50 protein-coding genes and 1 riboswitch are annotated in these 47518 nt (G+C 42.7%); of the genes, 42 read left to right on the top strand and 8 right to left on the bottom strand.

Going from position 1 to position 47518, the window contains the following annotated elements:
• Positions 1–193 precede the first annotated feature (193 nt).
• Positions 194–907, bottom strand: a complete 714-nt coding sequence (gene rsmG / locus ADG03_RS04680) for a 16S rRNA (guanine(527)-N(7))-methyltransferase RsmG (protein WP_049472047.1) — start codon at positions 905–907, stop codon at positions 194–196.
• Between the two features lie 70 nt (positions 908–977).
• Here rsmG and ADG03_RS04675 point away from each other — a divergent pair, with 70 nt between their 5' ends.
• Both ADG03_RS04675 and htpX read left to right on the top strand, forming a co-directional pair.
• Positions 978–1538: a LemA family protein gene (locus tag ADG03_RS04675; RefSeq protein WP_049472048.1), complete on the top strand. Its 561-nt coding sequence runs from the start codon at positions 978–980 to the stop codon at positions 1536–1538.
• Between the two features lies 1 nt (position 1539).
• Entirely contained in the window at positions 1540–2436 is an 897-nt protein-coding gene (gene htpX / locus ADG03_RS04670; protein ID WP_049472049.1) for a zinc metalloprotease HtpX, read from the top strand.
• 298 nt (positions 2437–2734) lie between these two features.
• Here the strand turns inward: htpX and ADG03_RS04665 are convergent, their stop codons facing one another.
• The 3 genes from ADG03_RS04665 to ADG03_RS04660 form a co-directional block, all read right to left on the bottom strand.
• Positions 2735–3952: an MFS transporter gene (locus tag ADG03_RS04665; protein ID WP_049472050.1), complete on the bottom strand. Its 1218-nt coding sequence runs from the start codon at positions 3950–3952 to the stop codon at positions 2735–2737.
• Positions 3949–4125, bottom strand: a complete 177-nt coding sequence (locus ADG03_RS11750) for a hypothetical protein (protein ID WP_192832130.1) — start codon at positions 4123–4125, stop codon at positions 3949–3951. Before ADG03_RS11750 ends, ADG03_RS04665 begins: the two co-directional genes overlap by 4 nt.
• Positions 4126–4235: 110 nt before the next feature.
• Positions 4236–5096 (bottom strand): helix-turn-helix domain-containing protein, encoded by an 861-nt coding sequence (locus ADG03_RS04660; protein ID WP_049472051.1) that lies wholly within the window; start codon positions 5094–5096, stop codon positions 4236–4238.
• Between the two features lie 204 nt (positions 5097–5300).
• Here ADG03_RS04660 and ADG03_RS04655 point away from each other — a divergent pair, with 204 nt between their 5' ends.
• The 19 genes from ADG03_RS04655 to greA all read left to right on the top strand — a co-directional run bounded on the left by ADG03_RS04655 (position 5301) and on the right by greA (position 26964).
• Positions 5301–5840, top strand: a complete 540-nt coding sequence (locus ADG03_RS04655; RefSeq protein WP_049472052.1) for a YceD family protein — start codon at positions 5301–5303, stop codon at positions 5838–5840.
• Positions 5841–5964: 124 nt separating this feature from the next.
• Complete coding sequence (locus tag ADG03_RS04650; RefSeq protein WP_049472053.1) at positions 5965–7443, top strand: flotillin family protein; 1479 nt, start codon at positions 5965–5967, stop codon at positions 7441–7443.
• 169 nt (positions 7444–7612) lie between these two features.
• Entirely contained in the window at positions 7613–9037 is a 1425-nt protein-coding gene (gene gndA / locus ADG03_RS04645; RefSeq protein ID WP_049472054.1) for an NADP-dependent phosphogluconate dehydrogenase, read from the top strand.
• Between the two features lie 9 nt (positions 9038–9046).
• Entirely contained in the window at positions 9047–9745 is a 699-nt protein-coding gene (locus tag ADG03_RS04640; protein ID WP_049472055.1) for a response regulator transcription factor, read from the top strand.
• A 234-nt stretch (positions 9746–9979) separates the two neighbouring features.
• Positions 9980–12172, top strand: a complete 2193-nt coding sequence (locus ADG03_RS04635) for a PTS transporter subunit IIBC (protein ID WP_049472056.1) — start codon at positions 9980–9982, stop codon at positions 12170–12172.
• 85 nt (positions 12173–12257) lie between these two features.
• Positions 12258–13070: an endonuclease/exonuclease/phosphatase family protein gene (locus ADG03_RS04630; protein ID WP_049472057.1), complete on the top strand. Its 813-nt coding sequence runs from the start codon at positions 12258–12260 to the stop codon at positions 13068–13070.
• Positions 13071–13235: 165 nt separating this feature from the next.
• Positions 13236–13709 carry a transcriptional regulator NrdR gene (gene nrdR, locus ADG03_RS04625; protein ID WP_003005476.1) on the top strand — a complete coding sequence of 158 codons (474 nt, stop codon included), beginning with the start codon at positions 13236–13238 and terminating at the stop codon, positions 13707–13709.
• Complete coding sequence (locus ADG03_RS04620) at positions 13710–14888, top strand: replication initiation and membrane attachment family protein (protein ID WP_049472058.1); 1179 nt, start codon at positions 13710–13712, stop codon at positions 14886–14888.
• Positions 14889–15788 carry a primosomal protein DnaI gene (gene dnaI, locus ADG03_RS04615; RefSeq protein WP_003008404.1) on the top strand — a complete coding sequence of 300 codons (900 nt, stop codon included), beginning with the start codon at positions 14889–14891 and terminating at the stop codon, positions 15786–15788.
• Positions 15785–16498 (top strand): nitroreductase family protein, encoded by a 714-nt coding sequence (locus tag ADG03_RS04610; protein WP_049472059.1) that lies wholly within the window; start codon positions 15785–15787, stop codon positions 16496–16498. The genes dnaI and ADG03_RS04610 overlap by 4 nt, the downstream gene beginning before the upstream one ends.
• Positions 16499–16555: 57 nt before the next feature.
• A complete protein-coding gene (gene der / locus ADG03_RS04605) occupies positions 16556–17866 on the top strand; it encodes a ribosome biogenesis GTPase Der (RefSeq protein WP_003005632.1) in 1311 nt (436 codons plus the stop codon).
• A 5-nt stretch (positions 17867–17871) separates the two neighbouring features.
• Positions 17872–18318: a DUF1307 domain-containing protein gene (locus ADG03_RS04600; protein ID WP_049472060.1), complete on the top strand. Its 447-nt coding sequence runs from the start codon at positions 17872–17874 to the stop codon at positions 18316–18318.
• Positions 18319–18666: 348 nt separating this feature from the next.
• Positions 18667–21765 (top strand): pilus expression-regulating Snf2 family helicase, encoded by a 3099-nt coding sequence (locus ADG03_RS04595; RefSeq protein ID WP_049472061.1) that lies wholly within the window; start codon positions 18667–18669, stop codon positions 21763–21765.
• Between the two features lie 55 nt (positions 21766–21820).
• Positions 21821–22471 carry a divisome accessory protein ZapJ gene (gene zapJ, locus ADG03_RS04590; RefSeq protein ID WP_003017389.1) on the top strand — a complete coding sequence of 217 codons (651 nt, stop codon included), beginning with the start codon at positions 21821–21823 and terminating at the stop codon, positions 22469–22471.
• A 9-nt stretch (positions 22472–22480) separates the two neighbouring features.
• Positions 22481–23815, top strand: coding sequence for a UDP-N-acetylmuramate--L-alanine ligase (gene murC / locus ADG03_RS04585; RefSeq protein WP_049472062.1), 1335 nt, complete (start codon positions 22481–22483; stop codon positions 23813–23815).
• An 81-nt stretch (positions 23816–23896) separates the two neighbouring features.
• A complete protein-coding gene (locus ADG03_RS04580; protein ID WP_049472063.1) occupies positions 23897–24313 on the top strand; it encodes a GNAT family N-acetyltransferase in 417 nt (138 codons plus the stop codon).
• Positions 24314–24325: 12 nt separating this feature from the next.
• Positions 24326–24835 carry a GNAT family N-acetyltransferase gene (locus ADG03_RS04575; protein WP_192832131.1) on the top strand — a complete coding sequence of 170 codons (510 nt, stop codon included), beginning with the start codon at positions 24326–24328 and terminating at the stop codon, positions 24833–24835.
• Between the two features lie 59 nt (positions 24836–24894).
• Positions 24895–26424 carry an endolytic transglycosylase MltG gene (gene mltG / locus ADG03_RS04570; RefSeq protein ID WP_481556246.1) on the top strand — a complete coding sequence of 510 codons (1530 nt, stop codon included), beginning with the start codon at positions 24895–24897 and terminating at the stop codon, positions 26422–26424.
• A gap of 57 nt (positions 26425–26481) precedes the next feature.
• Positions 26482–26964 carry a transcription elongation factor GreA gene (gene greA / locus ADG03_RS04565; protein ID WP_003005389.1) on the top strand — a complete coding sequence of 161 codons (483 nt, stop codon included), beginning with the start codon at positions 26482–26484 and terminating at the stop codon, positions 26962–26964.
• A 156-nt stretch (positions 26965–27120) separates the two neighbouring features.
• Here the strand turns inward: greA and yidC are convergent, their stop codons facing one another.
• Both yidC and ADG03_RS04555 read right to left on the bottom strand, forming a co-directional pair.
• On the bottom strand, positions 27121–28038 hold the full coding sequence (gene yidC, locus ADG03_RS04560; RefSeq protein WP_013904026.1) for a membrane protein insertase YidC: 918 nt from the start codon (positions 28036–28038) through the stop codon (positions 27121–27123).
• A gap of 77 nt (positions 28039–28115) precedes the next feature.
• Complete coding sequence (locus ADG03_RS04555; protein WP_049472065.1) at positions 28116–28394, bottom strand: acylphosphatase; 279 nt, start codon at positions 28392–28394, stop codon at positions 28116–28118.
• A 73-nt stretch (positions 28395–28467) separates the two neighbouring features.
• On the opposite strand from ADG03_RS04555, the gene ADG03_RS04550 reads away from it, so the two are divergent.
• The 14 genes from ADG03_RS04550 (at position 28468) to yidD (ending at position 37911) form a co-directional block, all read left to right on the top strand.
• Positions 28468–29214, top strand: coding sequence for a TrmH family RNA methyltransferase (locus ADG03_RS04550; protein ID WP_049472066.1), 747 nt, complete (start codon positions 28468–28470; stop codon positions 29212–29214).
• An 82-nt stretch (positions 29215–29296) separates the two neighbouring features.
• Positions 29297–29788 (top strand): HDIG domain-containing metalloprotein, encoded by a 492-nt coding sequence (locus ADG03_RS04545; RefSeq protein WP_013904023.1) that lies wholly within the window; start codon positions 29297–29299, stop codon positions 29786–29788.
• A gap of 28 nt (positions 29789–29816) precedes the next feature.
• Entirely contained in the window at positions 29817–30503 is a 687-nt protein-coding gene (locus ADG03_RS04540) for a Bax inhibitor-1/YccA family protein (protein ID WP_003008369.1), read from the top strand.
• A gap of 95 nt (positions 30504–30598) precedes the next feature.
• The gene (locus tag ADG03_RS04535) at positions 30599–31849 is read left to right on the top strand and encodes a diaminopimelate decarboxylase (RefSeq protein WP_049472067.1); all 1251 of its coding nucleotides are present in this window, start codon (positions 30599–30601) and stop codon (positions 31847–31849) included.
• A gap of 55 nt (positions 31850–31904) precedes the next feature.
• Positions 31905–32150: a YneF family protein gene (locus tag ADG03_RS04530; protein WP_013904022.1), complete on the top strand. Its 246-nt coding sequence runs from the start codon at positions 31905–31907 to the stop codon at positions 32148–32150.
• A 77-nt stretch (positions 32151–32227) separates the two neighbouring features.
• Entirely contained in the window at positions 32228–33022 is a 795-nt protein-coding gene (gene racE, locus ADG03_RS04525) for a glutamate racemase (protein ID WP_049472068.1), read from the top strand.
• Positions 33019–33999 (top strand): nucleoside-triphosphate diphosphatase, encoded by a 981-nt coding sequence (locus ADG03_RS04520; RefSeq protein WP_049472069.1) that lies wholly within the window; start codon positions 33019–33021, stop codon positions 33997–33999. Before racE ends, ADG03_RS04520 begins: the two co-directional genes overlap by 4 nt.
• Positions 33972–34493 (top strand): metallophosphoesterase, encoded by a 522-nt coding sequence (locus ADG03_RS04515; protein WP_049472070.1) that lies wholly within the window; start codon positions 33972–33974, stop codon positions 34491–34493. Before ADG03_RS04520 ends, ADG03_RS04515 begins: the two co-directional genes overlap by 28 nt.
• A complete protein-coding gene (gene cbpB / locus ADG03_RS04510) occupies positions 34490–34951 on the top strand; it encodes a cyclic-di-AMP-binding protein CbpB (protein ID WP_045759761.1) in 462 nt (153 codons plus the stop codon). Before ADG03_RS04515 ends, cbpB begins: the two co-directional genes overlap by 4 nt.
• Positions 34948–35679 (top strand): site-specific tyrosine recombinase XerD, encoded by a 732-nt coding sequence (xerD, locus tag ADG03_RS04505; protein WP_049472071.1) that lies wholly within the window; start codon positions 34948–34950, stop codon positions 35677–35679. The genes cbpB and xerD overlap by 4 nt, the downstream gene beginning before the upstream one ends.
• On the top strand, positions 35679–36398 hold the full coding sequence (locus ADG03_RS04500) for a segregation/condensation protein A (RefSeq protein WP_049472072.1): 720 nt from the start codon (positions 35679–35681) through the stop codon (positions 36396–36398). Before xerD ends, ADG03_RS04500 begins: the two co-directional genes overlap by 1 nt.
• Positions 36382–36951 carry an SMC-Scp complex subunit ScpB gene (gene scpB / locus ADG03_RS04495; protein WP_009731504.1) on the top strand — a complete coding sequence of 190 codons (570 nt, stop codon included), beginning with the start codon at positions 36382–36384 and terminating at the stop codon, positions 36949–36951. The genes ADG03_RS04500 and scpB overlap by 17 nt, the downstream gene beginning before the upstream one ends.
• Positions 36941–37672 (top strand): pseudouridine synthase, encoded by a 732-nt coding sequence (locus tag ADG03_RS04490; RefSeq protein ID WP_049472073.1) that lies wholly within the window; start codon positions 36941–36943, stop codon positions 37670–37672. The genes scpB and ADG03_RS04490 overlap by 11 nt, the downstream gene beginning before the upstream one ends.
• On the top strand, positions 37669–37911 hold the full coding sequence (yidD, locus tag ADG03_RS04485; protein WP_049472074.1) for a membrane protein insertion efficiency factor YidD: 243 nt from the start codon (positions 37669–37671) through the stop codon (positions 37909–37911). The genes ADG03_RS04490 and yidD overlap by 4 nt, the downstream gene beginning before the upstream one ends.
• Before the next feature lie 223 nt (positions 37912–38134).
• On the opposite strand, the gene ADG03_RS04480 is transcribed toward yidD, so the two are convergent.
• Together ADG03_RS04480 and trkA are read right to left on the bottom strand one after the other, a co-directional pair.
• Positions 38135–39574 (bottom strand): TrkH family potassium uptake protein, encoded by a 1440-nt coding sequence (locus ADG03_RS04480; protein ID WP_024055210.1) that lies wholly within the window; start codon positions 39572–39574, stop codon positions 38135–38137.
• A 5-nt stretch (positions 39575–39579) separates the two neighbouring features.
• On the bottom strand, positions 39580–40935 hold the full coding sequence (gene trkA / locus ADG03_RS04475; protein WP_003008340.1) for a Trk system potassium transporter TrkA: 1356 nt from the start codon (positions 40933–40935) through the stop codon (positions 39580–39582).
• A gap of 333 nt (positions 40936–41268) precedes the next feature.
• On the opposite strand from trkA, the gene ADG03_RS04470 reads away from it, so the two are divergent.
• The 7 genes from ADG03_RS04470 to ADG03_RS04440 all read left to right on the top strand — a co-directional run bounded on the left by ADG03_RS04470 (position 41269) and on the right by ADG03_RS04440 (position 47408).
• Positions 41269–41811, top strand: a complete 543-nt coding sequence (locus ADG03_RS04470; protein WP_003005113.1) for a tRNA (cytidine(34)-2'-O)-methyltransferase — start codon at positions 41269–41271, stop codon at positions 41809–41811.
• An 80-nt stretch (positions 41812–41891) separates the two neighbouring features.
• Positions 41892–42126, top strand: a riboswitch (FMN riboswitch).
• Between the two features lie 201 nt (positions 42127–42327).
• The gene (locus ADG03_RS04465) at positions 42328–42900 is read left to right on the top strand and encodes an ECF transporter S component (RefSeq protein WP_480992729.1); all 573 of its coding nucleotides are present in this window, start codon (positions 42328–42330) and stop codon (positions 42898–42900) included.
• Entirely contained in the window at positions 42890–43540 is a 651-nt protein-coding gene (locus ADG03_RS04460) for a phosphatase PAP2 family protein (RefSeq protein WP_049472289.1), read from the top strand. Before ADG03_RS04465 ends, ADG03_RS04460 begins: the two co-directional genes overlap by 11 nt.
• Positions 43541–43593: 53 nt before the next feature.
• The gene (mnmL, locus tag ADG03_RS04455; RefSeq protein WP_152902918.1) at positions 43594–44553 is read left to right on the top strand and encodes a tRNA modification radical SAM protein MnmL/YtqA; all 960 of its coding nucleotides are present in this window, start codon (positions 43594–43596) and stop codon (positions 44551–44553) included.
• The gene (mnmM, locus tag ADG03_RS04450) at positions 44537–45094 is read left to right on the top strand and encodes a tRNA 5-(aminomethyl)-2-thiouridylate-methyltransferase MnmM (protein ID WP_049472293.1); all 558 of its coding nucleotides are present in this window, start codon (positions 44537–44539) and stop codon (positions 45092–45094) included. Before mnmL ends, mnmM begins: the two co-directional genes overlap by 17 nt.
• Complete coding sequence (locus tag ADG03_RS04445; protein ID WP_023918874.1) at positions 45087–45341, top strand: hypothetical protein; 255 nt, start codon at positions 45087–45089, stop codon at positions 45339–45341. The genes mnmM and ADG03_RS04445 overlap by 8 nt, the downstream gene beginning before the upstream one ends.
• A gap of 12 nt (positions 45342–45353) precedes the next feature.
• Positions 45354–47408 (top strand): cation:proton antiporter, encoded by a 2055-nt coding sequence (locus ADG03_RS04440; RefSeq protein ID WP_049472296.1) that lies wholly within the window; start codon positions 45354–45356, stop codon positions 47406–47408.
• The last annotated feature ends 110 nt before the right edge of the window (positions 47409–47518 follow it).

Below are 47518 nucleotides of genomic sequence, written 5' to 3'. Positions count from 1 at the left end.
AATCCAAAAATAATTGAGAGGCTAGGACTTTTGTCCCAGCCTCTTATTTGACTTTATCCGCTTAGCCCTTTGTATCTTACTGAAATGAACACGGGCTGCGGATTGTGTCAAAAAGATGAATCCTCCTAGAATCTTTTGGATTCTGCGTCGAATTCCCTATTTTGACTTTATCCGCTTAGCCCTTTGTATCTTACTATAATGGCCTTTTATTAGGCATGCCCGCTTTTCTTGGGTATTTATTGGGGGTTTCTTTTTTCTTTTCTACAAGAGTGATATAGCGTGGATCCCCATTTGGCAATTCATACTGTAGATTGTCTCCAACCTTACTAAATAGCAGGTTGAGGGCATTTTTGGCTTCTTCCAACTCTTCTGGAGCATTGCTGGCCTTGAGAGCAAGAAGCTGTCCCCCTACTTTCAGGTAAGGGATGGTCAGTTCAGAGAGGACCTGCATGCGGGCAACCGCGCGGGCAGTTACGATATCAAATTGGGCACGAAAGGCCTTATCTTGCGCAAAATCCTCCGCACGTCCATGGTAGAAATGAACTCCGCTCAAGCCCAACTCTTCAGCCAGCAAGTGGAGAAAATTGATCCGCTTATTGAGGGAATCAATGATGGTCACATCCAGCTCAGGGAATAGGATCTTCATTGGTAGGCTTGGAAAGCCGGCGCCAGCTCCAATATCCAAGAGACGGATGGGTTGGTTTTCGATCAGGCCCTGTAAAATGGGTGCGATAGAATCATAAAAATGCTTGAGATAGACTTCGTCTTTTTCTGTGATGGCAGTGAGATTAATTTTCTCATTCCATTCCACGAGGAGCTCAAAATAGCGTTCGTATTGCTCTTTTTGACGATCAGTTAATGGAAAGCCGAGGTCGGCTAAACGGACATAAAATTCTTCTGGTTTCATGCTTTTATTTTACCACAAAATAAGGGAAATTTGATATACTGGTAGAAAGAAATGAAAGGAATTCAATAAAATGATTTGGATTATTCTTGGGATCATTGTAGTCCTTGTGTTGATTGTAGTAGGAGTTTACAACGGTTTGGTGAAAAGCCGCATGCAGACTCGTGAAGCATGGAGTCAAATTGATGTGCAATTGAAACGTCGGAATGACTTGATTCCAAACTTGATCGAAACCGTTAAAGGCTATGCAAAATATGAGGGTGATACCCTTGCTAAGGTCACTCAACTTCGCCAACAAGTGGCTCAAGCTACTTCACCTGCAGAAGCGATGGCAGCCAGTGATGCTCTTTCCCGTCAAGTGGCAGGCATTTTTGCGGTTGCTGAAAACTACCCAGACTTGAAGGCTAACACCAACTTCATGCAATTGCAAGAAGAATTGACCAATACAGAAAACAAAATTTCTTATGCCCGTCAATTGTACAACAGTGTCACAAGCAATTACAATGTGAAATTGGAAACTTTCCCAACAAACGTAATTGCTGGAATGTTTGGCTTCAGACAAGCCGAATTCCTTCAAGTGCCTGAAGAAGAAAAAGCTGTACCAAAGGTGGATTTTAGCGGATTAGGAGACTAATATGCTTTTTGACCAAATTGCAAGCAATAAAAGGAGAACCTGGATTCTCCTTATTGCTTTTTTCATACTCTTGGCCCTCATCGGAGCAGCCGTTGGCTACCTCTGGTTAGGCTCCTCCCTTGGTGGCGTCATCCTAGCTTTGATTATTGGTGGGATTTATGCCTTTAGCATGATTTTCCAATCAACTGAAGTTGTGATGCGGATGAATGGGGCGCGTGAGGTGACGGAAGAGCAAGCCCCTCAGCTCTACCATATTGTCCAAGATATGGCTATGGTAGCTCAGATCCCCATGCCTCGGGTCTATATTGTAGATGATCCTTCTATGAATGCATTTGCGACAGGGTCCAATCCTCAAAATGCTGCTGTTGCAGCAACGACAGGTCTTCTAGCTGTGATGAACCGTGAGGAATTGGAGGGAGTCATCGGACATGAAGTCAGCCACATTCGCAATTACGATATTCGCATCTCTACGATTGCAGTGGCCCTTGCCAGTGCCATCACCATGCTTTCTAGCATTGGTGGCCGGATGATGTGGTGGGGCGGTGGTCGTAGCCGGGACGATGATCGAGAAGGTAGCGGTGGTTTGGAGATTGTTATGTTGATCCTTTCCTTGCTTGCCATCGTTTTAGCGCCATTAGCAGCGACCTTGGTCCAGTTAGCCATCTCTCGTCAACGGGAGTTCCTAGCAGACGCTTCAAGTGTCGAATTGACGCGGAATCCTCAAGGGATGATCAATGCTTTGTTAAAACTAGACAATAGCGAACCAATGCAACGACATGTCGATGATGCGAGCAGTGCTCTTTTTATCAACGATCCTAAAAAAGAATCCGGCTTTCAAAAGCTCTTTTATACCCACCCACCCATTGCTGAGCGGGTTGAAAGATTAAGAAATATGTAAAAAAATCCATCAAACAGTGGATTCAGATTGAAGACACCATCATCTTAGAACCTTTCCTTGGGTGAGTACGGACGTCAGCGAACTTCTATGAAGTTCCATGACTTAGTTTTGGATCTAAGGTTCCAAAACTCCCGAGTGCTAGAAACAACTTGTTTCTAGTACTTTTCTCACGGCGGAAAGTTTCAGTAGATGATTGAATAACTCTAAAGAATAAAAAGTATTTATCTTTATAGAAGTTAATAGAATTGTATAAAAGATAACTTTGTCTTTAAGCTCAATCCACCAAACGGTGGGTTTTTTATTTGGTAGTTAAGAGGAGGGTAGTGAAACCAAGGATGGCAAAGATCCCCCACGCTAGGGAAAGGCTCCAGATAGCTAGACTAGAAAAGAGAGCTGTCCCAAGTGGCATGGCAAAGCTGACCATCAGTCCCAAAAAGCTAGAGGTAGAAGCTAATTTTTCAGCGGGTAATTTGCTCATTAAAAGGCTGGAAACTTTTGGGTTGATTTTTGCTACAAGATAACCAAGGAAAGTGATGAGTAGAAGGGAAAGGAAATCCCAGTGCACCAGAATATTTGTGAGCCCAAGCATAGTCAGCCCACCTGTGATCCAAAGGAGGATATGGTGGAGCGATTGCTTGGAAAAATAGTCATGGGGTGTCAGGCTAGCCCAGACCATGCTTAAAATAGTCACTGCCTCTAAGATCAAGAGGGATTGGCTAAAGCTCAACTGAAAGAAGGGGGAGTGAAGCAGTTGTAAATTGTAGATACCTGAGATGGATCCCCCAAGGGCATTGATGAGAACCAATGAGAAGAGCAACTTGCCAAAGTGGTGAACCTCCTCATCTGAAAAAATACTTTTGGCGTTCTGGTACATCTCTTGGCATTCGTGTACCAAAGAATTCTTACTTTTGGGCTCAATGACGGGATCATGTGTCAGCTGCTTTTTTCTAATCAAGAGACAGGTAGAAGACAGGAGAAAAGTCACTGCATTGATCGAAGCGACCAGGGCAAAATTTTGATGGCTGATAGCTAGCAGCCAAACTCCTAGAGCTTGTCCAGAAATCGAACAGACCATACTAAGCAGTTGGTTGAAGGAATAAGCCTCCATTAAATCCTCGTCTGGGATGTTCTTTTTCATGATAGGGAGTTGCAAGCCTCCGCGATAATCACTCAAACAATCTGAAACAATGTTTAAAAAGCAAACAATCGAAAAGGCTAGGTAACCCGGAATCTTGGTCATGAGGGCAATAAGGATAAAGAGGATAGCTTGAAGATAGCCAATGCGGATCAACCAGTTAGCTTTTTTCTTCGTGCGGTCAGCCTTCATCCCGACAAAAATGGTAAAGAGGCTAGGAATAAATACAATGAGATTGGCAATGCCAACTGCTAGGCTCGGTTGCGGCATACTGGCAGCAAAGACCACAAAGACAAGATTGTAGATGGCAGCGCCAAGGGTATTTAAAAAGCGTGAAAGACTAAGTAAGGCAAAAATTTTATTACGAGCTAAGAGTTTCATGAGCCTTCCTCCTTCACGTGATTAGTTGCTAGGACTTGTTTGATGGATCGAAAGATCTGTTTGAAGAGCTCCAATTTTTCCTCTTCTGAAAGAGCTAGCTTCTGATCCTTCAGATAGACGCTAGTATGTGAGAGAAGAAAGCGGAGGAAGTGGTTTTTTAGTTTGGTCATCATGGGAAGAACCTTCTTTCTTTACTTGATAGTCCTATTGTAAACCTAAAAAGCAAGAAAAAATTAATGTTGCATATTTTCAACAAAAACTCACAGAGTAGATCTGTGAGTTTTTAGGATTTATTGATCAGTTCTTGCAGGCCCTGTTTGTAGTAGTTGGCACTGTCCTTACAATCCAGAATAGAGAGAACCTGGATGGCCTGTTCCATCTTTTCAAGACCGATTTCTTTTTCTCCCTTTCGATAGAGAAATTCTCCTTTGGCGTAGAGATAAACCGTCCGATGGTAGGCTTCATTTTCGGAGTAAAAGTGGTCCTTGATCAACTGATCAAAATAGGTTGCATCTTCAAATTCATTTGAACTAATGGCCAGAAAGAAGCCATTAAGAAAAATAGAGTTAAGGGCAGGACGAGAGGAATCTAGGAGAAGCTTGAAATCCTCCCTTTGGACCAACTCCTCTGTGTATTGTCGATAGAGGCGACTAGAGAAAAGTGGAGAGGTCAGAGAGAACAGGTTCAATTCAAAATTTCCCCAGATCATGACAGAGAAGAGATAATCATGGAGGAAATCCAGTTCCTCTTGGCTAGCGGTGAGCTCCACCTCAGGATAGAAGCCAAGCATTTGGGCCTTGAGAATAATGCTGGCTAAGAGGTCTTCTTTTTTGTGATGTTTCTGATAGGCTAGCTGGTAAGTTTGGTACAAGGCTTGGTCGTGTTCCAAGCTCATGTTTTCATAGTGCTCTTTCAACAATTTGGGAATAAAAGAGTGCTGATCGATTCCAGCTAGATGAGAAAACTCACTGAGGCTGGTTTTGATCTGTTGAAGGGCCTGAAAAAACCGTTGCGTGGTCAGGTCATTTTCTCCTCTTTCAAATCGCGACAGCATAGAGCGCGAAAATTCGCCACCCGTAGCTTCCTCTAAAGAGATGTGGCGACTTTCACGTATTTGCCGAAAAACTGCTCCGATTTCTTTCATGAATTCTCCTCTATCTAACATTGCTCAATGCCCTAGCCAGTGACCCTCTGTTGTCCAAGAGATGGTGGGACCTTGTGTACAACACCAATTGGCCTAGTTACTGTATCTTTTTTCATGATTATAACAAATTTTTGAGGAGACTTCTTGGTTGAGGGGCAGCTTCATGATATACTAGTAGTATCTAGAAGATTTGAGGACAAAAGAATGAACTTATATACACAAGAAATCCGTAAAAATCCTGAAGGACTAGCTTTTGATCAAGAGTTGGATTTGTTAAAGGATCTGCAAAAGCGTAATTCAGAAATTCTTGATTTAAAGAATGTGACAGCGACAGGACGAGTAGCCTATGATACAGGCCTCTATGTCTTGGATTACCAGTTGACCTACACCATCGTTTTGGCATCTAGCCGAAGCATGGAGCCTGTTGAGCTTCAAGAGAACTATCCTGTAACAGAGGTGTTTGCGGAGGATGTACAGTCTGACGCAGATATCGAGGCCCTAGAGGAAGACTTGATCCTTCCAATCGAAGGTGGGAAGATTGACCTGAGTGAGAGTGTAGCAGATAATATTCTGCTCAATATTCCTCTCAAGGTTCTCACTCCAGAAGAAGAGGCTGGACAAGGTTTTATCGAAGGCAATGATTGGAAAATCCTGTCCGAAGAAGAATACCAAGCCGCTCAAGCGATCAAGAAAGAAGAAAACAGTCCTTTCGCTGGTCTAAATGGCTTGTTTGATGAAGAATAAGCTAGAGATTGCATTTGATAAATTTAGACATAAATACAGGTCTTTTCTTTGAGGAAAGGCCTTCTTTTGATATACTAGGATTAATAAACAACAGAGGGGAGACCTCTAAAAAAGGAGAAAAAGTATGGATACTTTATTTATTCCAGGTTGGTTGATTACTTTTGTAATCGTAGCCATTCTTGTATTGATCTTGTTGGTCAAAGGGTATGTCAATGCTAAACCCAACGAAGTCGTGGTCATTACCGGTCTTCGGAAGCAACGTCACTTGCGTGGGAAAGCAGGCTTTATGATTCCCTTTGTCGAACAACGCTCTTATCTTGATATTGAGCAATTCTCGACAGATGTTCGGACGTCAGAAGCAGTCCCAACACTGGACTTCATTAACGTCCGTGCCGATGCGGCTGTTAAATTAAAAATTGGTACAACCGATGAAATGATTGCCCGGGCTGCAGAAAACTTCTTGAACTGGAATACGACAGATATTTCCAATTCTGTCCAAGATGTCTTGGAAGGAAACCTGCGGGAAGTGATCGGTCAGATGGAGCTCCGTAAGATGGTCAATGACCGTCAAGAGTTTGCCTCAAAAGTGCAAGACAACGTAGCGCCAGACTTGGCTAAAATGGGTCTAGAAGTCATCGCCTTTACGGTTCAATCCTTCTCTGATGAAGGGGGAGTCATCGATAACCTCGGGATTGAAAATGTTGAAACCATTAAGAAAGATGCCTTGATTGCCAAAGCCAAAGCAGAACGCGAACGCAAGGAAGTCGAAGCAGAACAAGATAAATTGGCTAACGACAAACGGGTCGCTGCCGATCTTGAAATCGCGCAAAAACAAAATGAATTAAAACTCAAACAAGCAGCCCTCAAGCAAGAAGCAGATATTGCCCAAGCAAAAGCAGATGCCGCTAAAGGGATTGAGGCAGAAGTGCAACGTCGTGAACAAGAGCGCGTGGCAGCCGAAGCCAATATCATGAAGCAAGAAAAAGAAGCAGAAGTCAAAGAGCGCGAAGTTAAGGTTCGTGAACAAGAATTGGATGCCAATATCCGCAAACAAGCTGAAGCTGAAAAATATGCGCGTCAACAAGCTGCAGAAGCAGAATTGATCGAACGCCAACGCAAGGCGGAAGCAGAACTCTTCGAAACACAAAAAGAAGCCGAAGCTCGAAAAGCTCAAGCCGAAGCTGAGAAATTTGCCCAATTGCAAGAGGCCGAAGCTATTGAAGCCAAAGGTCGTGCCGAGGCTGAAGCCATTCGCTTGAAACTGGAAGCTGAAGCCAAAGGTTTGGACCAAAAGGCCGAAGCGATGAAGAAAATGCAAGAAGCAGCCATTACTGAAATGGTCGTTGACAAGTTGCCTGAAATTGCGCGTGCTGTCGCAGAACCATTAACCAAGGTGGATAAGATTACCATGTACGGTGAGGGTAATGCTTCTAAGATGGTGGGCGATATCATGCAAAGTATCGACCAAGTCTCTCAAGGAGCTGGATTCGATATTCGTCAATTGTTAGCAGGAGCTCTAGGAGTTAATATGACGGTCAACAAACTCAAAGAAGGAGATCAACCGGTCATTGAAGCAGAGGAGTTGGCTTCTAAAGAAGATTAATGCCATTCTTAAGAAAGTGTCTGAGAACTGTTTCTCGGGCACTTTTATTTTGAAGATCAAACGACTTGCATGATCTTCTCCCTCTTAGAGAAGGCAGGAAGCTATTTTCTGCTTTCTTTTGAGGAGGAAAAATGGTAGAATAAAGGCAAACTATAAAGAGGAGTGTCACATGACTAAAGCAAACTTTGGTGTTGTTGGTATGGCCGTAATGGGTCGTAACCTTGCCCTTAATATTGAATCTCGTGGCTATACAGTTGCCATTTATAACCGTAGTAAAGAAAAAACGGAAGATGTTGTTGCTTGCCATCCTGAAAAGAACTTTGTGCCAAGCTATGATATCGAAAGCTTCGTAAACTCTATCGAAAAACCACGCCGTATCATGCTTATGGTTCAAGCAGGACCTGGTACAGATGCAACCATCCAAGCCCTTCTTCCACATTTGGATAAAGGCGATATCTTGATCGACGGAGGAAACACGTTCTACAAAGATACCATCCGTCGGAACGAAGAGTTGGCGAACTCAGGGATCAACTTTATCGGTACTGGTGTATCTGGTGGTGAAAAAGGTGCCCTTGAAGGTCCTTCTATCATGCCTGGTGGACAAAAAGAAGCGTATGACTTGGTAGCAGACGTTCTTGAAGAAATCTCTGCAAAAGCACCAGAAGATGGTAAACCATGTGTGACTTACATCGGTCCTGATGGAGCTGGTCACTACGTGAAAATGGTCCACAACGGGATCGAGTATGGGGATATGCAATTGATTGCAGAAAGCTATGATTTGATGCAACACTTGCTTGGTCTTTCTGCAGAAGACATGGCTGAAATCTTCACGGAGTGGAACAAGGGTGAATTGGACAGCTACTTGATTGAAATCACTGCTGATATCTTGAAACGCAAAGACGATGAAGGTCAAGATGGACCAATCGTAGACTATATCTTGGACGCTGCAGGAAACAAAGGAACTGGTAAATGGACTAGCCAATCAGCGCTTGATCTTGGTGTGCCATTGTCACTCATTACTGAGTCAGTATTTGCCCGTTACATCTCTGCTTACAAAGAAGAACGTGTTCATGCTAGCAAGGTTCTTCCAAAACCAGCTGCTTTCAAATTTGAAGGAGACAAGGCTGAGTTGATCGAAAAGATTCGTCAAGCCCTTTACTTCTCAAAAATCATCTCTTACGCACAAGGTTTTGCGCAATTGCGTGTCGCTTCTAAAGAAAACAACTGGAACTTGCCATTTGCGGACATCGCATCTATCTGGCGCGATGGATGTATCATCCGTTCTCGTTTCTTGCAAAAGATCACAGATGCCTACAACCGTGATGCAGATCTTGCTAACCTTCTATTGGATGAGTACTTCTTGGATGTTACTGCTAAGTATCAACAATCAGTTCGTGATATCGTAGCTCTTGCTGTTCAAGCAGGTGTACCAGTACCAACCTTCTCAGCAGCCATTACTTACTTCGATAGCTACCGTTCAGCGGATCTTCCAGCAAACTTGATCCAAGCACAACGTGACTACTTTGGTGCTCACACATACCAACGTAAAGACAAAGAAGGTACTTTCCACTATTCTTGGTACGACGAAAAATAATCTTGCCCTATGGTCAAACGAGTTCTACTAGTAGAAAATGAGAAGCAAATCGCTCGCTTTATTGATTTGGAACTTCAAAAAGAGGGGTATCAAGTTGATGTGGTCGAAGATGGAAAAGAGGGTCTGGCATTGATTGCTGCGACCAAATATGATCTGATCTTGTTTAATTACGATCTGTCAGATATGTCTGGTGAAACATTCGCAGAGGAAATCAGTCGGATTCGCCCAGCTTCTGTTTTGATTGTTTTAGATAGCCGCGAAAAAATTGCTGAGCACAAAGAGAGTATTCAGCGCTTTGCCGTTTCCTATATGGTTAAACCCTTTATTATCAGCGATTTGGTAGATAAGATCACAGCCATTTTTAGAGGACGTGATTATATTGACCAACATTGTAGCCAGATGAAAATCCCAACGTCATACCGCAATTTGCGCATTGATGTGGAACACCATACCGTCTATCGTGGGAAAGACATGATTAGTTTGACCCGCAGAGAATATGACCTCCTGGCGACTCTGATGGGTAGCAAGGGAGTGGTGACACGAGATCAGTTGTTGGAAAGTGTCTGGAAGTACGAGAGTGCAGGTGAGACTAATATTGTTGACGTCTATATCCGTTATCTCCGTGGGAAAATTGATCTACCAGGTCAAAAAAGCTATATTAAGACAGTTCGTGGGATTGGCTATGCCATGCAAGACGCATTAGAGTGAAGCATTCGAACCCTTAGAGGGTTCGAATGTTTTTATGTTTCAAGGGAAACGTTTGCGCTGAAAAAGAATGAGTTTTAAAAAGAATTTGGCTTAAAAAAGATAAAAAATGATAAAATTTGGAGAAAAAAATGAATGTAAGGCTTTACAAATTTTTAAAATATGGTATACTAGAAACAAATTAAGCGCAAACGTTTTCTTAAAACAAAGCCTTAAACAATATAAGGAGGTTGAATGATGAACAAAGGATCATTCAAAAGTTTATTTAGCTTTGAATTCTGGCAGAAGTTCGGTAAGGCCTTGATGGTCGTTATCGCTGTCATGCCAGCGGCTGGGTTGATGATTTCAATCGGGAAATCTATCCCTATGATCAACCCGAATTTATCTCCACTTGTTATTACAGGTGGAATTCTCGAACAAATCGGTTGGGGGGTTATCGGAAACCTTCACATCCTCTTTGCCCTTGCTATCGGTGGTAGCTGGGCCAAAGAACGTGCAGGGGGTGCCTTTGCAGCTGGTCTCTCTTTCATCTTGATTAACCGTATTACCGGTGCAGTTTTCGGAGTGACATCTGCAATGTTAGCTGATAAGGCTGCTACGGTTCACACAATCTTCGGTGGATCAATTAAAGTTGCGGACTACTTTATCAGTGTTCTTGAAGCTCCAGCTCTTAATATGGGGGTATTTGTAGGGATTATCTCAGGTTTCGTTGGAGCAACTGCCTTCAATAAATACTACAACTACCGTAAACTCCCAGAAGCCCTTTCTTTCTTCAACGGGAAACGCTTTGTACCATTCGTTGTTATCGTTCGTTCAGCTCTAACAGCCTTGGTTCTGTCAGCATTGTGGCCAGTAGTTCAATCAGGAATTAATGGATTTGGTGTTTGGATTGCCAACTCACAATCAACAGCTCCAGTATTGGCACCATTCTTGTTTGGTACCTTAGAACGTCTTCTCTTGCCATTTGGTCTTCACCATATGTTGACCATTCCAATCAACTATACTCAATTGGGTGGTAGCTACCAAGTACTTACAGGTGCAGCTAAAGGAACAACTGTATTTGGACAAGATCCACTTTGGTTGGCTTGGGTAACAGACCTTGTTAACTTGAAGAAAGCTGATCCTAGCCAATACCAACACTTGCTTCATGCCTACACACCAGCTCGTTTCAAAGTTGGTCAAATGATCGGATCATTTGGTATCTTGATGGGGATCGTGGTTGCTATCTACCGCAATGTGGATCCAGATAAAAAAGAAAAATACAAAGGGATGCTTTTTGCAACTGCCCTTGCAACATTCTTGACAGGTGTAACAGAACCAATTGAATACATGTTCATGTTTATTGCTACACCATTGTACATCATCTATGCTCTTGTTCAAGGGGCTGCCTTTGCAATGGCTGACTTGGTTAACCTTCGAGTTCACTCATTCGGTTCAATCGAGTTCTTGACACGTACCCCAATGGCCATCAACGCTGGTTTGGCATTAGATATCTTTAACTTTGTATGGGTAACAGTCCTCTTTGGATTTATCATGTACTTCATTGCCAACTTCATGATTAAGAAATTCAATTATGCGACTCCAGGACGTAACGGTAACTATGAACAAAATGATGATGCCCCTGCAGGAGATGGTGCAGCAGCAGGTGCTGCTACAAGCTCAGCAAGCTCACAAGTCATTAACATTATCAACCTTCTTGGTGGACGTGCTAACATCGTCGACGTTGACGCATGTATGACTCGTCTTCGTGTAACCGTTAAGGACGCTGAAAAAGTCGGAACAGAAGAACAATGGAAAGCTGAAGGCGCTATGGGTCTTGTCATGAAAGGACAAGGGGTCCAAGCGATCTACGGACCTAAAGCTGACGTATTGAAATCTGATATCCAAGACGTTCTTGATTCAGGTGAAGTCATTCCTGAAACACTTCCTAGCCAAATGACAGCAGTTCAAAAGGCTGAAGCAACCTTTAAAGGGGTAACTGATGAAGTTCACTCTGTTGCAGATGGTGAAGTGATCAACATCGAAGATGTGAAAGATCCTGTATTCTCACAAAAAATGATGGGAGACGGATTTGCAGTTGAGCCTGAAAATGGCCACATCGTTTCACCAGTTGCTGGTAAAGTTACTAGTGTCTTCCCAACCAAACATGCCCTTGGTTTGGTAACAGATAATGGTTTGGAAGTCTTGGTTCATATCGGTCTAGATACTGTTAGTCTTGAAGGAAAACCATTTGAGGTTAAAGTTTCTGAAGGTCAAACAGTGGCTGCTGGAGACCTCTTGGTGGAAGCAGACCTTGATGCAATCCGTGCAGCTGGTCGTGAAACTTCAACAATTGTTGTCTTCACAAATGCAGATGCGATTAAATCCGTTAAGGTCGAACATACTGGTAAATTGGCAGCAAATGCACCAGTTGCAACAGTAGAATTATAAAAGACATCGGCAAAGAAAATGAGGTTGGGACAGTGCACCCGGCCTCTTGCCGTTTCTTGATTTGGAGAGAAGGAGAAATCAGGGGATGAAATTTTTAACATTAAATTCCCATAGTTGGATGGAAGAGAATGCTCAGCAAAAATTTGAAACCCTCAAGGAACAAATTTTAGAAGCGCAATATGATGTGATCTGTTTCCAAGAGGTCAATCAAGAAATGGCCTCAGAAACAGTCGAAACAGATGAGTATTATCAAGCTTTGCCATCATCTGTAGCGATTCACAAGGATCACTTTGTTCGCGTATTGGTAGAAGAGTTAGCTGCTCATGGACTCCACTATTATTGGACTTGGGCCTACAACCATATTGGCTATGATCACTTCAATGAGGGTGTAGCGGTTCTTTCGCGTCAACCCTTGAAGGCGGATGAGATTTTGGTATCCAATATGGATGATCCAACGGACTACCATACTCGTCGAGTGGCCGTCGCCCATACGAGTGTGGATGGCAAAGAGATTGCTGTTGCCAGCGTCCATCTTTCTTGGTGGGACAAAGGTTTCCAATTTGAGTGGCCACGCATTGAGAACTACTTCAGCCAAGTAGGCAAACCTTTTATTCTAGCTGGTGATTTCAATAATCCTGCTGGTCAAGAAGGGTATGAAACGATTCTATCCAGTTCGCTAAAACTTCAAGATAGTTTTATCGAAGCCAAAGAAACAAAGGGGACTTATACTGTAGGTCCTGGAATCGATGGCTGGACGGATAATCAAGTTCCATTGCGAATCGATTACGTCTTTGCAAGTCCAGAATGGGACATCCAGCGTCTACATGTCATTTTTGATGGTCAAAACAAACCCCATGTTAGTGATCACTATGGCTTAGAAGCTGAATTATCGCTTTAATATAAACGGAGAGTCGAAAGGAAAACGATTTTATTCAAATCGTCCTTCGACTCTTTTTTATGGATCAAATAGGAGCAAGCATAGGGGATTCTCCTGTTCTTCTGCTTTCTTTACGATTCAATTTATGGTAAAATGAAGTGTTAAAACAGTTTAAGGAGGTAGCAAATGCGTTGTCCAAAATGTGGTGGAAGTAAGTCTAGTGTGGTGGATAGTCGACAAGCTGAAGATGGGAACACCATCCGTCGTCGCAGGGAATGCGAAGAATGCCATTATCGCTTTACTACCTACGAACGAGTGGAAGAGCGGACCCTAGTGGTCGTCAAAAAAGATGGGACACGCGAGCAATTTTCTCGTGATAAAATCTTTAATGGTATTATCCGCTCAGCTCAAAAACGGCCGGTTTCTAGTGACGAAATCGAAGAAATTGTAAACCGGATCGAGCAAAAGGTTCGCAGCCAAAGTGATAATGAAATTAACAGTGAGTATATTGGTTCTTTGGTTATGGATGAGTTAGCAGATCTAGATGAGATTACCTATGTCCGTTTTGCAAGTGTTTACCGGAGTTTCAAGGATGTCGGTGAATTAGAGACCCTCTTGAAACAAATCACGAAGGGAACCAAGAAGAAAAAGGAAAAATAGATGAAGCCTAATACGCCTTTCTCATTTTTAAAAAATAATCTTCTTCCGCCGGCAGGGGCTGCATTGGAGCAGTATTACCTGCCTATTTTGGAGACGGAAACGGTAGCAGTTTATCGTTATCTGCTGGCCTCTTATGATCAGGGTGAAAAACAATATTTACTGGCTCAAATCCTCAATCACTTGAATATAGGATTTCCACAGTTGCTACTCGCTTTTGATCGTTTAATTGCCATGGGGTTGATCGATCTCTATGAGGAAGAAGTTGGGATCACCATCCAATTACATGCTCCTCTTGCCTCAGAACAATTTTTTTCAAATGCTGTTTTTAAACGCTTGCTTGAAAAAAAGATTGGGGAAAAGGCTGTTGAGGATCTGATCCCAGCACGCTCTTTAGGAACTAGACGGCAAGTTTCCTTCTCTCAAGTCTTTGGACTAGATGCTGGTGAGGCGACCGTTCTTCCAAGTAAGAAACAGCAGTTTGATATGGAGATGTTTAAGCGAATGATGGGGCGTGATGGACTTCGTTTTGCGGATGAAGGAGAAGCGACTTTAGCCCTCTTTGCCCTCGCAGAAGAACAACAATGGACCTGGTATGAAACCTATCTCCTAGCAAAAGAAACGGCTGTAGACCGGATTGTCTCTCCAAAGAGAATGAAGCAAAAGTTGGCTCAGGCGAGCCAGGAGCACCCCCGCATGTCCTATAGCCGTCAGGAAGAAACCATTCTGAGGGAAGCGAAGGCAAAATCCAGCCTACAATTTCTAGCGGAGATTAAGAAGGCGCGCAATGCGACCATTACGCAGAGCGAACGCAAGACATTATCCAAGTTAGCTGATCTAGGCTTACTAGACGAGGTGATCAATATTATCTTGTTGTTGACCTTTAACAAGACCCAGTCTGCTAATCTCAATGAAAAGTATGCTTTGAAGGTGGGAAATGATTTTTCTTATCAAGGCGTCAACAGTGCAGAACTGGCAGTTTTAAAAGTTCGAGAACGCCAGGAACAAGCTAAAGCTCAAGGAAACAAGGGGACGAGTCCTACATCAGCTAAGGGCAAGAACAGCAATGTTCCCAAGTGGAGCCAACCAAACTATCAAAATCAAACCAGTCAAGCAGAAAAGGTGGATCTTGCTAAAGAGAAACAACGCCTATTAGAAAAACTGAATCAAGGAGGTGAGTAGATGGAAAGTGTAGGTCAAACCATGTCTCACATGAACCGTGCGCGTCAATTTAACTATGAGGATTTGGTCGCACAGATCTTGGCAGACCAAGAAGTGGCTGCCTTTATCAAGGACCAGTCTTTGTCTGAACAAGAAATTCGACGTAGTATTTCAAAATTTAATCAATACATTAGTGAACGCAACCGTTTCTTATTGGGAGATCCGGATTATATTGCCAAAGGCTACAAACCCATCCTCACCATGAATGAAGGCTATGCGGATGTCGCTTATGAGGAGACGCCAGAGTTAATTGAAGCCCAAAAACGAGCTGCGATCAACCAACGTCTCAACTTGATCAATCTCCCTTCAACCTTGAAAGAAGCGAGTCTAGCCAAGGTAGAACTCGATGATAAGGGGCGATTTGAGGCCTTTGAAGAATTAGCCAATTTTGTGGCCAACTATCCAGAATATCAAAAGGGGATCTACCTCTATGGTGATTTTGGAGTAGGAAAGAGCTACATGATGGCAGCCTTGGCTCATGATTTATCCGAAAAACGCCAGGCCTCTACCACCTTACTTCATTTCCCAAGTTTTGCTATTGACGTTAAAAATGCCATCAGTTCAGGCTTGGTCAAAGAAACCGTCGATCAGGTGAAAAAAGCCGAAATTTTAATTCTCGATGATATCGGTGCGGAACAGATGTCAGCCTGGGTGCGAGATGAAATCTTACAAGTGATTTTGCAGCACCGAATGCAGGAAAATCTCCCAACCTTCTTTACTTCTAACTTTAATTTTGAAGAGTTGGAACGTCATTTTGCAGCTTCGCGTAATGGAGATGAAACCTGGCAGGCCAAACGTGTCATGGAGCGCGTGAAATTTTTAGCCAAGGAAATCCATTTGGAAGGAGTCAATCGCCGATGAATGAAACCATCCGTTTAATGAATGCTCATTTTTCTGTTCGCCGTTTTAAGGAAGAAGCCATCAAAGAAGCTGACCTCATGGAAATTTTATCAGCTGGGCAGATGGCATCAAGTTGGAAAAACTTTCAGTCTTATTCTGTGATTGTGGTCAAAAGCAAGGAAAAGAAAGAAGCTCTTTACGACTTGCTTCCTCAAGAAGCGATTCGCCAATCAGATGTCTTTCTCCTCTTTGTTGGAGATTTAAACCGTGCTGAAAAAGCTGTCAAACTTCATGAGCAGGATTTCCATCCTGAAGGGGTGGACAACTTACTGATCACCTCAGTGGATGCGGCTCTAGCAGCTCAAAACACGCTATTGGCAGCTGAAAGTCTCGGCTATGGTGGAGTGATGATCGGCATGTTGCGCTACTGTTCAGAAGAAGTCGCAGAACTCTTCCGTCTGCCAGACTATACCTATCCGGTTTTTGGGATTGCTCTCGGAGTACCCAACCAGCAACATGCGGTGAAACCACGTTTGCCATTGGAGCAGGTTGCTTTTGAAGAAGAATACCAAGAACAAGACCTATCAGTTGTGACTGCCTATGACAAGGTTCAGGCAGATTATGCTGGAGCGCGTGCAACAGACAGCTGGAGCGAGCGCCTCGCAGCTCAATTTGGTCAACCTGAAAAAGAAGAAACCAAAAAACTACTAGAAAAACACAAACTATTATGAAATGAAGAGAGGCGTTCTTGAACCGAGGTCTCGCCTTTCATTAGAAAAGAGGAAATCATGGCCCTACCAACTATTGCGATTGTAGGCCGTCCCAATGTCGGAAAATCGACGCTCTTTAACCGGATTGCCGGTGAGCGGATTTCCATCGTTGAGGATGTAGAAGGAGTCACTCGTGACCGCATTTATGCAACAGCTGAGTGGTTGAATCGAAAATTTAGTATCATTGATACAGGGGGAATTGATGACGTAGATGCCCCATTTATGGAGCAAATCAAGCATCAGGCAGAAATCGCCATGGACGAAGCAGATGTGATCGTCTTTGTCGTTTCTGGTAAAGAAGGAATCACGGACGCGGATGAATATGTCACTCGTATCTTGTATAAGACCCATAAACCGGTGATTCTTGCAGTCAACAAGGTGGATAACCCAGAGATGCGCAATGATATCTATGACTTTTATGCCTTAGGACTGGGTGAGCCACTACCGGTATCCTCTGTCCACGGGATCGGAACTGGGGATGTGCTCGATGCCATCATCGAAAATCTTCCGAATGAAACAGAGGAAGAAAATCCAGATATCATCAAATTTAGCTTGATTGGTCGCCCAAATGTTGGGAAATCAAGCTTGATCAATGCGATCCTTGGAGAAGACCGGGTCATCGCAAGCCCTGTTGCTGGAACCACACGGGATGCCATCGATACCCATTTTACCGATGCAGATGGCCAAGAATTTACCATGATCGATACAGCTGGTATGCGCAAATCTGGTAAAATCTATGAAAATACTGAGAAATATTCTGTCATGCGTGCCATGCGTGCCATCGACCGTTCAGATGTGGTTTTGATGGTCATTAATGCCGAAGAAGGGATTCGGGAGTATGACAAGCGGATCGCTGGCTTTGCTCATGAAGCTGGTAAAGGTATGATTATTGTTGTCAACAAATGGGATACTATTGAAAAGGACAACCATACCATGAAGCAGTGGGAAGATGATATTCGCGATCAATTCCAATACCTTTCTTATGCGCCGATTGTTTTTGTCTCTGCCTTGACCAAACAACGCTTGCACAAGTTGCCAGAGATGATCAAACAGATCAGTGAGAGTCAAAATACGCGGATTCCTTCAGCTGTCTTGAACGATGTGATTATGGATGCCATTGCCATTAATCCAACGCCGACCGACAAAGGAAAACGTCTCAAGATCTTCTATGCGACTCAAGTGGCAACCAAGCCGCCAACTTTTGTGGTCTTTGTTAATGAAGAGGAACTGATGCACTTCTCTTACCTCCGTTTCTTGGAGAACCAAATTCGCAAGGCCTTTGTTTTTGAAGGAACTCCGATTCATTTGATTGCGCGAAAACGGAAGTAGGGAATATGCGAAAAATAACGGTTTTGATGAAATTTTTGCTTACGAGCCTCATCATTGTTTTCTTAACAGCTTGTCAGTCGACGCGTCAAGAAAAGTATCAGGGATCTTATGGAAATGGGGATGAATCAATCATACTGACCATTAAAAATAAGGAAATACTTAAGACGGAGTTCTGGAAAGAAATACCGGATATTGATGCTTCCGACTCATTAGCATTTAACTCAGCAAAAGATAGTTTACTTGAAAATTATGGTCATATCAAGGGAATGGACTATACTGTTGAAAAGTCCAAGTCAGGACATTTGCAGATCCATATAGTGACAGATTTTTCAAAATTGGACCTAAAAACTTGGAACAAAGCTTTTAAGTCGAATAATAAATTGAAGGACTTAACTGACTATATTAAAACCAAAAAAACGTTAGAAGAAAACGGGATGGTTAAGGTTCAGTAAAGTTCGAACATGATTGAAACATAAGTAAAAAGGACTCTTTGTCAACTGCAATAGGTTACAAGGAGTCCTTTTCTTATTTGCAACTGAGGCTACTATTAGTTTAGAAAAAATAGGTCGTGTTTTTTGTCTTTTTCTGTGGGCTATCAGGATCTTTCTCCTCTCTATTTAGCTATTCCGTCTATTGTTCGCTCAAACAGTTAAAAGAGAAAAATCATGGATAGCTGATTGAGGTAACTCTGTTACGAAATCAGGTAAAAAACGGGCTAAAATCCTTTCAAGATGATAACTATTTTTTCTAATTTTTGCTTAAATATGGTATAATAAAGGGATTAATCTAAGGTGGTAAACATGGCAAAATTAATTCCTGGGAAGGTTCGTTCACAAGGGAGCCTTCTCTATGAAGCTGGGAAAGTTTCCCTTCAGGAAGTAAAAGAAAAATACCTGTATTTTCGGGTGGAAGAAGAAAGCTTGCGGTACAGTTTAGACGACGATGCTGTTTTTTGTAGCTGTGCTTTCTTTCAAAAGAAAAAATTCTGTACGCATCTGGCAGCTGTAGAAGCTTTTTTGAAGAATGATGACAGTGGGAAAGCAGCTCTTGCAAGTCTTGAAGAAGACGCCACGGCGACTGAAGAAACGCAGGAGAAGGTCTCTTTTGGAAGTTTGTTTTTAGACCAGGTCCTTCCAAAAATCGAAAAGAAAGAAACTCGCTATGTCTTATCAGCAGTCGGGCAGGAGGATGAATACTCTGGTCAATTCTTGTGGACCCTTCGCATTCGTCGCTTGCCAGACGAGCGTTCTTATGTGATCAGAGATGTGCTAGCTTTTTTGCAGACCCTTCAAAAAGAAGGCCACTTTGCAATTGGCAAAAGTTACTATGAACCCATTTCTTATTTAGAATTTGATGGGCCTAGTCAGGATGTGATCAATTTCCTACAAGGCTTGGTCACAGATAGTGGCTCGAAAGAGCAAGATTTCTTTCCCAATGCTGGGCGCCATCTTTATTTTCCACCGACTCTCTTTGAAGAAGCTGTAGAATTACTGATGAATTTGGATTCTTTCCTCTTGCAATACAGCTTGTATGATTTTTCTGAAGTCTATTTTCAGGATGTCCATGGGGAGGAAGATCTCTTTCATTTTCAGGTGGAAGACCATGGTGATTTTTACGAATTGATCATTACGGAGCCACAAGTGAAGGTTGTCGAGTCGGCTGTTTACCTGTTTCGAAATGGTGTCTTCTATCACCTGACGCCCCAACAGCGAACCCTATGGAAGGCCATCCAAGATCTTCCAATGGATCAGGATCGCAAAAAACGCCTGCATTTTGATCCAACGGATCAGACCAAACTTTCCTATAGTCTAAAAGAGTTCAAAAAACTGGGACAAATAACAGCCCCGACCAGCTTTTTAATCCACGATTTCACTCCGGAATTTCATTTTGATCTAGCACAGGATCAGACTGTATTACTGGATGTTGTCTTTCAATACCAGGATCGTGTGGTGACCACGCGTGAGGAACTTCTCAATCTTCCTTATTCTAGTGATTTCGATAAGGAGCAAGAAGTCTTTTCAACCATGCTAGCAGCAGGTTTTACGGATGATTTTTCTTCCCAAAGAAGTCCTTTATCAAGTGAGCAAATCTATCCATTCTTTCACCAACAGATCCCGACTTTTGAAGCCTTAGGAGAGGTTACCCTCTCTGATAGCCTTTTAGATCTTTATCAAGTGGAGCGTCCAAAAATTGATGTTAAAACCAATGGCAGTCTACTGGAGATCGGTTTTGACTTTGAAAGTGTGGATCCAGCCGAAGTGGACCAGGTCCTCAAAGCTCTAGTAGGGCAAAAAGACTATTTTGTCAGCCATACAGGGAAAGTTCTTGTCTTTGATGAAGAAACCAAGAAGATCAGTCGAGCCTTAGCAGATCTGCGGGCGAAAATGAGCAAGGGTGGGAAACTACAAGCCCGCCGGATTGCCGCTTATCAGCTATCTGATTTGTTGGCAGATCAAGACAATGTTCATTTTTCAGAAGACTTTCGAAATTTAGCTCATGATTTGACTCATCCAGAAGACTTCCAACTCCCTCAGATGACAATCCAAGCGACCCTAAGGGATTACCAAGAAACAGGGGTTAAATGGTTCTCCATGTTAAATCATTATGGTTTTGGTGGTATTTTAGCGGATGATATGGGGCTTGGGAAAACCCTGCAGACTATTTCCTTCTTGACCAGTGTCGCAAAAAAAGAAACTAAAATCTTGATTCTAGCTCCATCTAGTCTCATCTACAATTGGAAACAAGAATTTTCAAAATTCGCTCCTCAGATGGAAGTGGCAGTCGTCTATGGTCTCAAGCAGCACCGAGATGAACTCATCGCAACCAATCCACAGGTAGTTATCACTAGTTACGCGTCTTTCCGTCAAGATGTGGAGGAATACCAGAAGAATCAGTATGAGTACTTGATTCTAGATGAAGCCCAGGTCATGAAAAATGCCCAAACCAAGATTGCCCAACACTTACGTGGCTTTGACGTTCCGCATGTGTTTGCCTTATCTGGGACACCGATTGAAAATCATGTGGGTGAACTCTGGTCTATTTTCCAAATTGTCCTTCCAGGGCTCTTCCCAGCTAAAAGAGAATTTCAAAAATTGAGTCCTGAGACCATTGCACGTTTTGTCAAACCTTTCGTCATGAGACGGAAAAAAGATGAAGTGCTCCAAGAATTACCGGACTTGATTGAAACAACCTATCACAATGAGTTGGATGAAAGTCAAAAAACGATCTATTTGGCTCAATTAAAACAAATTCAAGATCGAGTTCGAACCTCTAGTGAGGAAGAACTAAATCGGAGCAAGGTGGAAATTCTCTCTGGTCTCATGCGCCTTCGCCAAATCTGTGATACCCCCGCCCTCTTTATGGAAGACTATCAAGGAGATAGTGGGAAATTGGAGAGCCTTCGAGATCTTTTGGGTCAAATCAAGGATGGTGAACACCGGGTTTTGATCTTCTCTCAATTTAGAGGCATGCTGGATATCCTAGAGCAGGAAATTGACCAGCTTGGCATGACCTCCTTCAAAATCACGGGATCCACTCCGGCCAAAGACCGTCAAGAAATGACCAATGCCTTTAATGCAGGTGAGCGCCATGCTTTTCTCATTTCTCTGAAGGCTGGAGGGGTCGGATTAAACCTCACTGGTGCCGATACGGTCATCTTAGTCGATTTGTGGTGGAATCCTGCAGTGGAAGACCAGGCTATTGGACGTGCCCATCGAATGGGACAGGAACAAAATGTCGAAGTTTATCGTATGATTACTCGTGGTACGATCGAAGAAAAAATCCAAGAACTGCAAGCTTCCAAAAGACACTTGGTCTCAACGATTTTAGATGGAACGGAAACACGATCTAGTTTATCGGTTGAGGAAATTCGTGAGATTCTTGGAATTCAGTCAGAATAGCTTGAAAAATTCTGTGAATAGTTTATAATTAATGGAGTGTCGAAAGGAAGAAAGCATGACAGAAAAATATTTTCCTCAAGTAGGGGATAATGAGTTGATGTTAACAGAGATGCCTCACATGAACCTGTATGATGAAACAGATTTGATTAGTAACATTACAGGCGACTATGTGGATAAAAATTATTTGGAATGGCAACCGATTGCTGAAAATACCAAACCTAAGCATCCTTACCATCAACCACTAGAAGAGCCCCTACCGAAAAGACGGCCAGTAAGAAAACCTGATTTTAAAGAGCCGATTGATAAAAAAAGCCCTGCCAATCGTTATGCAGAGGAAGCGAGAGAGCGTGCGCGTGAAGATCTGAAAAAGAAACGCACAGCCCCCTATCTGACAACGGATCCAGCAGCTACCACAAGTAAGCGGAAAAAACCGTTTATTTCAGAACGGAAACCCGGTCAGCCAACGGCTCCCTTCCAAAAGGAAAACCCAGGCGAATTATTGAAATATAGCAAACGATTGCGACAAGATCAGTTGATCCTTGCAGAGTTCGAATCTGCAGGAGAACCAGAAGTGGCAGAACCGACTGAAAAGAAAAACAATTATGATTTCTTAAAGACTAGCCAAATATACAATAAAGATCAACACAAGTTGAAACCACAGCCAATCAAACAAGAATTGGATTTAACCCATCTAGATCAAGAATAAGGAGAAAATATGTCTAACACATACCATTTTATTGGAATTAAAGGAGCAGGGATGAGTGCTTTAGCCCTCATGCTTCACCAAATGGGACATACGGTTCAAGGGTCAGATGTTGAAAAGTATTACTTTACGCAACGTGGCTTGGAACAAGCAGGAATTCAAATTTATCCATTTGATGTGAAAAATTTGGAAGGCGACAAGATCCTCATTGCCGGGAATGCTTTCCGTCCAGATAACAATGTGGAAATTGCTTATGCAGATGAGCATGGTTTAACCTATAAACGTTACCATGAATTCCTTGGTGAATTTATGCGTGACTTCGTCAGTATGGGAGTTGCTGGAGCACACGGAAAAACCTCAACAACAGGGATGCTTTCGCATGTCTTATCAAATATCACTGATACCAGTTATTTGATTGGTGACGGGACAGGTCGTGGCTCTGCAGCAGCCAAATACTTTGTCTTTGAATCAGATGAGTATGAACGCCACTTTATGCCTTACCATCCTGAATACAGCATCATCACCAATATTGACTTCGACCATCCAGACTATTTCACGAGCTTAGAAGATGTCTTTAATGCCTTTAACGATTATGCCAAACAAATCAGCAAAGGCCTCTTCATCTACGGAGAAGACAAAGAATTGCGTCGAATTACCTCATCAGCACCAATTTATTACTACGGTTTTGACAAGGAGACGAACGATTTTGTGGCAAGCAACTTGCTTCGCTCAACGACAGGTTCAACCTTCAACGTTCATTTCCGTGGAGAAGATTTGGGGCAATTCCATATCCCAACATTTGGTCGTCACAACATCATGAATGCCACAGCTGTCATTGGCTTGCTGTACATTGCAGGATTTGACTTAGATTTAGTTCGTGAGCATCTGAAGACCTTTGCTGGCGTGAAACGTCGCTTCACTGAAAAAGTAGTCAATGGAACAGTCATCATCGATGATTTTGCGCATCATCCAACGGAAATTATTGCAACCTTGGATGCGGCCCGTCAAAAATACCCAAGTAAAGAGATTGTGGCTATTTTCCAACCACATACCTTTACACGGACCATTGCCTTGTTAGATGAATTTGCAGAAGCCTTGAATCAAGCAGATGCTGTTTACTTGGCACAGATCTATGGTTCTGCACGGGAAGTCGATCATGGCGATGTGAAGGTTGAAGATTTGGAAGCAAAAATTGTCAAACGTTCAGCGATTATTACAGCTGAGAATGTTTCTCCTCTTCTTGACCATGACAATGCGGTCTATGTTTTTATGGGGGCAGGAGATATTCAAACCTATGAATACTCGTTTGAGCGTCTATTATCCAGTTTGACACATAACGTACAATAAGAGATGATTGAGTCTGGAATCGAGTGGTTCCAGACTCAAATTTATCTGTCTGCTGAAGAATTATGAAATGAGGGAAGTAGGATGATGATTCGATCAATCACTCCAGCTGATCAAGAGCAGCTGTTGTTGCTAGAAGAAGAACTTCATGACAATGAATGCTTTGACTACAGTACTACTCTAGAGGAAATACTGGATTCTAATTTGGCCTTTTCTATTCTTGCAGAGCAGGATGGAGATATTGCGGCTTACTTGTTGGCGACAGAAGACCAGCATTTAATGGATGACCTAATCGTATTGCGATTAGCAGTGAGGCCAGCCTTTCAAGCTCAAGGATACGGTTCGATTCTGATCGCTACTTTGAAGGATTTAGCTGTTCAAATTGAAAAGAAAGCCATTTGGGTCGATTGCCCAGAAGACTTACTTTCTTATTTTGCCCAGCAAGGATTTCGAGATGAAGCTGAGTCTGATCGAGGTGTCCGTATGGTTTGGAAACGATAGAAGGAGTAAATGATGAAAGAAAAGATTCATATCAGACAAGCTAAACTTCAAGATTTGGATGCTATCGAGCGCATTGAGCTTGAGAATTTTTCGGAAGAAGAAGCGATTGCGCGTGAGCTTTTAAAAGATCACATCGAAAAGATTCAAACGACTTTTCTTGTAGCTGAGTGCCAAGGTCAGATTTTAGGCTATCTAGAAGGACCGGTTAGACCGGAGCGCTATTTGATCGATTCCTCTTTTTCAGAGGTTGAAGATCTAAGCCATCTAGAACAGGGTTTTATTTCCATTACGAGTCTATCCATTGCTAAAGAAGCCCAAGGACTTGGAGTAGGAACCCTTTTGCTTGAAGCGATGAAAGAGATTGCGATTAAGGATGGACGTCAAGGGATCAATTTGACCTGTCATGATTATTTGATTCCTTATTACGAAAAGCAAGGATTTACAAATGAGGGGCTTTCAGAATCCCAATATGCGGGTGAAGTTTGGTACAATCTGGTCTGGAAAAACGAAAACCTTAATTAAATAGGTATTTTGAAGAAGAAGGGCGATTTGTATTGCTTTTCTAAATCTTTTAAGATATAATATTAAGGATTATGATGAGGGAGGTCAATTATTTGACTGATAAATCACAAGACAGTGAGAAGTTATTAAGCTTCAAAGAGCAGATCCTCAGAGACTTAGAAGAGGCCAATGAGCAACTTCTAAAGATCGAAAAAGAGTATGATCTACCTGATCGAAGCATTGAAACCCCTTCTTCACTGAAAGAGGAGGAAGAAGCAACACCACCTCCAAAAGTAGAAGAATCTGCGTCGGCTCCCAAAGAAGAACCAGTGGAGCCGGTAAAGGCGACTCCTGCTGTGGAAGAAAAGAGTGAGCTTACAAAGCCTGCTCCAAAAGAACCAAGTCAGGAACCGGTAGAGGAAAGCTTATCGCGCTCTTCTCGTAACCAGCGCCAACAAAAACAAAAGAAACAAAATAAAATCGCTAAACGAATTGTGCGGACAGTGGTCAGCCTTTTGCTGATTGTGATCGTGGCTACAGGGATCTTTGCTGTGACCTATATCCATTCAGCTGTCAAGCCGATGGATAAAAATGCAACAGAATTCGTAACGGTTGAGATTCCAGCAGGTTCAAGTAATCGTGAGATTGGCGCGATCCTTGAGAAAAAAGGACTCGTGAAAAATGGTCAGTTCTTTAACTACTATACCAAGTTCAAGAACTATAGCAATTTCAAATCTGGTTATTTCAATTTGCAAAAGAGCATGGATCTAGAAACCATCATCCAAAAACTGCAAGAAGAGGGAACCAAAACTCCTCAGGCTCCAGTTCTTGGAAAGGTCACGATTCCAGAAGGTTATACGATCGATCAGATTGCGACGGCTATCACCACCAATGTCTCCACTAAGAAGGCAGGCAAGACTCCATTTAAGAAAGAAGATTTCTTGAAGGCTGTCCAAGACGATGCCTTTATTGAGAAGATGGTGGCCAAATATCCTAAGCTCTTGGCGAATCTGCCAAGTAAGGATTCTGGTGTTCGCTACCGTTTAGAAGGTTATCTCTTCCCAGCAACTTATAACTATGGGAAAGATACCACAGTGAAAGAGATGATCGATCAGATGCTTGCGGCAATGGATCAAAACTTAAGCCCATACTATGAAACACTTGAGAGCAAGAACATCAATGTAAACGAAGTATTGACTCTTGCTTCCTTGGTTGAAAAAGAAGGGGCGACGGATCAGGACCGCAAAGATATCGCGAGTGTCTTCTATAACCGCTTGAACCAAGACATGCCTTTGCAAAGTAATATTGCAATTCTTTATGCAGAAGGGAAACTTGGTCAAAAGACGACCTTAAAAGAAGATGCAACGATCAATACAGAGCTGGATTCACCTTATAATATTTATAAGAATACCGGCTTGATGCCTGGCCCAGTGGATAACCCTGGAGTATCAGCGATCGAAGCGGCAGTGAACCCAAGTAAGACCGATTACTTGTATTTTGTCGCAAATGTCGAAAATGGTGAAGTTTTCTTCGCTAAGACATACGAAGAACACAATAAAAATGTTGAAGAACATGTCAATAGTAAATTGACACAAGCAAGTTCAAACTAGAAAAAGCATGTGGCGCGTCCACAGCTTTTTCATTCAAATAATAGAAAGAGAAGAATAATGGCAGAAAAAACATACCCAATGACACTAGCAGAAAAAGAAAAATTGGAACAAGAATTAGAAGAATTGAAATTGGTCCGTCGACCTGAAGTGGTAGAACGGATTAAGATCGCTCGTTCATATGGTGACCTCTCAGAAAACTCTGAGTATGAAGCAGCAAAAGATGAACAAGCTTTTGTGGAAGGTCAAATCTCTAGCTTGGAAACAAAAATCCGTTATGCAGAAATCGTCGATAGTGATGCTGTTGCAGTAGACGAAGTTGCGATCGGAAAAACCGTTACAGTCCAAGAAGTTGGCGAAACAGATGAAGAAGTATACAGCATCGTCGGTTCAGCAGGGGCAGATGCCTTTGCAGGGAAGATCTCGAACGAAAGCCCAATCGGTCACGCTTTGATTGGTAAGAAGACAGGTGACGTTGTCACTGTTGAGACACCAGCTGGAAGCTACCAAGTGAAAATTTTGAACGTAGAAAAAACAGCGTAACTATAAAACGCAAGCCCTCCAAGAGGGCTTGTTTTTTTGTGCTCTTAATCTTTTTGTGAGAGTGAAAATTCTTTGCTGACTGAACGATATCAAAAAAAGCACTTGAACCTTGGGTTCAAGTGCTGCTCTATTTTAGCTAGAATTTAGTAGTTTGTACTACTTTCTATTGCGTTGTTTTCCTGCATTGCGGTTGTTTTTTGGTTTGTGTTGGATTTGTGTCGTTGCAGTAGGTGTGACATCTTTTTTCACACGGTGACTAGTCGCTTTTGGAGGATTGTTTTTGTATTCCTCAGCGACCCGTTTGCGAAGATTTGGACGAATCAAGTAGTTGATGACAAATTGTTGGATAATTTGGATCACCCCACCGACTACCCAGTAAAGAGTCACTCCGGCTGAAGAGATCAATGAGAAGACACCGATCATAATCGGGCTCATCAGTGATGCTTTACGCATACTTTCCTTTTGGGTTTCATCTTCAATCCCATGAAGAGAGAGCATACTTTGGATATAGTAGAGAACCGCTACGATAGCTGTCAAGAGCAAGCTTGGTTTTCCAAGAGCAATACCAAGGAAACTACTTTCTGCTACCCCTTTGGTGTGCTGAGCCGCAAAGAAAAGGGCAGAGAAGAATGGCATTTGGATCAAGAGTGGTAAACATCCAACTCCACCAAACATGCTGACCCCATTTTCACGTTGAGCAGCCATTAATTCTTGTTGCGCCAATAGCTTTTCTTCTTGTGTGCTAGCGTTCTTCATGCGCTCTTGGATTGGTCCAAGGATAGGCTTCAAGTAGTTCATCTTTTCAGATTGGTAGGTTGCCTTCCATGATTGGTACAAACCAAGTGGCAAGATGATTAAACGCACGATCAAGGTGACGATAATAATCCCGATCCCAAAGCCCAAGCCAAGGTTGTTGGCAAAGAATTTGATGGCTTCGCCCATTGGACGGCCAAGAAGATTCCAGATCAATCCAGTTGGATTTCCAGTTTTCCGATCGACACTCACGCATCCTGATAAGAAGACGAGCGAAGCTAGTCCCATCGATGCCAATAATGCAAGTTTATTTTTTTTCACAAATTGTTCCTTCTTTTTTAAAATGTTACCTTTCTATTCTACTGTTTTTTTTGAAAATACACAATAGTTCTCTAGTCTTAATTTGCAATTTTGAAGTCCCTATAGTTTTCAAAGTTTGCTAGCGTAACATCCAAATAAGTCACATGCGCAAACGGCGTGGGACCTTTGCGTATTTCTTGGATGAATTTGGCCATTTGACTGCTAGACTCTGCCTGAGCTAGAATACCAACCGTCCCATCGTCATTGTTCCAGACACGGCCAGTAATCCCACCGATCTCTATAGCAAGACTGCAGACTCCCCAGCGAAAACCAACTCCTTGAACCCGTCCTTGGGCAATCATTTTTACCTTTTGCATGTGCATCCTCCTTGACTCGAAGAAATCTATCTGAGGCATGATTTCTTCTTTTTCTTTGTGCTATAATAGGTCTATGAATATTATAACGTCTAAATCCAATAATGTAATCAAAAATGCTAAAAAATTACATCAAAAAAAATATCGGACAGATTCCTATCTCATTGAAGGTTGGCATCTCTTTGAAGAGGCACTAGAAAATCAGGCGATCATTCGTCAGGTCTTTGTTTTAGAAGCCTATTTAGACCGCGTAGAGAATATCCAAAACGTCACTGTCGTGACTTCGGAGATCTTGAGTCTCTTGGCTGATTCGAAGACCCCTCAAGGAATTGTCGCAGAGATTCTTATAGAGCAGCCAGAACTTCCAGATCAGTTACAAGGTCGTTACCTCTATTTGGAGGATGTCCAAGATCCAGGTAATGTGGGAACCATGATTCGAACAGCAGATGCAGCCGGCTTTGATGGTGTCATGCTTTCGAAAGCATCCGCAGATCTATACAGTCTCAAGACTCTTCGATCCATGCAGGGCAGTCATTTCCATCTTCCTATCTGGAAAATGGACCGAGAAGAACTGTTTGAACGAGCTAGTCAATCCAATCTAGCGGTCCTCGCAACGACGCTATCAGAAGCTTCCATCGATTACCGTCAGCTTCCACAGACTAATCAGTTTATCCTGGTTATGGGCAATGAAGGCAAGGGCATCAGTCCAGAAATGGCTACACGAGCCGACCAGCTTGTTCATATTACCATGCCGGGTCGGGCTGAGAGTTTGAATGTTGCAGTAGCTGCTGGAATTTTGATGTTTCATTTAAGGAATTTTTGAGAAAAAGCAGTATACTTAAGTTGAAAAAAGAAATTGGTGGAAATCTTATTGGGAGAGCCTATCAAGGAAAGGTGGTGATCTGATGCAATATCATCGTGACAAAGAATACATGACCTATGTGGGACAGTTGATCCAGCACCCTAAGGTTCAAAAATTAGCCGACATCCCCCATCATATTCATTCCAATCGTTTGGAGCATTCCATTCATGTTAGCTATACTAGTTATAAACTGGCTAAAAAATTTGGTTGGGATGCCAAAAGTACGGCTCGGGGTGGCCTCTTGCATGACCTCTTTTACTATGATTGGCGCGAGACCAAGTTTACCAAGAGTCACGCCTGGATTCATCCACGCATTGCCGTGAGAAATGCGCGAAAGATTACAGATCTTAATGCTAAGGAAGAAGATATCATCATTAAACACATGTGGGGGGCTACCCTTGCTCCGCCTCGCTACAAAGAATCCTTCGTGGTGACCATGGTGGATAAATACTGGGCTGTTAAGGAAGCTTCAGAACCTTGGCGTAAAAAGATGGCCAAAAGGAGATTTTTTCATCGAAAAATGTTAAAATCTTAGTAAACAAATTTGAAAGGAACTTGTTTATATGTATAATGATTCAGTAATCCAAGAACAAAGTGGATTGAATGCTTTTTATAACAAAATCTATTCATTAGTAGGAATTGGTGTTGGGATTTCAGCCCTTGTGTCTGGCCTGATGATGACGGTCTTTCAAGACTTCTTCGTTCAAATCTTGACAACAGCACCAATGGTTTACTACGCAGCAGTTGTTGTAGAATTGATCTTGGTCTTTGTTGCCAGTGGGAAGGCTGTTAAAAATAGCCCGTCTGCTCTTCCGATCTTCTTGATCTACTCAGCTTTGAATGGCTTTACCTTGAGCTTTATCATTGCTCGCTACATGCAAGCGACGGTTTATAAGGCTTTCTTGGTCAGTGCCTTGATGTTTATTGTCATGGGAGCTATCGGACGCGTCGTGAAAAAAGACCTTTCTGGAATGGGACGTGCCTTGATGGGAGTCTTGATTGGTGTGATCATCGCTTCTGTTGTGAACATGTTCTTGAGAAGTTCTGGCATGGATTATATCTTGAGTATTATCTCTGTCTTCCTCTTTGCAGGATTGACAGCTTGGGATAACCAAAAAATCCGCTATGTCTATGATCAAACCAATGGTCAACCTGCGACAGGCTGGGCAGTGGCCATGGCTTTGGAACTGTATCTTGACTTTATCAACCTCTTTATCAGCCTTCTTCGTATCTTTGGAAGAAACGACTAATCAAAGAGAGATTGAGCTGGGGCAATAGCCTCGGCTTTTTTTGTCTTCCGACTTGTGCTATACTTATAGTGACTACAGAATAGAAATGAGTACTTATGAAAATACCTTTTGTAACCCGTGAACAATTAGAAAGCCTGACCCAAGAATTTCCTACCCCTTTTCATCTCTATGATGAAGCAGGAATTCGTGAAACGGCTCGTGCCCTCCATCGAGCTTTTGCTTGGAATGAAGGATTTAAAGAATACTTTGCCATCAAGGCGACTCCGAATCCATCGATCCTAAAAATTTTGCAAGAAGAGGGCTGTGGAGTTGACACTGCCAGCTACGTCGAATTGTTAATGGCAGATAAACTTGGCTTTAGTGGAAAAGAGATCATGTTTTCTTCTAACAACACGCCAGCTGAAGAGTTCATCTATGCTCGTGAATTAGGGGCAACCATCAATCTGGATGCCTATGAAGACATTGCTTTCTTGAAGTCTGTGACCAGCATTCCCAAGGTCATTTCATGTCGCTATAATCCTGGTGGAGTCTTTGAACTGGGAACTGATATTATGGACAATCCGGAAGAAGCTAAGTTTGGAATGACCAAGGAGCAATTGATCCAAGCCTTTATCGAGTTGAAAGAACTGGGGGTGGAAGAGTTTGGCATTCACGCCTTGTTAGCTTCTAATACAGTATCCAACGATTATTATCCAGAGCTAGCGCGTCAACTTTTTGAATTGGCAGTGGAAGTCGTCGAGAAAACAGGTGTCCATTTGGGCTTCATCAACCTCTCTGGTGGAGTTGGGGTCAATTACAAGCCAGAGCAAGAACCAAATGATATTGCCATTATTGGGGAAGGCGTGCACCGCGTTTTTGATGCGATTCTCAAACCGGCAGGACTTGGTCATGTGAAAATCTATACCGAACTTGGTCGCTTTATGCTAGCTTCACACGGTCTTTTGGTAACCAGAGTGACGCATAAAAAGAAAACCTACCGGACCTATGTGGGTGTCGATGCTTCAGCTGTGAACCTTCTGAGACCGGCTATGTACGGTGCTTATCACCATATTACCAATATGGATCGTCCAGATGGACCGACTGAAGTGGTCGATGTCGTGGGAAGTCTCTGTGAAAATAACGATAAATTTGCTAAACAACGTGAATTACCAGTGACGGAGATTGGAGATTTGCTCGTGATCCATGATACCGGAGCACATGGATTTTCAATGGGGTATCAGTACAATGCCAAATTGCGTTCTGCAGAAGTTTTGCTTCAAGAAGATGGGCAGGCCCGTTTGATTCGTCGAGCAGAAAAACCAGAAGATTATCTTGCGACACTATACGGCTTTGACATTGAAAAATAAGCGATTGTCTGATATAATGATAGTTATGTAAAAATAATGGATCGGAGAAAATTGTATGAATCTCTTTTTAGGAATTTTGTTGATTATTTTAGCTTTCTTTGGTGGGATGGTTGCAGGAATGTTCTTGCTTCGTCGTCAATTTGAAAAAGAATTTGCATCAAACCCCCGTTTGAATGTTGAAGCAGTCCGTACGCTTTTAGGTGCCAGCGGACAACGTCCAAGCGAAGCAAAAGTTCAACAAGTCTATCGCCAAATTGTGACTCAACAAAAATCAGCAATGGCGAAAAACAAGAAAAAATAAGAGTGGGGCAATCTCACGATAATAAATGAGAGGGGCTTGGAGGAATTTCTTAGTCCCTCCTTTTGGAAGGAAGAGATATGGATAACCGACCGATTGGTTTTTTAGATTCTGGAGTAGGGGGCCTGACTGTTGTCCGCGAATTGCTCCGTCAGCTTCCTCACGAAGATGTCGTCTATATTGGAGATTCAGCGCGTGCACCTTATGGTCCTAGACCAGCAGACCAAATTCGCGAGTATACTTGGCAGATGGTGAACTTCCTTCTGACCAAAAATGTCAAGATGATTGTTTTAGCTTGTAATACAGCGACTGCAGTGGTTTGGGAAGAAGTCAAGGAAAAACTTGATATTCCTGTTTTAGGAGTGATCTTGCCCGGAGCTTCTGCAGCCATTAAATCAACGACCCATCAAAAAATTGGGGTCATTGGGACACCGATGACAGTTTCTTCTGGAATTTATAAAGAGAAGATTCAAAGTCTGGCACCAGATATGAAAGTCACCAGTTTAGCTTGTCCCAAGTTTGTTCCTTTAGTGGAATCAAACGAATTGGCATCCAGTGTGACCAAAAAGGTGGTTTACGAAACCCTAAAACCACTAGTTGGAAAGGTTGATACCTTAGTCTTGGGATGTACCCATTATCCTCTGTTAAAACCGATTATTCAAAATGTGATGGGACCGGATGTCAAATTGATTGATAGTGGAGCGGAGTGTGTTCGGGATATTTCCGTCTTATTAAACTATTTTGAGCTCAATAAGAGCCGCGAACTCTTAGAGAAGACCCACCGCTTTTATACCACTGCAAATGCTAATAGCTTTGCAGCGATTGCCGAAAAATGGCTAGAACGTTCAGTGAATGTGGAGCACGTAAATTTATGAGTGACAAACTATTTGAATACAAAGATTCCCAAGATTGGTATATTGCCCAATGGGGAGAAGATGCAGACTACAACCAATTTAGTCAAGTTCCTGCGGAAGCTTCCACTCTTTTAGACCAGCTGGAACTTCTCTTTGCCAAGGATCCTGAAGGATTTCCTCTCAATCTATCGGTGATGCGCTATGGATCAGCCTTTCGTTTCCTAACCTTTTTGACTGAAATCATGAATGAAGTCAAGGGAAGATCTTTTGAAATTATTCAGCGTCAAGGAGCCTTGCTCTTGGTTGAAAAAGGGAAATTGCTCTATTTGCATTTGCCAAGTGATGGGCTGGATTTGGAAGCCTTTTTGGGTCAAGACAAGGTCAAAGATACGATTCTTATTGCGACTCGAAATGAGGGAAAAACCAAAGAATTCCGTAACATGTTTGAAAAGCTGGGCTTTGAAGTGGAAAACCTCAATCAGTATCCAGAGCTTCCAGAAGTCGAAGAAACAGGGATGACCTTTGAAGAGAATGCCCGCCTAAAAGCTGAAACCATTGCAGAGCTAACTGGGAAAACAGTCTTAGCGGATGATTCAGGTTTGAAGGTAGATATCTTGGGTGGCTTACCAGGAGTTTGGTCCGCTCGCTTTGCGGGAGTTGGTGCGACAGATGCGGAAAATAATGCGAAATTGTTGCACGAATTGGCCATGGTCTTTGACTTGAAAGACCGTTCAGCCCAGTTCCATACGACCTTGGTGGTCGCAAGGCCAGGCAAGGAAAGCTTGGTGGTTGAAGCTGATTGGCCAGGGTATATTAATTTTGAACCTAAGGGTGAAAACGGGTTTGGCTATGATCCACTCTTCTTAGTTGGGGAAACGGGCCGTGCTGCTGCGGAATTAACACTTGAAGAAAAAAATACACAATCGCATCGTGCTTTAGCTGTTAAAAAGTTATTGGAGGTATTTCCATCATGGCAAAGCAAACAATCATCGTTATGAGTGACTCGCATGGAGACCGCTCCATTGTTGAAGCTATTAAAGAAAAATACCTAGGCCAGGTCGATGGGATCTTTCACAATGGGGATTCTGAACTAAAAAGTGATGATCCTGTCTGGGAAGGGATTCACGTTGTCCAAGGAAACATGGATTTTTATGATGGCTATCCAGAACGCTTGGTGACCCAACTAGGGCCAACACGAATCATCCAGACCCATGGGCATCTCTTCCAGATCAATTTTAGTTTTCAAAAATTGGATCTGTGGGCCCAAGAGGAAGAAGCAGATATCTGTCTTTACGGCCACCTTCATATCCCAGATGCTTGGAAGGAAGGAAGAACCCTCTTTGTGAATCCTGGATCCGTTAGTCAGCCACGCGGTCTGATTCGAGAGTGTCTCTATGCTAAAATTGAGATAGATGATTCTAACTTCAAGGTAGAGTATTATACGCGAGATCATGAGTTGTATCCTGAATTGACAAAGGAGTTTAGCAGATGATAGCAAAGGAATTTGAACGTTTCTTGCTGGCGCAGGAAGAAACGTTCTTAACTCCGGCCAAAAATTTAGCGGTCTTGATTGATAACCACAATGTAGACCATGCTGTCTTGTTGTTGAGCCAGATTAGCTATAGTCGTATTCCGGTAGTGACGGATGAACGCAAGTTTGTGGGGACGATCTCCCTAACGGATATTCTATCTTATCAATTGAAACACGAGATTCCTGAGGAGACTTTTGCCTCGATGGATATCGTAGACGTTGCAAAGAAGGAGGTCGGGGTCATCGGCTTAGACTTCAATTTGACAGAAGTCCTTCACAAGTTAGTGGATGACTCCTTCCTTTCTGTGGTGGATGAAGAAGGCTATTTCCAAGGGATTATTACACGGAAATCGATTCTTAAAGCCATCAATTCGCTCATGCATGATTTTTCAAATGAATACGAGATGATTCCAAAATGAAAGAATTTATTGCAAGTTTTATTGATCAAAAAGAATTAAGTGAAAATTCTCAGTCTGCCTATTTCTATGATTTGGATCAGTTTATTGAGTCGATCCATGGAAAAGTGACACCGACAAATTTGAGAATTTACCAAGCTTCGATTAAAGATTTTAAACCAGCGGTTCAAAAACGAAAATTATCTGCCGTCAACCAATTTTTATATTATTTGTATCAAGAACGCTTTATTTCTGAATACCATCGTTTGGTATTGCCTAAAATTCAACCGGCCAAGACCCATGATCGGGAATTGTTGGATCTGACCCATTTTTGGGAAAAATCAACCAACCCTCAGGGACGCTTGATGGCCTTGTTGATTCTGGAGATGGGCTTATTGCCAAGTGAGATCCTCCAAGTCAAGGTCGAAGATATTCAGCTGGACTTTCATGTCATTCGAGTGGGCAAAGATGGCCAAAAACGGGTTTTAAAGGTTCCAGAGCCGTTACTGGATGAATTGCAACTCTTCCTAGATGGTATTTATCTCTTTGATAATAAAGGAAAATGCTACTCCCGTCAGTGGGGATTCCGACAATTAGAAGCCTTCTTGATCGAAAAAGGCAATCAAGACCTTTCGGCGCAATCGATTCGTGAGCAATATATTTTGAAACAACGTGAACTCGGTGTGGATCTCTTTAGTATTGCGCGTGAATTGGGCCTAAAAACCATGGTGACATTAGAAAAATATAAATAATGGATATTAAAATTAAAGATTTTGAAGGGCCTTTGGACCTCTTGCTCCACTTGGTCTCTAAATACCAGATGGATATTTATGAGGTCCCCTTGATTGAGGTGATCGAACAGTATCTGGCTTATCTGGCGACTCTCCAGGCGATGAAACTAGAGGTAGCAGGGGAATACATGCTGATGGCTAGTCAACTAACCTTGATCAAGAGTCGAAGACTTCTTCCTAAGGTTGCAGAGGAGATGGATGAAGCAGAGGATCTCGAGCAGGACCTCCTTTCTCAATTGGAAGAGTACCGTACTTACAAGCAATTAGGAGAGTTGATGGCCTCGCAGCACGAGGAGCGCGCCCTCTATTATTCGAAACCAAAGATGGAATTGGTCTATGACGATACCGAATTACTTCATGATCGCACCACGGTGGATCTCTTCTTGGCTTTCTCAAAACTATTGACGAAGAAAAAAGAAGAATTCCGCCAGAACCATACAACCATTGTCAAGGATGAATACAAGATTGAGGATCTGATGGACCAGCTGCGTCACCGATTCCACGATCGCTCACAAGTTCTCTTACAGGACTTGTTTCTAGAAGCAGCGGATCTCCAAGAGGTCATTACCCTATTTCTTGCAACCCTTGAATTGATCAAGATCCAAGAGGTCACAGTGGTACAGGATACGGCTTTCGGAGAAATTTACTTAAATAGGATTGAACATGAGCAAATTAGCTGAAATTGAAGCACTCTTATTTGTAGCGGGTGAAGAGGGAATTACTGCCAGACAAATCGCAGATCTTCTCTCTTTACCCCCAACAGGTGTGGTGCAAAGTTTAGAAAAATTAAGCCAAAAATACCAGGAGGACACAGATACCAGTCTGTGTTTGATGGAGACAGCTTCCCGTTATAAATTGGTGACAAAGGCAGACTACGCTTCGGTTTTACGAGACTATTCTAGAACGCCCATGAACCAAAGTTTGTCTCGGGCTGCCCTCGAAACCTTGTCAATCATTGCTTATAAGCAACCGATCACCCGCGTGGAGGTCGATGATATTCGGGGTGTCAATTCCAGCGGTGCCATTACCAAACTACTGTCATTTGATCTGATCCGCGAAGACGGAAAAAAAGAAGTCCTCGGGCGTCCTAATTTGTATGTCACGACGGAGTATTTTTTGGATTATATGGGGATCAATCATTTGGAGGAATTGCCAAAGGTTGAGGAAGTGGACATCGATCCAGAAGAAGGTCAATTATTTTCAGAGAGAACAGAGGAACTAGATGAGAATTAACAAATATATTGCCCATGCAGGCGTGGCTAGTCGTCGCAAGGCCGAAGAACTGATCAAGCAAGGCTTGGTGACGGTCAATGGCCAAGTTGTGCGTGAATTAGCGACTATCATTAAAACCGGTGATCAGGTTGAAGTAGAAGGGACTCCAATCTATAACGAAGAAAAGGTCTATTATCTTTTAAATAAGCCACGTGGCGTCATCTCTAGTGTATCAGATGATAAAGGGCGGACAACAGTCGTTGACCTTTTATCTCAAGTACCAGAGCGCATCTACCCAGTGGGACGTTTGGACTGGGATACATCTGGTGTCTTGATTTTGACCAATGATGGTGATTTTACAGATGAGATGATTCACCCGCGCAATGAAATTGATAAGGTCTATGTGGCGCGTGTCAAAGGGATTGCCAATAAGGAAAACTTGCGTCCCTTGACGCGAGGGGTGACCATTGATGGAAAGAAAACCAAGCCAGCGACTTACGAGATCTTAAAAGTGGATGTCGAAAAGAACCGTTCAGTGGTTCAGTTGACCATTCATGAAGGGCGTAACCACCAGGTTAAAAAGATGTTTGAAGCTGTGGGACTTTTAGTGGATAAACTCTCTCGGATCCAATTTGGAAATTTGGACGTCTCAGGACTACGTCCGGGTGAATACCGTCGCTTGAATAAAAAAGAAATCAGCCAGTTGCACAATCTAGCAGTGACTAAATCTAAAAAAGCATGAAAATAATCCTGATTGCGCTGGTCAGAGGCTATCAAAAATGGATTTCTCCCCTATTTTCGCCTTCTTGTCGCTTTCAACCGACCTGTTCCAATTATATGATCCAAGCGATTGAACGTTTTGGTGTGAAAGGTGTCTTGATGGGGATTGCGAGGATTCTACGTTGCCATCCTGGAACCAAAGCAGGACCGGACCCCTTGCCAGACCATTTTAGTCTGAAGCGAAATGAAGAATCAAAATAGGACGATCGCAAATAAACAGAAACGAGGCTGGGACAAAAGTCCTAGCCTCTCAATTATTTTTGGATTGTCGAGCAAGACGCAGTGGTTGAGTGGGCTCTACTACGCTAATTTCATCAGCTTTTACAGCCCTACTCAACTGTGCGGAGGTGGGACGACGAAATCGAATTCTAACGAATTACCGATTTCTGTCCCACTCTCGTTGATTTTGTACTAGAGTTGTCTATCAGCGTTTAGACCATGTTTTAGGGAGGAAGAGAAGAATCATTGGATAGATTTCAAGCCGTCCGGCAATCATGGCTAAGGAAAGTAATAGTTTTGAAATCGGACTAAAGATGGAAAAGGTTTGACCTGTTCCAATCATAGGTCCAATGTTGTTGAAACAACTAAAGACAGCACTGACAACCGTCATGAAGTTATTATTGTCTAGACTGACTACAAAGAGTAAGCCGATCGTGATAAAACTGTATATTGTAAAGTACTTGAGGATCTGATGCTGTGTATCCTTATCTAATACCGTATCATTGACATGCAAGGTTAGAACGCGATTCGGAGACAAGGTCGAAAGAACCTGATTTTTTGCGATTCGCCATAAGGTCAAGCACCGAATGACTTTAAGGCCCCCAGCGGTCGATCCAGCAGAACCACCGATGACCATCAGCATCAAGAGGATGAACTGAGAAAAGAGAGGCCATTTTTCCGTCGTTCCATAACCAAAACCGGTAGTGGTGATGATATTGGAAACTTGGAAGAAAGAAATTTCAAAACTCTTAGCGACATTGGCATAGAGATGAAGGACATTGTAAGCGATCAAGACACTGGACACGAGGACGATGGTGATATAGGTCCGCAATTCCTCATCTTTAAAGAAGGCCTTGAATTTTCGGATCATGAGGAAGTAGTAGAGGTTAAAGTTAACCCCGAAGACTAAAACCCCGATACTGACCAAATAGGTGATTAAACTACTATTGTAGTGGGCAATTCCGTCGTTAAAAACGGTAAAGCCCCCGGTTCCAGCCGTCCCCATGGCGATGACAAAACTATCATAAAGGGGCATGCCGGCAAGGAAATAAAGAACCACAAAAAGGAAGAACAAGCCCAAGTACAAGAAGTAGAGGATTTGAGCTGTGTTTTTTAATTTGGAAACGACCTTCCCAAAAACTGGACCAGGAACTTCTGCCTTCATGACTTCAAGGTGGCTGTTCTTGTTATTGTCCATAATTGCAAGGGCGAAGACCAATACTCCCATCCCCCCAATCAAGTGGGTAAAACTGCGCCAAAAGAGGAGAGAATGGGTGAGGACACCCACATCATCTAATATCGTTGCCCCTGTTGTTGTAAAGCCAGAGCTGACTTCAAAGAAGGCATCGATAATGTTGGGAATTTGTCCCGAAAAGACAAAGGGAAGGGCGCCAAAGAAGGACCAGAGGATCCAACAGAGGGCTACAATCAGGACTCCTTCTTTAGCATAAATGTGAAAGTCCTTTGGTTTGTGAAAACTACCAAGTAGCCCCAGCCCAAGTAAGATGGCCATGGTTGCCCCAATAGAGACAAAGACCTTGGCAGGTTCCTGATAGATCGTAGCGACGACTAAGGGAACGATCAGGAGAGCTGCCTCGATTAAGAGGAGCTTGGACAAGAGGTAACGAATCATGCTTCTATTCATCAGGCTTACCTCTCAAGTAGATCGTAGATTTTTGTGACATTTTGAATCAAGGTGGTTACGATAATCCGATCTCCTACCATCAAACGGTCATCTCCATTTGGGAAAATAGCTTTGCCGTCTCGAATAATGGCAGCGATCAAGACGCCTTTTTTCAATTTCAATTCAGAGAGGGGATATTGGGTTAGTTTATTGTCTTCCTTAATTTGGAACTGCAAGGTTTCAATCCGGCCGTTTGCGACATGGTGCAAGGCTTCTAGGTTTGAGAACTGTGCATTGTAGCGTCCACGAATAAAGTGCATAATGGTATCTACAGCGATGCGTTTTGGCGTAACGATACTGGTCATATCTTGATCGCCAATGATCTCCAACAGACTAGTTCGGTTGACCTTGGTAATGTTCTTTTTGACTCCGACAGAATTTAAGAACATGGAGGTGATGATGTTTTCTTCATCGACCCCTGTCAAAGTAGCCACAGCATCGAAGTTATTGGCACTCTCTTCTAAAAGAATGTCTTTAGCAGTTCCGTCTCCATGGACGACATAGAGATCAGGAAATTCCTGACTAAAGAATTCCGCCCGTTCGCGATTGACCTCTAAGACCTTGAGATCGATCTTGCGGCGCACATCTTGAAGAATATTGAGTAAGTAGTAGGCAATTTTTCCAGCACCAATGATCATCATGCTTTTAATGACCTGAGGGCGAACATTGTTGTGGAAGAGAACGACCTCGATCCGATTACCTGTTACGAAAATCTTGTCTTGAGGTTGTAAGACAAAGTCTCCGTTTGGAATGGTGAGTTCGTTGCCACGCTCGATTGCACAAACAATGACATTTCCGTATTTCTTCCGGAATTGGGATAGACTCATATTGCAGAGATTGCTATCTGGCTTGATCTTAAATTCCATCAAGGCTACCCGACCATTGGCAAAATGCTCCACAGAAAGGGCATTTGGGAAGTCAATGATATTGGCAATATAGCGAGCTGTCAGCAATTCCGGATTGACGACTAGGGAGAAGCCCAAGATATTTTTTTCCTTGAAGTAGGAATTGGAATATTCCGGATTCCGCACCCGAACGATAGTCTCTTTGGCTCCCATTTTTTTAGCCAAAACAGCAGAGACCATGTTAACCTCGTCGTACTCGGTCATGGAAATGAAGATGTCGCAGTCTTCAACATCTGCTTGCTCCAAGATCTTGAAGTTTGCCCCATTTCCTAAAATTCCAATGATATCAAACCGTTTGGTAATATGGTTAAGAACGGATTCGTCTTTTTCGATCAAAATAACATCGTGGTTTTCAGCAACGAGGGAACGACAAAGGGCCGTTCCGACCTTTCCTCCACCAACAACAATAATTTTCATAGATTACCTCCAGAGTATGCTTCTATCATACTCTATTTTCAAGAAAAATTCATCTATTTTAAGGACTTTCTGGAGGAATCTTACCAAGCTAAGAACAAGTGGGAAAAATTGTCAAAATAGAAGAATGAGGAGGGATCGAAAACTTTGATAAAGTTTCTTAAAAAAATCTAAAAAAACTATTGACAGGAGCTTCAAAAGTGATATACTTAAAAAGTACCTTCGTTGATTTACCTCAAACCTGTTGTGAGTTAAGTTAATGAAGCTGTAACCACGCTGTTTGCTGAGCTTGACTCCGGGCAGTGTGGCTATTTTTTTATCAGAAAGAGATCGAGTATGAATATTGAAGAACTAGACTACCAAGAGTCAGCGGCTCAAAATCACATCGTCTTGTTCCAACCTCAGATTCCACAAAATACGGGAAATATTGCACGGACTTGTGCGGCGACTAATTCTCCCTTGCATATCATTCGCCCCATGGCTTTTCCGATCGATGATCGCAAAATGAAGCGAGCAGGACTCGATTATTGGGACAAGCTGGATGTCCGTTTTTATGATAGCCTAGAAGAGTTTATGGAAGCAGCGAGCGACGGTCAGGTGCACTTAGTGTCCAAGTTTGCAAATCAGACCTATTCGGACGTTTCTTATCAGGATGGGAAGTCCCATTATTTCTTGTTTGGACGCGAGGATAAAGGTTTGCCGGAAGATTTTATGCGCCAGCACGAAGAGAAGGCCATTCGCATTCCGATGAATGATGAGCATGTCCGTAGTTTAAATGTCTCCAATACCGTCTGCATGATTGTTTATGAGGCGCTCCGCCAGCAAGGTTTTAAGGGGCTGGAGTTGAGCCATCGTTATGAGCATGACAAGCTCAAATAAGAACGAAAAATTAAAAGACGAACGGTGTAATCTATCAAGTTACAAAAACTTGCCTTGGCAAGTTTTTTTTGTTATGATTAAGAAGTCTTCAGGGCAGGGTGAGATTCCCGACCGGCGGTGACTTTTACTAGGAAATGTTCTTTTCCTTTTATACTTTGTTGCCAAGCTTTGCTTAACGAGAAGTTATGACCACAGCTTGTCGTATCGTTTAAAAGAAAAATCTCCATTTCCATACTCTAAAAGAAGTCCGCGAGCGCAAGCTGATGTGGTGTGACTCCACAACCGACAGTATAGTCTGGATGGGAGAAGACGAGAGACGAATAGACTGACAGCTATTCTGATCTGTTTAGAGCTGATGCATAGGAATAAGACGTTAGGTGCTATGATTGACTAGCGGTATTTTCAATGGGGACCAGCTAAAGTGACTAGAATGTTCTCTAGTTTAAGCTTTGTTTAAATAGTTTAGAGTAGAATGATGGGGTAGACGTCTTTCCAGCTTCTCTAATTTTTAAAAAATTGGAGGAACCTGTTATGACAAATACACGTAAACTGACCCTAGTGGCTGTTTTATCCGCATTATCTTTTATTTTGATGTTCTATCAATTTTCTTTCTTGATAGATTTCTTCAAAATTGATTTGAGTATCATCGCCATTTTGTTGGCTTTGGTCTTGTTGGATTTTAAAAGTGCTGTTTGGGTGACCTTGATCCGATCTGTTCTTAAATTAGCTCTTAATAATAAGGGGCTTGAAACCTTGATCGGACTACCAATCAATATCATTGGAGTTCTTGTTTTTGTTCTTGCTTTTGCATGGATTTGGAACAAGGAACGGACCCATGGCCGATTTGTCCTAGCTACGATTATTGGAACGATCAGCTTGAGTATCACGATGGTATTGGTGAACTATGTCTATGCAATCCCTTTGTATGCTCGCTTTATGAACTATGATATTTCGAAAACACTAGGGCTTGTCCACTATTTAGCCGCAATGGTTGCACCGTTTAACCTGATCGAAGGAGTGATTTGGGCCATCGCATTTGGATTGATCTACACTCTTTTGCAACCGATTTTGAAAAAATATGAAAAATAAACAACAACATTGGGCGAAGGCAAGCTTCGCCCTTCTCATTTTTGTCATTCTCGGGTATGTGATTCGTTTCTACCCGCAACAATTAACGGGCTTTGACAGCGCGCTTCAATCTACTATTCGAGGCGATCTGCCTGCACCACTGACAGCCTTCTTTACCAAGGTAACCCATGTCATGGATACCAAGATCATTGTCATCTGGGTGGGTCTTTTGCTAGCTGTCTTTGCCTGTAAGAAATGGTACAGCGAAGCCCTCTTTCTGGGGAGCAATCTGGTATTGACTGGTCTTTTGGTTCTTCTTCTAAAGAATATCTACCAGAGACCGAGACCAAGTATTCTTCATCTAGTAGAGGAAAAAGGCTTTTCTTTCCCGAGTGGTCATTCACTGGCGTCTACCCTTGTTTTGGGAAGCTTAATCATTATTATCTACCAGCATTTAAAACATAAAACTGCCCGCTATTGTCTTCAAGGCTTGCTGGTTCTGGGAATTGTGACCATTGTGGTCTCCCGTATTTATGTCGGGGTCCACTATCCATCAGACGTTCTTGGCAGTATGATTTTGGGCCTTGCTGTCTTGCAATTTGAGTACCCCTTGTACGATCGCTTGCGGTTTCAATGGCGCTTTACAGGGAAGCAAAAATAACTAACAACTAGGAGTTGGACTCGTGTTTTGAGTTCGACTCTTTTTTTGCTATAATGAAGGGTATGAAATCCTACAATACCTTGAATGATTATTATCGAACCTTATTTGGAGAAAAGACCTTTAAAGTCCCTATTGATGCAGGCTTTGATTGTCCTAATCGTGACGGAACAGTCGCCCATGGTGGCTGTACTTTTTGCACGGTCTCAGGTTCAGGAGATGCCATTGTGGCCCCAGAAGCTCCGATTCGAGAACAATTTTACAAAGAGATTGATTTTATGCATCGGAAATGGCCGGATGTGAAGAAGTACCTGGTCTATTTTCAAAATTTCACCAATACCCATGATAAGGTGGACGTCATTCGAGAGCGTTATGAGCAGGCCATCAATGAACCAGGAGTAGTAGGAATCAACATCGGTACGCGTCCGGATTGTTTACCAGATGATACCTTGGCCTATCTAGCAGAGCTGACCGAGCGCATGCATGTGACGATTGAGCTGGGGCTTCAGACGACTTATGAAGCGACGTCTCAATTAATCAATCGGGCCCATAGTTATGACCTCTACGTTGAAACAGTCAAGCGGATTCGCCAACAGGTGCCTAAGGCTGAGATCGTATCTCATTTGATCAATGGCCTTCCAGGGGAAACACATGAGATGATGGTGGAAAATGTTCGCCGTTGTGTGACCGATAATGAAATTGATGGCATCAAGTTGCATCTCTTGCATTTGATGACCAATACACGCATGCAACGAGACTATCATGAAGGGCGCCTCCAACTCATGAGCCAGGAAGAATATGTCAAGGTCATCTGTGACCAGTTGGAGATTATCCCCAAACATATCGTCATCCATCGGATTACAGGGGACGCACCACGGGATATGTTGATTGGCCCTATGTGGAGCCTCAACAAATGGGAAGTCCTAAACGCTATTGAAATTGAAATGCGTCGTCGTGGAAGTACCCAAGGATGTAAGCTAGAAGAAAAGGAGAGTGCTGATGTTACGACCGCTTGAAATGGCCCATCAATTTTTAGCAGAAGTCATCACCAAAGAAGATGTCGTGGTAGATGCCACCATGGGAAATGGACATGATACGGCCTTTTTAGCCAAACTAGCAGGCCAGGTCTATGCCTTTGATATTCAAGAACAGGCCCTTGTAAATACCCAAGAAAGATTGGAAAAGTTGGGACTTCAGCATGTCCGGTTGATTTTGGATGGTCACCAGCATGTGGACCAATATGTGGAGACCCTCAAAGCAGCTATTTTCAATCTGGGGTATCTGCCATCTGCGGATAAATCGGTGATTACTCTTCCAGCTACCACTATTGAAGCGATGGAAAAAATCTGTGCTCGCCTAGAAAAAGGTGGACGAATGGCTATTATGATCTATTATGGTCATGAAGGGGGAGACATCGAGCGCGATGCAGTGCTGGACTTTGTCAGCCAGCTCCCACAAAAAGACTATACAGCGACCATCTACCGGACACTGAATCAAGTGAATCAGCCACCGTTTTTGGTCATGATCGAAAAATTAGAAAGCTACCGTCATGGATAAAGAATATTTAAAGAATAAAATCGAAGGATTGAGACACCATTTTGTCGAATCAACCATCCACGAGCGTGCAATAGGTTTTTATGATGAAGCTCATATGACTAAAAAGATGCTTAAAATAAAAAAGAAATTGGTTTCGCTTGAGATGGAACGGTGCCAAAAGAAGATTGAGCACAAGGATGTAACCAAGACAGACCAAAAGATTGCGGAGTTAAAACAGCAATTTGAGACCTGCTGCCAAGAACGCTAGGGAGGGAGTGATATGGAACTACTCCTTTATGCAGTGATCTTTTCGATGATTTTGATCGTCTCAAATGCCACGAATAAACTTGTGCCGAACCTTCCTCTGCCCTTGATTCAAATCTTACTAGGGATCGTTTGGGCCCTCTTTGTGCCAGAAGAAAATTTTCATCTGGATACTGAGCTTTTTCTGGCCTTGGTCATTGGCCCTCTTTTATTTCGAGAGGCAGAAGAAGCAGATATTACTTCCGTCTTAAAGCACTGGCGGGTCATCCTCTATTTGATTTTCCCAGTGATTTTTATCTCAACCATTAGTTTGGGCTGGGCAGCTCACTCCTTGTGGCTGAGCCTTCCTTTAGCAGCCTGTATGGCCGTAGGGGCAGCTCTAGGTCCAACAGACTTAGTAGCTTTTGCTTCCCTGTCTGAGCGCTTTACCTTTCCAAAGCGGGTTTCGAATATCTTAAAAGGAGAAGGGTTACTAAATGATGCCTCAGGTCTAGTTGCCTTTCGAGTGGCCTTGGCAGCCCTTGCGACCGGAAGTTTCTCCCTTGGAGAAGCAGGGATTTCCTTAGGAATCTCCATCATTGGAGGATTTGCAGTGGGGATCTTGACGGCCTTTGTGAACCGTTGGCTGCAAACCTTACTCTTGAGTGTTCGCGCTAGTGATATTGCCAGTGAATTGTTATTAGAATTGAGTCTCCCGTTATTGACTTTTTTCTTAGCAGAAGAACTCCATGTGTCTGGTATCATCGCTGTGGTTGTGTCAGGGATCCTAAAAGCCAGTCGCTTTAAGCACATTACCCTTCTTGAAGCCCGAGTGGATACTGTGAGCCATACCGTCTGGAATACGGTCAACTTTATCTTAAATGGGTCAGTCTTTGTGATTTTGGGAATGGAACTAGAAATGATCGCTAAGCCCATCTTAAGTAGTCCTATTTACAACAATCTTCTTTTAGTTCTTTCTGTCTTTCTTTTGACAACCTTGCTCTTTTTAATTCGTTTTGTCATGGTTTACCTCTTTTATTGGTTTCGAACGGTTCGACTAAAAAAATCATTGAGAAATTATCTGAAAGATGCCTTATTGCTGACCTTTTCGGGTGTGAAGGGAACAGTTTCGATTGCGACGATCCTTTTGATTCCAACCAAAATCGAAAAAGAATACCCCGTCCTACTCTTTTTAGTGGCAGGAGTTACCCTTGTCAGCTTTATTGCTGGCTTAGTGGTGCTTCCAAAATTATCAGAAGATAAGGAAGAAACCAATAACTACCTGATGCAGATCGCGATTTTAAATGATGTCGTCATGGAATTAGAAGCAGACCTAAAGAATAGTAAGCACAAGGGGCCCTTGTATGCGGCGATTGATAACTATCATGGTCGGATTGAAAATTTGATTCTAAGCCAAGAAAATAAGCTCATTCAAAAGGACTGGGAACAGCTGAAGCTCTTGATTTTGAGTATTGAAAGTGACGGCTTGGAACAAGCCTACGAAGAAGGAAAGATGCGCGAGCGGGGCTACCGTGTCTACCAACGCTATCTTCGTAATATGGAGCAACGGGTCAATCGCAACCTTTCGTCTCGTCTAACATACTACCTCTTGGTTTCTTTCCGCATCTTGCGTTTGCTGGTCCATGAAATCCTAACACTAGGTTCTGGCTTTCGAACTTGGTGGAACCGAGAAGATAGAAAGTTAGAAGCCATTGATTATGACCAGATTGCGGCCCTTTATTTGGCCAATACGGAAATCATCATTGAAAGTTTGGAAGACCTCAAAGGGGTTTATCGGAGCAGTTTGATCTCTTACCTGCAAGAATCTCGTCTGAGAGAGACAGCCATTATTACTAGTGGAGCCTTTGTGGAGCGGGTTATTAACCGGGTGAAACCAAATAATATCGATGAAATGTTGAGAGGCTATTATTTGGAGCGTAAGATTATTTTTGAATACGAAGCGCAACACCTGATTACCGCCAAGCAAGCGCGTCGCATGCGTCAAAATGTCAATGAATTAGAAAGCTACTCCCTAAGAGAAAGTGCCAATACTCTTCCATACGATATGATCGAGTATGCACAAAATCGATAAGCGTAAAAGTGCTAAGATGAAAATCTTAGCACTTTCAGATTGAAGAAAAAGTCATATAAAAAACTTTCCTTAGGTGAGTACGGACGTCAGCGAACTTCTTTGAAGTTCCA

It is taken from the genome of Streptococcus parasanguinis (assembly GCF_001069785.1).
Lineage (GTDB): Bacteria > Bacillota > Bacilli > Lactobacillales > Streptococcaceae > Streptococcus > Streptococcus parasanguinis_T.
This window is presented reverse-complemented; position numbering and strand designations above follow the sequence as displayed.

Coding starts and splice junctions, on each gene's coding strand:
- ADG03_RS04440 (WP_049472296.1), top strand. CDS start 45,354: ATGGAACTACTCCTTTATGCAGTGATCTTTTCGATGATTTTGATCGTC.
- ADG03_RS04460 (WP_049472289.1), top strand. CDS start 42,890: ATGAAAAATAAACAACAACATTGGGCGAAGGCAAGCTTCGCCCTTCTC.
- ADG03_RS04550 (WP_049472066.1), top strand. CDS start 28,468: ATGAATATTATAACGTCTAAATCCAATAATGTAATCAAAAATGCTAAA.
- ADG03_RS04555 (WP_049472065.1), bottom strand. CDS start 28,394: ATGCAAAAGGTAAAAATGATTGCCCAAGGACGGGTTCAAGGAGTTGGT.
- ADG03_RS04490 (WP_049472073.1), top strand. CDS start 36,941: ATGAGAATTAACAAATATATTGCCCATGCAGGCGTGGCTAGTCGTCGC.
- xerD (WP_049472071.1), top strand. CDS start 34,948: ATGAAAGAATTTATTGCAAGTTTTATTGATCAAAAAGAATTAAGTGAA.
- ADG03_RS04545 (WP_013904023.1), top strand. CDS start 29,297: ATGCAATATCATCGTGACAAAGAATACATGACCTATGTGGGACAGTTG.
- ADG03_RS04595 (WP_049472061.1), top strand. CDS start 18,667: ATGGCAAAATTAATTCCTGGGAAGGTTCGTTCACAAGGGAGCCTTCTC.
- ADG03_RS04530 (WP_013904022.1), top strand. CDS start 31,905: ATGAATCTCTTTTTAGGAATTTTGTTGATTATTTTAGCTTTCTTTGGT.
- ADG03_RS04480 (WP_024055210.1), bottom strand. CDS start 39,574: ATGAATAGAAGCATGATTCGTTACCTCTTGTCCAAGCTCCTCTTAATC.
- yidD (WP_049472074.1), top strand. CDS start 37,669: ATGAAAATAATCCTGATTGCGCTGGTCAGAGGCTATCAAAAATGGATT.
- murC (WP_049472062.1), top strand. CDS start 22,481: ATGTCTAACACATACCATTTTATTGGAATTAAAGGAGCAGGGATGAGT.
- scpB (WP_009731504.1), top strand. CDS start 36,382: ATGAGCAAATTAGCTGAAATTGAAGCACTCTTATTTGTAGCGGGTGAA.
- ADG03_RS04600 (WP_049472060.1), top strand. CDS start 17,872: ATGCGAAAAATAACGGTTTTGATGAAATTTTTGCTTACGAGCCTCATC.
- greA (WP_003005389.1), top strand. CDS start 26,482: ATGGCAGAAAAAACATACCCAATGACACTAGCAGAAAAAGAAAAATTG.
- ADG03_RS04500 (WP_049472072.1), top strand. CDS start 35,679: ATGGATATTAAAATTAAAGATTTTGAAGGGCCTTTGGACCTCTTGCTC.
- trkA (WP_003008340.1), bottom strand. CDS start 40,935: ATGAAAATTATTGTTGTTGGTGGAGGAAAGGTCGGAACGGCCCTTTGT.
- ADG03_RS04650 (WP_049472053.1), top strand. CDS start 5,965: ATGGATACTTTATTTATTCCAGGTTGGTTGATTACTTTTGTAATCGTA.
- gndA (WP_049472054.1), top strand. CDS start 7,613: ATGACTAAAGCAAACTTTGGTGTTGTTGGTATGGCCGTAATGGGTCGT.
- racE (WP_049472068.1), top strand. CDS start 32,228: ATGGATAACCGACCGATTGGTTTTTTAGATTCTGGAGTAGGGGGCCTG.
- der (WP_003005632.1), top strand. CDS start 16,556: ATGGCCCTACCAACTATTGCGATTGTAGGCCGTCCCAATGTCGGAAAA.
- ADG03_RS04675 (WP_049472048.1), top strand. CDS start 978: ATGATTTGGATTATTCTTGGGATCATTGTAGTCCTTGTGTTGATTGTA.
- mnmM (WP_049472293.1), top strand. CDS start 44,537: ATGTTACGACCGCTTGAAATGGCCCATCAATTTTTAGCAGAAGTCATC.
- mnmL (WP_152902918.1), top strand. CDS start 43,594: ATGAAGGGTATGAAATCCTACAATACCTTGAATGATTATTATCGAACC.
- cbpB (WP_045759761.1), top strand. CDS start 34,490: ATGATAGCAAAGGAATTTGAACGTTTCTTGCTGGCGCAGGAAGAAACG.
- zapJ (WP_003017389.1), top strand. CDS start 21,821: ATGACAGAAAAATATTTTCCTCAAGTAGGGGATAATGAGTTGATGTTA.
- ADG03_RS04610 (WP_049472059.1), top strand. CDS start 15,785: ATGAATGAAACCATCCGTTTAATGAATGCTCATTTTTCTGTTCGCCGT.
- ADG03_RS04620 (WP_049472058.1), top strand. CDS start 13,710: ATGAAGCCTAATACGCCTTTCTCATTTTTAAAAAATAATCTTCTTCCG.
- htpX (WP_049472049.1), top strand. CDS start 1,540: ATGCTTTTTGACCAAATTGCAAGCAATAAAAGGAGAACCTGGATTCTC.
- ADG03_RS04470 (WP_003005113.1), top strand. CDS start 41,269: ATGAATATTGAAGAACTAGACTACCAAGAGTCAGCGGCTCAAAATCAC.
- ADG03_RS04535 (WP_049472067.1), top strand. CDS start 30,599: ATGAAAATACCTTTTGTAACCCGTGAACAATTAGAAAGCCTGACCCAA.
- ADG03_RS04660 (WP_049472051.1), bottom strand. CDS start 5,096: ATGAAAGAAATCGGAGCAGTTTTTCGGCAAATACGTGAAAGTCGCCAC.
- ADG03_RS04665 (WP_049472050.1), bottom strand. CDS start 3,952: ATGAAACTCTTAGCTCGTAATAAAATTTTTGCCTTACTTAGTCTTTCA.
- ADG03_RS04580 (WP_049472063.1), top strand. CDS start 23,897: ATGATGATTCGATCAATCACTCCAGCTGATCAAGAGCAGCTGTTGTTG.
- rsmG (WP_049472047.1), bottom strand. CDS start 907: ATGAAACCAGAAGAATTTTATGTCCGTTTAGCCGACCTCGGCTTTCCA.
- ADG03_RS11750 (WP_192832130.1), bottom strand. CDS start 4,125: ATGATGACCAAACTAAAAAACCACTTCCTCCGCTTTCTTCTCTCACAT.
- ADG03_RS04540 (WP_003008369.1), top strand. CDS start 29,817: ATGTATAATGATTCAGTAATCCAAGAACAAAGTGGATTGAATGCTTTT.
- ADG03_RS04630 (WP_049472057.1), top strand. CDS start 12,258: ATGAAATTTTTAACATTAAATTCCCATAGTTGGATGGAAGAGAATGCT.
- dnaI (WP_003008404.1), top strand. CDS start 14,889: ATGGAAAGTGTAGGTCAAACCATGTCTCACATGAACCGTGCGCGTCAA.
- ADG03_RS04515 (WP_049472070.1), top strand. CDS start 33,972: ATGGCAAAGCAAACAATCATCGTTATGAGTGACTCGCATGGAGACCGC.
- ADG03_RS04640 (WP_049472055.1), top strand. CDS start 9,047: ATGGTCAAACGAGTTCTACTAGTAGAAAATGAGAAGCAAATCGCTCGC.
- ADG03_RS04520 (WP_049472069.1), top strand. CDS start 33,019: ATGAGTGACAAACTATTTGAATACAAAGATTCCCAAGATTGGTATATT.
- ADG03_RS04445 (WP_023918874.1), top strand. CDS start 45,087: ATGGATAAAGAATATTTAAAGAATAAAATCGAAGGATTGAGACACCAT.
- ADG03_RS04655 (WP_049472052.1), top strand. CDS start 5,301: ATGAACTTATATACACAAGAAATCCGTAAAAATCCTGAAGGACTAGCT.
- nrdR (WP_003005476.1), top strand. CDS start 13,236: ATGCGTTGTCCAAAATGTGGTGGAAGTAAGTCTAGTGTGGTGGATAGT.
- ADG03_RS04635 (WP_049472056.1), top strand. CDS start 9,980: ATGAACAAAGGATCATTCAAAAGTTTATTTAGCTTTGAATTCTGGCAG.
- ADG03_RS04575 (WP_192832131.1), top strand. CDS start 24,326: ATGAAAGAAAAGATTCATATCAGACAAGCTAAACTTCAAGATTTGGAT.